The sequence below is a fragment of the Marinobacter nitratireducens genome (assembly GCF_000708045.1).
In the GTDB taxonomy this organism is placed as follows: domain Bacteria; phylum Pseudomonadota; class Gammaproteobacteria; order Pseudomonadales; family Oleiphilaceae; genus Marinobacter; species Marinobacter nitratireducens.
On record NZ_ANIE01000005.1, the window covers coordinates 459,441 to 517,111 of the forward strand.

Sequence of the window (57,671 nt, forward strand, 5' to 3'; positions counted from 1 at the left end):
AGCGCCAACGACTATATCGGCGTTACGCCGATGCACTTGCGCGGGTTCCGGGCGTTGATCTGATGCCTGAGCCTGGCAATACGAAATGGAACTACGCGTATTGTCCGGTTCTCGTTCGTGCTGAATTTCCGATCAGTCGAGACGCGCTCTATAAGCGATTCCGTGAGGCAAATATTCTCGTCCGCCGGTATTTCTACCCGCTGGTGACCGATTTCCCGATTTACCATGAGGCCAGGCGACTGGCGATGCCAAATGCACGCAAAGCTGCAGACCAGATTCTTTGTCTTCCGCTATACCCGGACTTGTCCTGTGACGAGTTCGACCGGATCATCGCGGTCATTCAAGGGGCATTGAGTGCGGAGGAGCGGGAATGAATCTGGCAATTATGCAGCCCTATTTCTTCCCCTACCTCGGTTACTTCCAATTGATGGCAAGCGTCGATCAATGGGTGGTTTTCGATGACATCCAGTTCGTCAATAAAGGTTGGGTCAACCGAAACCGTGTTCTGCATCCCGATGTGAACAAAGAGTGGAGTTACATCACGGTTCCCTTGGTGGGCAAAAACAGATTTGACCGGATCACAGATATATCCGTTTCTGACGATAATTGGCGCGATAAGATGAGGGGGCAGTTATCGTTTCTGAAGAGGCGCGCCCCTTTTTTCGGTGAGGCCATGGACTTTTTCAATGTGTGCGTCGATCAGCATGAACACAACCTGGCCTCGTTCCTGACTGAGTCGTTGCGGCGGGCTGCGGAGATTCTGGGGATAGCACCAGTCTTTCGTGTTCAGTCTGAGGCGGCTTGGGATCTGAGTGCTGTCGAACACTCAGGGCAGTGGGCGCTGGAAATTTCAGCTCTGCTGGGTGCGAGTCGCTACATAAACCCCGTTGGGGGCAAAGAGCTGTTCAATGCGGCAGAGTTCGAGGCGCGGGGTATCGAACTGGCATTTCATCATCCGGCTCTTCAACCATATACACAGGGCGGCAGGGCATTCGTGCCCGGGCTTTCCATCCTGGATGTTTTGATGTGGAATGGGGTTGAGGGTACCCGCAAACACATACAAGAAGGGACTCATGACTTCGGTAACTGATGAGCATTACACGGATCGAGTGACGCGCAGTGATGACCTCCTCTGGCAGGTGGGAAAAACCGTCAATGGCAATGTTGTCGGGGAGGATCAAATTGAGTTGATCATCGAGCGAATTTGTACCGCGCTAAACCTCCGAGCGGACGATAGGGTCCTCGATGTCGGTGCGGGTAATGGTCTGCTGACCAGCATTGTGGCCGGTCGCTGCGCCAGAGTAACCGGTGTTGAAAGAAACCAGGCGTTATATGAAAGGGCCCTGCGTGCAAATACCTGCGGGAATGCTTCCTATGTTTGCCAATCCCTGAGCGCTCTGGATTGCTCTTCTCTGGATTTCAACAAAGCCTTCCTTTACGAAGTGGTCCAGCATCTCGATTTCTCCGAGACTGCAAGCTTCATTGAATCGGTCTTCAAACAGCTGCCGGATTCCGGGGCTGTTTTTCTGGGTGGTATTCCGTCTGAGCTGCAAAAGTGGTCTTTCTACGGCACTGATGAACGGCGCAAACAATACTTTAGGGGACTCGCAAAAGGTACTGATGTGATGGGGACCTGGTACCACCCGGAGTTTTTTGGATGTCTCGCGGAGGATCTGCAGCTGGAGTGCCAGGTTCTCGTTCAGGATAGCAGGCTCTACACCAGCTCTTACCGGTTTGACTGCCTCTTGAAGAAGCGTGCTTTATGAGAACTATTATAATAGTGGGAATGCCTCGGTCGGGCACAAGTTGGCTGGGTCAGATTATCAATAGTCACCCTCAGGTGGCGTTTAGAACTGAGCCCCTTTTCGCCTATCGTTTCAAAAACCGTCTTAATCCGCAGTCAAAGAAATCTGAGATTCAGGCGTTCCTTGATGACCTGTTAGCCGCCGAAGACGATGACTTTTTGATGCAGCGACACCATGTTCAATCCGGCGCATACCCGGATTTCCGGAAAGTCGATGCAGGTTTTCTAGCCTACAAGACTTCCCGGCATCACGAATTGTTGGATACGTTTCTTTCATCTGGCCTCGATATTCATGTCATTGGCATAGTGAGACACCCTTGCGGAGCGATAAACTCCTGGATTCACTCACAGAAAGAGTTTCACAAAAAAGGATGTGTGGTTGCTCAGGATTGGAAAAGCGGAGCCTGCCGGAAAGACGGCGTAGGGGAATACTGGGGCTTTGAGGACTGGGTATCGACAACGCATCATTTTCTGGATCTGGAAAGTCGCTACTCCGAGTTCTCGCTGGTTAAGTACTCCGATTTGGTCCGGCAGCCCACTGAGATTTCAAAGGCTATTTTTGACAAAGCTGGTTTGAGTTGGTGTGAGCAGACGGAGGAGTTTCTTTGCAATTCACAGCGGGAGCACAATGCAGATCCATACGCTGTCTTCAAAGACAGGTCGGTTAATGATCGTTGGATGAGCGAGTTACAGCCTGATCTCATCGACGAAATTCTGAAGAGGGTGCGGAGTGAGGGCCTGGACCGGTTTCTGGAATGATGGGAGGTCCGGTGCGCGAAATGCCCAAAGGGGGAGCAAAGAAATTATGTCAGTGACGGACATCGCAGCGTTGAAGCAGCAGGCGTATTCCTGCTTTGAGCAGGGTGATTTCTCGGGTTCTGCCGCGTTGTTGAGCCAGGTTGAGAGCCTGACAGGAAGTAACCCCTCGCTAGCCAATGATATTGCGGTTTCCCTGTTCAAGGCGGGCGAGCTTCAGAAGGCGCTGGAACGCTTTCGGCATGCGGCCGAGTTACAGGCTCAATCTTCATTTCTGATCGCCGATAATCTCTCCGAGATGATGGGGACGCTTATCGAGCAGAAGCCCCAACCTGGTCTGCTGAACCACTTGTCATCTACATACTGTCCCGTATGCCAGAGTTGCAATGAAGGGTTCAAGCCGCTGCCAGATATGTACAGGCAAAATTCTGAGAAAGTCGGATACAAGCATTTTGGCAAGGGAGAAATGACCCCGAGGGATTCGTACTTTTGCTCGGTATGTGGCGCTTCTGACCGAGAGAGGTTGTATGCGTACTGGATATCTTTGGCGTGTGCCAGGAACAAGCTAGACAAGGAAAGCCGGCTGATTCACTTTGCTCCAGAAAGTGGCCTGGCCAGTTGGATCAAGAAATGTGGTTTCAAGCACCACTACACTTCCGATTACATGATGTCCGGTGTTGATTACGCCTGTGATCTAATGAATCTGGCGTTTGAAGACGGGAGCGTGGATTTTTTCATTTGCAGCCATGTTCTGGAGCACGTCCGGGATGATCGGAAGGCATTGAGTGAGTTGCACCGGGTTACCCGGCCTGGCGCGCTGGGAATCCTGATGGTACCCATCATTGTTGGTCTGGAGGAAATAGATGAGGATCCCGATGAGACGGACCCAAACGAGCGTTGGCGGCGTTTTGGTCAGGATGATCACGTGAGGTTGTACAACCGCAAGGGATTCGTTGATCGGATTCTAGAATCGGGTTTCAAGGTTGATCTTCTGGACAGTCAGTACTTCGGCGCAGCCACCTATGAATCTATGGGGCTCAAGCCCGAGAGCACTCTTTATATCGTTGAACGCTAAATTAACGGATTGTTTATGAGCAGTGAAGTGTCACCAGATGTGTCGGTCAGTTTTGTTATTACTGCGTTCAAGGATCATTACCTCGAGGCGGCTATTGATTCGGTGTTTGCCCAGTGCGGGGTCTCGTCGTTTGAAATCCTCGTTCTCGATGATTCCCCCAGCAAGGCTGTTCACGACGTTGTCGGAAAATACGACGCGAGTATCATCCGTTATATCCGCTCAGACCATCAGCTTGGCGGGCAATTAGGGCTCGATTATGGAGTTCGCCTCGCGCGCGGTCAGTACATCAAATTTCTGAATGATGACGACATACTGGAAGAGGGATGTACCTCTCGCCTGATAGCAGCACTGGAAGTTTCGGGGGCGAAACTCGCGACCTCCAAGAGGCATCTGATCGACGATGAGGGAGCGTTCCTCAAGGAGCATCTTTTCTCATTGTGTCCGTTTGACCGGGATGTTCTGGTGAAAGGGAGAGATCTTCTGGAGTTCCTCCGCGTCTTCCCCCTGAACTTCATTGGCGAACCGAGTACCGTACTGGCCAGACGACGGGATTTGTTGGGTAAGTTTCCACACATTAGCTCACTGAACAACCGGGTTATTACCTCAGTGAACGATCTTGCCATGTATGCCGGTCTCCTGATAGACGGGGATCTGGCCTATCTTTCCGAGCCTCTTTCCCGATTTCGTCTCCATGCCGGTCAATCCCAAAGGCAGGGTAGTGCTGAGGTTTTGGGGACTACGGGCAGAGAAGTTCTGCTTTCTCAGTTTGATGCCATCCTGGGTGGTGAGATGGGAGAGGCTGGCACGGTCAGAGCGCGGCCGCTTTTTCAGTCAGGAGGTGCCTACACACGGGTTCCGTTGAGAAAGGTATTTCAGGATGCGGGTACCATAACGGATCAGGCTCTATCTCAGTTTTCATCGCTTGATCGTCGAAGGGAGGCAATTGCCGGCGGACGTGCGGAGGCTTTGAACAACTGGTTTGGTCAGCGGCAATTGCCGGCACCCCTGGCAAAGGAGTTGGGGGAAAAGGGAAGTGGAGAAAGGCTTTGCCTTGTTATTGTGGACGAACAACCGGATAGGTTTGGCCTGAACCTCTCTATAGCGGCGTTCCGTGTTGCCCGCTATTACTGCCCGTCACTGTCCTGCGTGGTTCTTAGCCCTTCACCCGAGTCCTACAACAGGGCTGTGTTTCAGGACGTTGAGTTTGTGGGCTATGAGTCGGGTGCCCTGGCCGGGGCGCTCAATCAGGTTGTGGAGTGCATGGAGTCGAGGTGGTTCACGGTAAGCCGAACGCCTGCGGAAATTACGCCACAAGGTGCTCTGATTCTCATGGCTGAGCTTGCCGAAGCCAACGAGCAAATCAAGGCTGTTTATGGCGACGAGTTGATCGATCGGGGAGGATCCACACAAAGCGGTCTGTTCAGGCCGGGAATGAATCTGGATTTGTTGCTCAGTTCCCCCGCGGACATGTCTCGCCATTGGGTCTTCCGTCAGGAATATGTGGTTTCCGTTGGTGGTTTTCGTGGAGAGGCCGGCGAAGCTCTTGAGTTTGATTTGATTCTTCGAACGCTGGAGTCTGAGGGGTTTGGATCGTGCGGCAGGATGGATGAACCACTGTTCCTGGTGCGTCCGGACCAGCAAAGTTATTCACTTGATCCGTACATGAGAGCAGCCCATGATCATTTAGAGCGTCGGGGGTATGGTTCTGCGGTTGTACAGCAGGGTGCGGCGGCCGGTACATTACGGGTGCGCTATGGCCACCCTTCCAGTCCGCCAGTATCCATAATCATCCCGACAAAAGATCAGCTTCATCTGCTTCAGACGTGTATTGAATCCATTCTGGAAAAGACGACATACCCCAATTATGAAGTGGTGATCGTTGACAACAACAGTGAAACCCCTGAGGCCAGAGCCTGGCTGGACGGCCTGGCGGGGATGGGAATTCCGAACCTTCGGGTGCTTCGTTACAACAAACCGTTCAATTTCTCTGCGATTAACAACCATGCTGTCCGCGAAGCGCGCGGTGAGTATGTGCTTCTGCTGAACAACGACACAGGCATCATCAGCCCGGAGTGGCTTGATGAACTGATGAATCATGCCCAGCGCCCGGAAGTCGGTATCGTTGGGGCTAAGCTGCTGTTTCCCTACGGCAAGGTGCAACATGCCGGCGTTGTAGTGGGAATGAGGGGGCCTGCTGAGCATGTGTGTATTGATGCTGAAGCCAATGATCCGGGGTATATGAACCGGCTCATGATTGATCAGAACTACTCTGCAGTGACGGCTGCGTGCATGCTGGTTAGAAAATCGGTCTATGAACAGGTTGGAGGCTTGGATGAAGAGGCATTCGCCGTTTCCTACAACGATATCGATTTTTGTCTCAAGGTCGCTCAGGCTGGGTATCTGACGGTTTGGACGCCGTATTCCCAGGTTATGCATGTCGCCAATGCCAGCCAGACGTCGGTCGATAAAACGGCCGACGACAAGAAAGTGAAGCGCTTTCAAAAAGAGCAGGAAACGATGTTCGAGCGCTGGTTGCCCTATATGGGGAATGATCCCGCTTTCAACCGCAACCTATCTTTAAGGGCGAGTGGTTTTGAAGTTGATCACCGGGTGGAGCTGAATTGGCAGCCCCAGAAGCTGGTCGGATTACCAACGATTCTTGCGCACCCCGCAGATCAGTGGGGCTGTGGTCATTATCGCATGATTCAACCGATCAACAGTATGAGAGAGCAGGCTGTGGCGGGCGGAATGGTTTCATTTGACTGGTTGTCCGTGCCTGAAATGGTTCGTCTGGATCCGGATGTTCTGGTCTACCAGCGCCAGATTACGGACCAGGCTGTCGAACATATGCAGTATGCCAAGCGTATTCTCAAGAAGCCGACAGTCTACGAGTTGGATGACTACCTTCCGAACCTGCCAATCAAGAGTGCTTACCGGGAAAATATGCCAAAGGATATCCTTAAATCCCTGAGGCGTTCCTTAAAACATGTGGATCGATTTGTTGTGTCCACCGAGCCATTGGCTGAGGCGTTTTCCGGGATACACCCGGATATTCAGGTGATCGAGAATTGTTTGCCGATATGCTGGTGGTCAGATCTAACGAGTCTTCGTCATCAATCCGAAAAGCCCAGAGTGGGCTGGGCGGGGGGTATGGGGCATACCGGAGACCTGGAGCTGGTCGAGGCGGTCGTAAAAGAGTTGGCCGATGAAGTCGATTGGGTGTTTTTTGGCATGTGCCCGGATGGCTTGCGGCGATTTGTAAAAGAAGTTCATGAGGGAATCGAAATCTCTCAATACCCCCGCAAACTGGCCAGCCTTAACCTGGATCTTGCAATAGCCCCTCTGGAAGACAATCTGTTTAACCGGTGCAAAAGTAACTTGCGATTGCTGGAATACGGTGCCTGTGGTTTTCCGGTTGTGTGCAGTGATGTTGAGCCCTATCAGGCTCATGAATTGCCGGTCACCCGCGTGAAAAACCGATTCAAGGATTGGGTTGATGCAATCAGAATGCATCTGTCTGACCTCGATGAGACGGCACGGAGCGGAGATCGTTTGCAACAAGTGGTGCGAAAGAACTGGATGTTGGAAGGGGAAAACCTGCGCCGCTGGCGGGATGCGTGGACTAAATTTTGAGCTATTACATTCTTTAACAAAAGAATCGAAAAAAATCCTAAAGGACAGGGAGATGGTGCCGTTAAGTGGAGTAACAGGGCGGCGCTCTCAAACTGAACCGGGCGCCAGACCGATTCAAGAGAAAACGACAACAGTCGAAGGAGAAGCGTAATGGCTCTCGGTATTAACACTAACGTTGCATCACTGTCCGCTCAGAACCAACTGAACCGCTCCCAGGAGCAGTCCAACCAAGCGCTTCAGCGTTTGTCTTCTGGCCTGCGCATCAACTCCGCTAAGGACGATGCAGCCGGTCTGGCAATTTCCAACCGTTTCGAAGCTCAGATTCGTGGCCTGAACCAGGCAACTCGTAACGCCAACGACGGTATCTCTCTGGCACAGACTGCTGAGGGTGCATTGGGTGAAGCTGGTAACATTCTGCAGCGTGTACGTGAGCTGTCAGTTCAGTCTGCCAACGCATCCAACTCTTCTTCAGACCGCCAGGCTCTGCAGGACGAAGTGAATCAGCTGGTTTCCGAGCTGGATCGTATTGCGACCACAACCAACTTCAACGGCCAGAAGTTGTTTGATGGCACCTTCGGCTCTGCTCAGTTCCAGGTAGGTGCTAACGCGAACGAGACTATCTCCGCGTCTACTTCAAACCTGCGTACCGATAAATATGGTAACAACCAGGTCATCGCGAGCGGAGCTGCAGCAGGTACTGCTGCCTCTGGTGGCGCCGCGGTCAACGGTGTTACTTCCGGTTCCGTGGCCATCAACGGCTCACTGGGTTCCGAGACCATCAGCATTGCAGCTAACGCTACTGCTAAAGACATCGCCGCCGATGTGAACTCCAAGACAGATGATACCGGCGTTACTGCGACTGCTCGCACAGAGGTTGACCTGTCATTTGCTGCCTCCGGCAGTTACACCCTCAACCTTACCGGTGACAACAGCGAAGCGCAGTCAGTATCCTTCACCATTGATGCTACAAGTGGTCAGGATTCCCTGTCTGCAGCCGTAGCCGCGATTAATGATCAGTCTTCGAAGACTGGTATCACTGCTCAGGTTGCTGAAGATGGTGCGTCGGTGATCCTGACCAACGAAACTGGTGCGGACATCGTTGTGGGTGATACCGGTGTACAGAACGCTGGTAACGTTAGCGTCACCAAACAGTTCCGTGATGACGAAGGCGTCCTGCAGGATGCTGGTGCGGCTGCGACTCTGACCGCTGACACCACGGCAGAGGACGTTGCAACCAGTGGTTACCTCCAGCTGGATTCTAACCGCTCCTTTGCGGTAGACGTGACCACTTCCAACGTCTTCGCGGACGCAGGTTCTGAGCTCAGGAAAGTATCTGATCTGGACGTCACCTCCTTCGAGAGCGCGACTCAGGCACTGAAAACCGTTGATGCTGCTCTGGATAACATCAACTCCCAGCGCGCCAAGTTCGGTGCCCTGCAGAGCCGGTTCGAGAGCACCATCTCCAACCTGGAGTCCACCAGCACTAACCTGAGCGCGGCTCAGAGCCGGATTCTGGATGCTGACTTCGCTGCTGAAACTGCCAAGCTGTCAAAGGCCCAGGTACTGCAGCAGGCTGGTATCTCGGTACTGGCACAGGCGAATGCCCGTCCCCAGCAGGTTCTGTCCCTGCTCCAGTAAGGGCTTGAACGGTAAAGGCCGGAACCTTCGGGTTCCGGCTTTGCGCCGTTAAAGAATAGCGAGGTAAAGCTATGAATGACGTTAACCTGAATACCCCGGATCTGAAGTTGGTGCGCTCCGGCGCCCAAGCACCGGCCAAGGCAATGTCGTCATCTCAGGCCGAAGGCAGGAACGCCTCCGACCCCGCTGCTTCGGGCCGCCCGGTCCAACCTCCGAAAGAAGTAAACGAATCTGCCGTCGCGGAGCAACGACAGGCGGTTTCGGGCGCTGAGAAAGGGGACTTGGAAGGGGCTGTGAGTCAGCTGAACGACTTTGTTCAGGCTGTACACAGGGATCTTCAGTTTGAGGTGGATAACGAGTTGGGGCAGACCGTTGTTAAGGTGGTCGATCAGGAAACCCAGGAAGTGATTCGCCAGATGCCTGACGAAGTAGCATTGAGGTTGGCAGAAAAATTGCAGCAGGATGAGCCGCTGACGTTGTTTAATATTGAAGTGTAGATAAGCTTTAGCGCCTCAATACAAGCAATGGTTGTTCAGCACCGCCGCTCCCCAAAGGGTTCGGCGGTGTTTTGCGTTATTTGAGGTCTAAAATCAGGTTACAGGCTGTTACAAAACAGATCGGCAATCGAGATCAAAAGGGGCAAAGTTTTGCCGCTTGCGGCCGATAAGCGTATAAGTGAATAGTTAGTGATGCCCCCATGAGGAGGCTGGATTATGGCAAGTATTTCATCGTTGGGAATAGGTTCAGGGGTTCTGAACGCTGATCTGGTTGATCAGCTGGTGAACGCTGAGCGCGCGCCGACTGAGAATCGTCTGGACTCCCGCACCCAACAAGCGCAGACACTCATCTCCGCCTATGGCACCTTGAAGAGTGCGGTGACCGAGTTGCGTCTGCCTCTTCGCCAGCTTAGTGCGGCTGATAACCTTAAAGCCTTTTCCGCGTCCTCGTCGAATGAAGATGTTGAGGTAACCGTTGACAGCACCAAAGCGAGCCGCGGAACCTATACGGTTAATGTGCTTGGCCTGGCTCAGTCACAATCTTTGGCGTCCACGACCTTTGCGGACCGCGATGCAACTTCCGTTGGAACTGGCACCCTGACGATCTCAGCCGGTGACGAATCTGCGACGCTCACTATCGACGGTACAAACAACACGCTTCAGGGGCTGGCAAACGAAATAAATGAGGCTGGCATAGGCGTTTCTGCCGGTGTTGTTGATACGGGAAGCGGCTACCGTCTCGTATTGTCCTCGGAAGAGACTGGTGAAGCTAATTCAATCAGTATTTCGGCCACGGACGATGATGGGGTAAATGATGACGCCTCTGGTCTGTCGCAGTTCGTTTTCGATGCTACCACGCAGAACATGCAGGAAACGGTGGCTGCCAAAGACGCGTCGGTTGAAATCAACGGCATTGCCATCACCCGCTCAACCAACACCTTTGATAACGTTATCGATGGTTTGAGCTTTGAAGCCAAGGCGGAAGGCGTGACTTCCACCGTCAAGGTTGAGCAGGATTTTGGCGCAGTCACCGACCGGGTTGCTGCATTCGTGGATAAGTTCAATGCCTTGCAGGCAACCATCAAAGGGTTGGCGGGTTACGATGCCGAGTCGGGTGTCGGTGGTCTGCTTTCAGGTGATTCTGCCATTCGTTCCATCCAGTCCCAGTTGCGCAATGTGCTTACGCGGGTTGTGCCCGGCCTCGAGAATGCAGGCATCCGGACCCTCGCAGATGTCGGCATTACAACGGACTATGAGACAGGTGGTCTCACTCTGGATCGCTCAAAGTTCGAAGAGCAGCTTAAGAGTAATCCCGATGACGTCACGGCTCTTTTTGCTGAGCAGGGCAGGGCAACCAACTCGAATGTGGAGTTTCTGTCTTCGGGGAGCGACACCACCCGCGGTCAGTATTCTGTCAATATCACTCAGGCCGCAACTCAGGGCGGCGTGGCTGGTGATTCAGCGCTGGCGGATGGAGTTGTCATCGATAGCACAAACGATGAGATTGAGTTTACTGTAGACGGTTCGACCAACTTTACAATCCAGTTGACGCAGCAGACCTATGCTACGGCAGAAGACCTGGTTGCAGAGATTCAAAGTCAGTTCGACAACAACACCGCGTTAAACGCAGCAGATCAGTCCGTCAAAGTAGGACTGGACGGCTCTGGTGCCCTGACGTTTACTTCGACCTCCTATGGAAGTAGCTCGAACGTAAGCATCATGTCCGCGGAGAACGGTGCCACGTTCGGTATTTCCGCTAAAACCGGCACGCTCGGAAATGACGTGGCGGGAACGGTTAACGGCCAGGCTGCGACCGGTGATGGACAGGTGCTTACGGTGACCGGCACTGGTGGCGCAAAAGGTATGCAACTGCGCATTGCGGGCAACACCGATGGGGCTCTGGGACAGATTAATTTCGTTGAAGGGATTGGAGAGCAGGCTGTCAATCTCGTCACCGACATCGTGGGTGTAGACGGGCTTCTTGAGTCCAAAACTGACAGTTTGACCCGTGATCTTGAGCGGATCCAGGAGGAGAGGGTGCGCCTGGATGAGCGCATTGCCTCCTATCGCGAGCGGCTTGTGAGTCAGTTTACCGCAGCAGACTCCCTGATATCGCAGCTTAATAGCACGGGTAATTACCTGACGCAGCAGCTTGCCGCATTGGCGCCGCAAAACAACAGAGACAACTAATCGGGCATAGCCCGGATCGAAGAGGTTAGTTATGAACGGTTTACAGGCATATCAGCGGGTAAACACTCAAACAAGCATCACCGACGCAGACCCGCATAAACTGATTCAGTTGCTGTACAATGGCGCCCTTGAGCGGATCAATATGGCCAAGGCTCGCATGCAGGCCAACGACATCGAAGGAAAAGGGCGCCTGATTACCAAGGCCATCGAAATTATTGGTGGTCTTCGCAGTTTTCTCGATTTTGAGAAGGGCGGCGATCTTGCCGAACGTCTCGAGAGCCTCTACGACTATATGGAGCGGACGCTCTTTGAGGCCAACGTAAAGAATGACCCGGAGAAGCTTGACGAGGTGGCGAATCTCTTGAGGTCGGTCAAAGAAGGCTGGGACGGCATCCGCGATGAGGCAACTCAGCAGCCGAACCAATCCGCAGGCTGATCCGGCCTTCAGTTTTTAAGCCCCTCTGCCTTGGTCGCAGTGGGGCTTTATAGCCATTCCCCCCGCCATCCCGTACAATAAGCGCCCTGTTTTTCAACACATCCATTCTGTTCAGTCTGGAGCAAGGGCATGTCAGAGATTAAAAAGGTGGTGCTGGCCTATTCCGGTGGCCTGGATACTTCCGTTATCGTTCGGTGGTTGCAGGATACCTACAACTGCGAGGTGGTGACCTTCACCGCCGATATTGGCCAGGGCGAGGAAGTCGAGCCGGCGCGCGCAAAAGCGGAAGCGCTGGGCGTCAAGGAAATCTACATTGAGGATCTGCGCGAAGAGTTTGTTCGCGATTATGTGTTCCCGATGTTCCGAGCTAACACCATCTATGAGGGTGAGTACCTGCTGGGTACGTCCATTGCCCGTCCTCTTATTTCCCGTCGTCTGATTGAAATCGCCAACGAAACCGGCGCAGACGCAATCTCCCACGGTGCCACCGGCAAGGGGAACGACCAGGTTCGTTTCGAGCTGGGTGCCTATGCGCTTAAGCCGGGCGTCCAGGTCATTGCGCCGTGGCGTGAGTGGGATCTGAACTCCCGTGAGAAGCTGTTGGCTTACTGTGAAGAGCGCAACATTCCGGTGGAAATGAAGAAGGGCAAGAGCCCGTACTCCATGGACGCCAACCTGCTGCACATTTCTTACGAAGGGATGAACCTGGAAGACCCCTGGGCCGAGGCTGAGGAAGACATGTGGCGCTGGAGTGTATCTCCGGAAGCTGCACCGGATACGCCGACCTACGTTGAGCTGACCTACCGCAAGGGCGACATCGTTGCCATTGATGGTGAAGAGATGAAGCCCCACGTTGTTCTGGAAACCCTGAACAAGCTGGCGGGTGAGAACGGTATTGGCCGTCTGGACATTGTTGAGAACCGCTACGTGGGCATGAAGTCTCGCGGCTGTTACGAGACACCGGGCGGAACCATCATGCTGCGTGCGCACCGCGCCATCGAGTCCATCACTCTGGACCGTGAAGTGGCCCACCTGAAAGACAGCATCATGCCGCGTTACGCGGAAGTGATCTACAACGGCTACTGGTGGTCACCGGAGCGTGAAGCGCTGCAGGCATTGATCGACAACACTCAGGAATACGTCAACGGCACCGTGCGTCTGAAGCTGTATAAAGGCAACGTTGATGTTGTTGGTCGTAAGTCTGAGGACTCTCTGTTCGACGAGAAGATCGCCACCTTCGAGGAAGATCAGGGTGCCTACGATCAGAAAGACGCGGAAGGCTTCATCAAGCTGAACGCGCTGCGGCTGCGCATTGCCGCTGGCAAAGGCCGTAACATGCTGTAAATCGCGTTACGGTTTGCCTCCTGACGCCCGGAATTCTCCGGGCGTTTTGCGTTTTACGGACTTGAATTTTCGGTGGAATGAGGTTGTCTCGCTGTACCCCAGTCGGAGGGCGATGTCGGGAATCGGAAGGTCACTGTTGAGCAGATAGTCCTCTGCCATGGTCAGCCGAACTTCATCCAGCAGTTTCTGGTAAGACACCCCCTCCTGGCTGAGTTTCCTTTGCAGTGTCCTGCTGGTAATGCCCAGCTCGTCTGCCACCATATCCTGCCGCGTGATGCCTTGCATCAGCTGTTTCTGAATGCTGTTTTTGACTCGAGACGTCAGGTCGCTGTCGGTTTCCAGCGAGGCAAGCTGGGTCAATGCGTGCGCCTCCAGAGTTTTGCGAAGCATCGGGTCCGGTTGCCGCAGGCGCGTATCCAGAAGCGCCTTTTTCAGGGTAATGCTGTCTTCTTTCGCCTCAAACACAACGGGACAGTGCCAGCGTTCCTGATACGCCGATTCCTTATTCGGGCCAGGAGATCGGCGCTGAAGTTTGACCAGGGTGGGTGAGGCCGTGTCATTGTCAGCGAGCCATCGCGCATAGTTGACCCATGATGCAAAGACATTGTCCACCAGTTGGGGGCGAACCACGGGGTCGTCGTAGTTGCAGTTCCAGGATAGCTTGATTTCGTCACCGACGACTGAGAGTCGGGTTGTGCCCATGTCGCCCACCAGGCGTTCAAACGGTGCGATACGGGCAACGGCCTCGCCGAGGGTGGCGCAGCTCATGGTGATGTAACCAAGAACGCTGTAGGAGCCGGGTTGAACGAAATCACCGGTTTCGAGCCCGAGGATAGGGTTACCGGTTTGCTCAACGAGTAGATGAATGAAGCGCTGGAGCTGGTCGCCTTCAATACGGCCATCGTCGTGATCCAGGGTGGCAGGGTCCAGCCCGGCATTCCTGAGCAGGGCGGTGGTGTCCATTCCCGCCGATTCGGCGGCGCGAACGTATTGGCGGAGAGCTGAGACGGAGGCTGTTCCGAGGGCAGTCATGGTTACTTCGCTGTTTTTAGAGTCATTGTAGCGAGAGTATAAAATAAAAAGGCCAGCTAAAAAGCTGGCCCCTAAAAATTAGGAAAGAACGAAAGTGCCTGAAAAATTCGTTAATCCGGTGGATCGTTTTCCCATATGGCGGCGGAGGTACTACTCGGCTCCTCCGCCATGGGGGATACTGCTTAAATCCACGGTTTCAGAATAAGGCTTTGACGTTCCCTTGTCTGTGTGTGATGTGTGTCGCACTGTTACAGAGTGTTTGCCTGTACACCCGAATGTATCAGGCCTCGGCCTGGAGTTCCGGCGAGACCTCGGTAAACCGTCGCGTCTCATAGGCGTCCACGAGGCCCTGAACGGCGGTCCGCTCCATTTCCTGCACGGATGGTGTGCCGTTTTCAGCATCGGCACGACAAAGCACCATACCAGCCTCCACAGACACATAACCTGCGGTTGTTTTGAGCGCTTTGTGGTTGATGCCGTCGAAAATTCGCCGGAAGGCCGTTGTCGTGCAGTTGTCGCTGTTCGGGAAATAGGCGACGACTGCATACTGGTTGTCGCCAATCCGGAACAGCGCATCAATCGGGCGGATCAGGGTGCTGAGACGGCGGGCAATGCCCACCGCGAGTTCACTCATGACCGTTGGTGGGTGCTTGCGCTTCAGTTCCTGCCAGTTCCGGATACCGCACAGAACGTACGCTGACGAACCGCCACGGGATTCCGCGTGGCGAAGGGTCTTGCTGAGCCTCTCCCGACCGTATTTGTTGTTGCACAGGCCGGTTTCCAGATCAATGATGTTGGTGGCTTCCAGCTCCCGGTTGTTTTCGATCAACAGTGAATTGGCGCGCAACAACGTATTCTGGCGATCGGCCATGCGATCCGCGGCGTAGATTCGCGGGATCAGCTGTTTTGTCATGTCTGACTTGTAAATAAAGTCGTCCACGCCGCGGTCAAAGGCTTCGGACAGCGCTTCGACACTTTCTTTGGCTGTCAGCAGGATGACGTAGGTGTAGTGGTTGTTCTGCTCGTCCTGTTGCCGCACCTGGTCCGAAAGTTCCAACCCGTCCATCTCCGGCATCAGCCAGTCGGCGATCAGAACGCTGACAGGGCGTTGCTCCATGAGTTCGAGAGCGGCAGGGGCGTTGTTGGCTATCCGTACGTCGCGATATCCGGCATTTCGCAAGGTTCGCCCGACCACCATACTGCTGAATTTGGCGTCATCTACTACGAGGATGGGGAGGTCCAGATTTGGCATGTTCTACTTCTCAACAGTCCATGATCGAATGCGGCGCCATCGCCGGGTGCGGTCCGGCTAGGGTCTTGTGCTATCCTTTGGCACCCTGATACATCCGGGTTTGAATAAAGGCCAGAGTATACCCCTAGTGTCCACTGGAGAATAACGACCATGCCATCTTTTGACATAGTTTCTGAAATTGATATGCACGAAGTCACCAATGCGGTGGACCAGGCCAAACGGGAGCTGGGCAATCGCTGGGATTTCAAGAACGTCGAGTCCGACATTGAGCTGGACGACAAGGGCATCACCCTCAGTGCGGAGCAGGAATTTCAGCTCGAGCAGTTGATGGATATGGTGCGCATGGCGTTCGCAAAGCGAAATATCGACTCGCGGGCCATCGCGGAAGATGGTGACAGTAAGGCCGGCAAGCTGGTCAAACAGCACCTCACCCTGAAGCAGGGTATTGAGACCGATATGGCCAAGAAGATCGTGAAAATGATCAAAGATGCCAAGCTAAAGGTTCAGTCCAGTATCCAGGGTGACAAGGTTCGGGTGACTGGCAAGAAGCGGGACGATCTGCAAACGGCTATTGCCATGCTTCGTGAAGCCGAGCTGGATATCCCTCTGCAGTTCAATAACTTCCGCGACTGATTCTGGAGCCAAGCCATTATTAACGGCCGCCTCGCACTGATTCGGGATACCCTGTATACCTACACCCGTTGGCAGGTTATTGCCCTGCTGTTTCTGGGGTTCTCAGCCGGGCTGCCGTTTCTTCTTGTCTTTTCCACCCTGAATGCTCGATTAGCCGATGTCGGGGTGGAAACCGCCACCATCGGATTCTTCAGCTGGCTCGGGATCACCTATTCCATCAAGGTGTTCTGGGCACCGGTCGTTGATCGGTTGAAGCTTCCGTTGCTTGACCGCCTGCTGGGCAAACGCCGTAGCTGGATCATCCTGGCACAGGCGGGCATTGCCACCGGCCTGTACCTGATGGCCCATGTTGATGCCACCGTGGCGCCGGAGATGATGGCATTGTGCGGCTTGTTGGTGGCCTTCTCCTCAGCCACCCAGGACGTGGCGATTGACGCCTACCGGATCGAAATTGCCGAAGAGCGGCTGCAAGCAGCCCTGGCGGCGACCTACATCTTTGGTTACCGGCTGGCCTTGCTGGTAGCTGGGGCGGGGGCGTTGTATCTCGCTGAGTACTGGTCCTGGCAGGTGTCCTATGAGGTGATGGCGGCCCTGGTCGGGGTTGGAGCTCTGACTGTGCTCATCGTGCGCGAACCCCGGGTTAATCACTTCGCTGCCGCCGAAGATATTGCTCACAAGGTTGAGGCCGAAGCCGCCAAACGATCCCACCTCAACCCCCGCCTCGCGCGGCTGGCAGGCTGGTTCTATGCCGCGGTCGCGGGCCCGTTTCTGGACTTTTTCCGGCGCTACCGGGAACTCTCCATTGCCATCCTGCTAATGGTGGCTGTGTACCGGATTTCGGATATCGCCATGGGTGTCATGGCGAATCCCTTCTACCTGGATTTCATGGGCTTCAGCAAAACCCAGGTGGCGGACGTGACCAAAATCTTCGGTTTCTTCATGACCATTCTGGGCTCTCTGGTCGGGGGCGTGATGGTTGTCCGTTACGGCGTTCGTAAGATTCTTCTCCTTGGTGCGGTCATGACGGCTGCGACAAACCTGCTGTTTGTATTGCTGGCCCAATACCCGCCAGACATCGTCACACTGGCCATCGTCGTCAGCGCCGACAACCTCAGTGGCGGCATCGCCAACGTGGCCCTGATCGCCTGGCTCTCGAGCATGACTAGCGCATCGTTTACCGCCACCCAATACGCCCTGTTCAGCTCCCTGATGACCTTGCCGGGGAAATTCATCGGCGGCTTCTCCGGTATCGTCGTCGCCGGCTACGGGTATGCGGAATTCTTTTTGATAGCCGGCGTGATGGGAGTACCCGCCATCCTTCTGGCCTTGTTCATGATCCGCCACGGTAAACGCCTGGACCAGCTCGCCCCGCCCAAGGACACGGGCTCGCCAGATGAAGCGCAAGCCACAAGCGGAGCCTGAATCATGGAAGAGTCCAAAGACCAGAAAATCTGGCAAGTGGTTTTATCGATCCCGAAAGGAAAAGTCGCCAGCTACGGTCAAGTCGCCAAAATGGCAGGCCTGGGCAGGCAGGCCAGATACATCGGCCGCGCCCTGGGAAAACTCCCTGCCGGTCATCAAATTCCCTGGTACCGGGTACTGAGAAGCAATGGCCAAATTGCTTTTCCTGAGGGTTCCGAGCAGTTCGAAAAACAGAAAACCAAGCTGGAACAGGAAGGCGTAAAAGTGGAGCGGGGAAGAGTAAAACTAAACGTCCATCAATGGCGCCCGTAACCCTGAGCATTAACCACGAGCGGCCAAAGGCCAGAGTATGATCGGGAAGGAGGTGGGAGCCCTTTTCTGCCGGAACAAAGATGTCTGAGCACAGCGAGTTCTTTTTCCAGAAGAAAAGGGCTCCCACCTCCTTGCCAGCCCCCAAACCTTGAGGGCCAGGTATTACAGGCGGAAAAATCAGAGCCGCAAAGCCCCATCAACCTCAATCATCCGCCCAGAAACATAGTCATTCTCAAAAATAAACGCCGCTGCCGAAGCAATCTCCTCCGGCTTACCCATCCGCTTCAACGGAATGCCCGCCGTCATCTTCTCCAGCGCCTCTGGCTTCATGGATGCCGTCATCTCAGTCTCAATGAACCCGGGAGCGATGCCCATGCAACGAATGCCATAACGGGCGAGCTCCTTCGCCCACACCGGAACCAGTGCAGACACACCGGCTTTCGCCGCTGAATAGTTACTCTGACCCATGTTGCCGGCGCGGGAGATGGAGGCGATATTGATGATCGCACCCTGATCGCCGTTCTTGATCATCTGGGTAGCAGCTTCGCGGCCACAGAGGAAAACGCCAGTCAGGTTCACGTCAATAACGGACTGCCACTGGGCGAGTTCCATGCGCTTCTCGACCTGGCCATCTTTGACCTTGACCATCAGACCGTCACGCAGAATGCCGGCATTGTTCACCAGGCCATTCAGGTGGCCGAAGTCTTTAACGATGGCTTCAAAGGTTTGTTCAACGTCTTCTTCCTTTGCCACGTTGCATACATAACTCCGGGCTTCGACGCCGGCGGCTTCGCAGGCAGCTACGGCCTCGGCCAGTTTCTCAGGCATCAGATCGATCAGTGCCAGTTTGGCACCTTTGGATGCCAGGTATTCAGCCATGGCGCGGCCAAGGCCCTGGCCACCACCGGTAATCGCAATTACGGAATCTTGAAGTTTCATGTTTTGCCCTAACTTCTGTTATCAAGTGGTTTACGTTTGCTGCGTGCCCAGTGTTCTAGCGTTGGCTTCTGCATGGGAGTCGGCGTTGCCGGTGCATCCCCTCCGTGGAACCGCTGCGAGTACGTCCATGTACGCTTGTTTCCGGCCATCCTTGGCCTCCAACATTCCACGGAGGGGATGCACCGGCAACGCGTCGAGCTCTGTGCGAGCCATCTTTGTCATTTGAAGGCCCGGGAGTATACCAGACCTTCCTACATTCAAATTCAGACCGCGAGGGCCTGATGGGAATTTTTCTTTTTCTGTTTATCGTAATGCCGATTGCCGAGATGGCCGTGTTGATTCAGGTTGGCGGCATGATCGGGGTGTTGAACACTGTGGGGCTGGTGTTTCTGACCGCGGTTATAGGCGCCTGGTTTTTGCGCCAGCAGGGGTTGGCAACGCTGTTAAGAGCCAACGAAAGGCTGAACAGCGGTGAACTGCCGGCCAAAGAAGTTGCGGAAGGCCTGATTCTGGCCGTTGGCGGCGCTCTTTTGCTGACCCCGGGCTTTATTACCGACACCGTCGGTTTCCTGTGCCTGCTGCCGGGCACCCGCCATATCATGGCGGCGCAGGCGCTGAAGCGTATGGTGGTCGCGGGCCAGAGTAGCAGTTTCCACTTCCGTGCCGGCGGAGGGCAAGGGCCTTTTGGTCAGGATCCGTTTGGCGGACGGGAGCATCCCTTTGGTCGCCAGAGTCCTTTTGACCGCGACAGCAACGGCGACATCATTGAAGGCGAGTACCAGGATCAGACCGAGTCCGATCGCGATCGGATCGAAAAAAAGTAAAAAAATTTTCTTCCGGGGTGTTGAAAACACCTACGCCAACCCCATTTAGTTTTCACAAGTTTGCCACGGGCGGATAACGGCTGAAAATCAGCCGCTTATGCGGCCGGGCACTGGTGTCGGTACCGGGCCTCCGGGCCGGCCGTTTTAACATGAACTGTCATTGCCACATTAATCTGGCTATTGGAGAAACCGAGCAATGAAAATTCGTCCGCTTCACGATCGTGTAGTCGTGCGCCGTAAGGAAGAAGAAGAGAAGACTGCGGGTGGCATCGTGCTGCCAGGTGCAGCCAAAGAAAAACCTTCTCAGGGTGAAGTGATCGCCGTCGGCAACGGCCGCGTGCTGGATAACGGAGAAACCCAGGCACTGGCGGTCAAGGTGGGTGACACCGTGGTCTTTGGTCAGTACGCCGGTAACACCGTAAAAATCGACGGTGAAGAGCTGCTCATCATGAGCGAGAACGACATCTTCGGCGTGATCGAGTGATCTCGTAGCGATCGGCACACTTTTTCATTAAACCGATAGACGATATTTCGGCTTAACGAACAGGAATCAAAGACATGGCAGCAAAAGACGTAAAATTCGGTGATAGCGCGCGTAAGCGCATGGTCGCAGGTGTCAACATTCTGGCTGACGCCGTCAAGGTTACCCTGGGCCCCAAAGGCCGCAACGTGGTTCTGGAGAAGTCCTTCGGCGCTCCGAACGTAACCAAAGATGGCGTATCCGTTGCCAAGGAAATCGAGCTGAGCGACAAGTTCGAAAACATGGGCGCTCAGATGGTCAAGGAAGTTGCTTCCCAGGCCAACGAAACCGCCGGTGACGGTACTACCACTGCAACCGTTCTGGCCCAGGCCATCGTGAACGAAGGCATCAAGGCCGTGACTGCGGGCATGAACCCGATGGACCTGAAGCGCGGCATCGACAAGGGCACCGCTGTAGCGGTTCAGGCGATCCGTGAAATGGCCAAGCCTTGCGACGACAACCGCAACATTGCTCAGGTTGGTACCATCTCCGCCAACGGTGACGAGACCATCGGTAAGATCATTGCCGACGCCATGGAGCGCGTAGGTAAAGAAGGTGTTATCACCGTTGAAGAAGGCCGTGGCCTGGAAGACGAGCTGGACGTGGTTGAAGGTATGCAGTTCGACCGTGGTTACCTGAGCCCGTACTTCATCAACAACCAGGACAACATGTCTGCCGAGCTGGACGATCCGTTCATCCTGCTGGTGGACAAGAAGATCTCCAACATCCGTGAGCTGCTGCCGGTTCTGGAAGCCGTTGCCAAGGCTGGCAAACCGCTGCAGATCATCGCTGAGGACATCGAAGGCGAAGCGCTTGCGACCCTGGTGGTTAACAATATGCGTGGCATCGTCAAGGTTAACGCTGTTAAGGCGCCTGGCTTCGGTGATCGTCGCAAGGAAATGCTGCAGGACATCGCTATCCTGACCGGTGGTACTGTGATTTCCGAGGAAGTCGGTCTGTCCCTCGAGAACACCACTCTGGACGATCTGGGTACCGCCAAGCGTGTTAACGTCACCAAAGAAAACACCACCATCATCGGCGGTGTGGGTGCCGAGGCGGACATCCAGGCTCGCGTTGAGCAGATCCGCAAGCAGATCGAAGAAAGCTCCTCCGATTACGACAAGGAGAAGCTGCAGGAGCGTGTCGCCAAGCTGGCAGGCGGTGTTGCCGTCATCAAGGTGGGCGCTGGCTCTGAAGTGGAAATGAAAGAGAAGAAGGCCCGTGTTGAAGACGCGCTGCACTCCACTCGCGCTGCCGTTGAAGAAGGCATCGTTGCTGGTGGTGGCGTGACTCTGATCCGCGCTATTGCTGCTCTGGAAAGCGTTGACGCGATCAACGAAGAGCAGAAGGCCGGTGTAAACATCCTGCGTCGTGCCATGGAAGCGCCTCTGCGTCAGATCGTATTCAACGCGGGCGGTGAGTCTTCTGTAGTGGTTGCCAAGGTACGTGAAGGTGAAGGCTCGTTCGGCTTCAATGCCGCGACCGAGCAGTACGGCGACATGCTGGAAATGGGTATCCTGGACCCTGCCAAGGTAACTCGTTCCTCCCTGCAGGCGGCTGCTTCTGTTGCCTCCCTGATCATCACCACTGAGGCGATGGTTGCGGATGAGCCGCAGGAAGAAGGTGCTGCTGCCGGCGGTATGCCGGACATGGGTGGCATGGGCGGAATGGGAGGCATGGGCGGCATGATGTAATGCCGGCCAGATCCCGATCAGGTCTCAATTATTGAGGCCTGGCCCGATCTACCCTGAAAAACCCCGTGCTGGTTCACACCGGCGCGGGGTTTTTTGTTTTTTTGTCATGAACTTGCAGGATGCCTTTGTTAGACTCGGATTCCGGTCCATTTACTGTGTAAAACCTGAATGAGTGACGCTGCACCAAAATCGTTTCTTCGCCCCGGCAAGGTAGTTCTCCTTGTCCTGCTTGCGGCACTCGTCTATCTGTTTGCACTCATCGTTCTCGTACCAGCGGGATGGCTCTGGCATCAGGCGTCTGCCCAGGTTCCTTTGCCCCGCCAGGTGCAGGTGAACCAGGTATCGGGAACGGTTTGGGATGGAGCCGCGGGGGTTGTAGTTGCGGGCTATCCTGTGCGTTTTGACTGGCAGCTTGGATGGCCGTCCGTAACGGAATTGTCATTGCCCCTGGCGCTCTCCGTGGCAACGTCGCAGTCATCACTCCAGGGAAATGTGACCGTTGCCTGGCCCATGAGTGGAGAGCTCAATGCCAGGGGCACGGTTGCCGTTGCAGAATTTGAAGATCTCATCCGTCAAAGTGGCGGCGCGATGATCAAGGGCGATGTCTCCATTGACCGGCTCAATATCGCCTGGGCGGATCAAAAACTGTCCCGTGCAGAGGGCATTGGCAAGTGGGCCGGTGGAGCTGTCTCCTGGCCCATGGGAAATCAGACTGGCCAGGCGGTGTTCCCACCGATGCAGGCCATTATGGATACCACGGCCGGTGGTGTCGAGGTTACAGTGTCGGAGCAGGGTGGCGAGGGGCCGGCCGCTGATGCAAACCTGCTATGGAACGGCATGATGGAAGTGCGCGTCTACAAGCGTATGGTCGACCTGGCCGGGCAACCGTGGCCGGATTCGGCTCAACCCTCGGATATTGTGTTCCGGGTTCGACAGCCATTACTGCCGGGAGGGCTGTAGGGTGTCGCGGGTGAGCACAGGAGCGCAAACACGATTGGCCCGTACACTGGCCAACGTCCTTTTGCTGGGGCTAGTCGTTTACCTGGCTGTTGTTTCCGCCCGGGTGACCTGGATGATTGCCTGGCAGGAGCGTTCCGTACCGGTGGCGCCGGTAAGTTCGGGCGGGCAATCTGGTACATCGGCCGGCGGAGCCGCTTACCCCATGGCCAGTTACGACTTTTTCGGACGGCCCGAGCGCACCGGAACGGTGGCGGAGGTGGTCAAGCGGTCTGCGCCGGAAACAGGCTTGCGACTGAAGCTTGAAGGTGTGCTGGTGGGACAGCGCCCGGAAGACTCCGGTGCTATAGTTGCTGGAAGTAATGGCGAAACAGCTTATTACCGTGTGGGCGACAAACTGCCCGGCAATGCAGAACTGGCTGAGGTAGAAGCGACTCGTATACTGATTCGTCGCGGGGGGCGCTACGAGTCTCTAACCTTCGAGGAAAAGGAATCGGAAGGTCTGGTTGCAGAAGTGGAGCAGCAACCTGTGGGCGCATCACCAGACGCATTCCTCGAGAATGCGAAAGCTCGCCTGGACAGTGAAGGGGTGGCCGCACTGAATACCTTTGGGTTGAGCCCGGCCGAAGGCAGTGGCTATGTTTACGACGGTTCCAACGCCATGTTGAATGCGGTTAACCTGCAGGCCGGAGATGTCATTACCGCCATCAACGGCCAGAGGCTGGGTGATATTGAACAGGACAAGTCCCTGCTGGAGAGCTGGCGTGACCAGACCCGGCTGGACATAGAGATCGAGCGTGACGGAAGCATCCTCACAGTAAGTTATGCCATACCCGAGCAGTGGCGCTGACCGGGTTCATCGATACAGGACGAAATCGCCAGATGTATAACCACAAGACGAACGTTTTTCGGGCCATCGCGTTGCTTATTCTGCTGCCAATGATGTCGCTGGCATACGGGCAGGAGGAAACCTGGAGGCTCAATCTCAAGGATGCGGACATTCGGGCCTTTGTGACGCAGGTGGCAGACATCACCGGATACAGTTTTGTGGTCGACCCCCGGGTCAAGGGCAAGGTGACGGTTCTGTCCAGCGCGCCCATGAACAAGAACGAGATTTACGATTTGTTCCTGGCTGTGCTTAACGTTCATGGTTTTACCGCCATTCCCGGCGAAGAGGTCATCAAGATCGTTCAGCAGGTCGATGCGAAGCAATCGGCAGAGTCGTTGTCACGGTTTGACTCCACCCCCTCTGAGCAATTGATTACGCGGGTTATTCAGATCGACAACGCGAATGCGCTTGAGCTCGTCCCCATCCTTCGGCCCCTCGTGGCCAAATACGGTCACCTTGCCGGTGTCGCGGCGGCTAATGCCCTGATCGTCAGCGATCATTCTGCCAATATTCAGCGCATTGAACAGATCGTGCGTGAGCTCGATAGCCCCTCTAAGTATGAGGTTGAAGTGATCCAGCTTGATGAAGCCTGGGTGGGCGACATGGTAACGCTGTTGCAGGAGCTGGCACCGGATGAGCTGGGTCGGGCAGGCGGCGAGAATGCCGCGCGTAAGTATAGTGTGACGGCCGATGAGCGGAGCAATCGCCTGATTCTTCGCGGTGACCAGACCTTCCGCGACAAGATGCGTGGGCTGATCCGTCAGCTTGACCAGCCGTCCGCAACCGGCGGCACCACCAAAGTGATTCGTCTGAAGCATGCCGATGCCAAGAATCTCACGGAAATTCTGAAAGGCGTGATGGGCGAGCTTGTCAAAGAAAGCGCCGCTGGCGGTTCCGGTGGCGGGGCGGCGGGTTCCAAGCCCAACAGCAACTTCGCCGTGTTTGCGGATGAAGGATTGAATGCCCTTGTGGTTCGCGGTGAGCCGTCCCTGATGCAAGAGGCGGAATTGATTGTGGGGCAGCTGGATGTTCGCCGTGCACAGGTGCTGATTGAAGCCGCGATTGTTGAGATCAGTGACGAGCTTGGTGAAGATCTTGGGGTCCAGGTTGCGGTTGGTGACGAATCCGGAAGCTCCACTCCGGTTCTGGGCACCAATTTCGGAAATGTTGGCAGAAGTCTTGGGGATGTGCTGGGAGCTATCGTATCGGACTCCGTGATCGCTCCAGCGACCGGTGGTATCACGATTGGCGCGGGCCAGCGGAATGAAGACGGCATTACCTGGGGCGTTTTGCTGCAGGCTTTGTCCTCCTCTGCGGCGGCCAATCTGCTTTCAACCCCGAGCATCATTACGCTTGATAATCAGGAATCGGAAATCATCGTGGGGCAGAACGTCCCGTTCCGGACGGGGCAGTCGACGGTTACCGGCGACGGCACCACCAATCCGTTTACCACCATCGAGCGGCGCGATATTGGTCTGACCCTCAAGGTGACCCCCACCATCAGTGCGGACGGACTGGTGCGTCTGGTGGTTGAGCAGACAACGGAAAACGTCACCGACAGCATTGATGACGCCTCGGACATTGTGACGAACAAGCGTGAGATCAAGACAACGGTACTGGCGGATGATGGCGAAACCATCGTACTAGGCGGACTGATCCGCGATGACTACACCGTCAACAAAAGCAAAGTGCCTCTGCTCGGCGACATTCCCTTTATCGGGCGCCTGTTCTCATCTGAATCGGAAACCCGTGTGAAGCGAAACCTTCTGGTGTTCCTCAAGCCGACGATCATGCTCGGTAAGACGGAAGCCATTGGGACCACCTCCGACAAGTTCAACGAACTTTGGGAAGTGAACTTGAACATCCGCGAGAAGCTGGGGCTACCGGAACCCGAAAAGGCTCCGGACGTGGATGTGCTGTTTGATTCACGGAGTCGCAACGAACTGCGTTGATTCAGCAGGCCAGTGGCGGCATCGGGCAATCCAGCTGGTCCGCCACCAGCCGCATCAGTTCATATTCACGAACCTCCACTTTGCCGTCGTGCAGAATGCAGTGGCCGCAGGCATCGATAACGGCTGGCTTAAGCAGTGGCGAGAGTCCGTTCAGTACCTGCAAGGCCTCCCTCAGCTGGCGCATGGTGACTTTTTCAAGCACCGCCTGATCTTTCCCTCTGGTATCTTTAAAACCCGCCATAGCCTGCCGGTATAGCTCTTCAGCTTCGGCCGAATTGGTTGTGCCAGCTCGCGCCATCAGGGTCAGTAGCCGCTTCAACGCCGGCAGGACACGTCGGTAGCTACGATACTTCACTGCAACGGAATGGCCTGCTGTCTCGGAGAGGTGCCTTGTGAGAAAGGTGGTGAGCGCCAGTTCGAACAGTGTTACCCGATTGTCGGCCGCAACCAGTTTCTGGACATTATTCATCAGTCCCGCCCGCTCTTCCGGGTCGAGCTTTCTCAGAGCGGGCATGGCCAACTCCAGGGCAGGGAAACGCACGCCCTCGCCAATACTCCGAAGACCCGGGATCAGTTTCCCGAGAAGCTCTGTTTCCGGGCTGAGCAATGGGTGTGGCGGGATTATGCTCAGGCGCTCCTGCTGCTCCTCAGATGGGAGTTCACTGATCAGCATGGCGTAACACAGCTGAATCGCACCTGCGCGCGTGTACAAGAGGTTTCGGAACGTGGATGGCAACTGCTGAAGAAAGCGAACCGCAAAGTCCTCACCCTGGGAACTGACAGTACCCACCTTTTCGGACAAGGGGGCCGGTTCCGGTGGTGAGGCCAGGGGGGATGTCCGGTGTTTCGTCGCTGGTTGGTAGATGTCTTTGGCGATATCGGCGAAACCTGCCGCGATGCCGGCCTCAGGCGCATTCACGGAATGGCGGAGGTTGCCGTCAGGTTCCGTGTCTCGTAACCGACTTCGCAAGCGCGCCAGCATCCCGGGTTGAATACTGTTGATTCGGTCTTCGATCGGGGGGTGGGACGCGAGGAGTGAGGTGAACTTCATGCGGGTGCTTTCGCCAAAGCACATATGGTTCATGTCACTGGCATGGCTGGTTGTGTCCAGGTATCCGCCTTTGAATCCGATCTTGAAAAGCGCGCCGGCAATGCCTTCTGGATTCCGCGTGAACTGCACAGAGGAAGCATCTGCAAGCATCTCGCGCTGGCGTGAAACGGCCGCCTGAATAAGGCGACCAAAGAAAACACCGACGTAGCCGATCAGAAACAGCGCCAATCCGATGGCTCCGAATGCGGCCTGTGAACGGCCATCGCGGGATGACCGTGAAGAACGGTGACGACTGAAGAAGCTTGCCCTAAGCAGAAAGGCGCCGACCTGGCCAATCATCAGGATGCCCGCAAGAAGAGCGATCAGTCGGACATTGATTTTCATATCGCCATTGAATATGTGGCTGAATTCGTGGCCGACCACGCCCTGAAGCTCGTCCCGGGTCAACTGGGTGATGGCGCCATGGGTGACGACCATGACAGCCTCGCCCGGAGTATAACCGGCCACGAAGGCGTTGATTCCGGTTTCGTTGTCCATGATGAACAGGTCAGGAACGGGGACGCCACTGGCGATGGCCATTTCTTCGACTATGTTGCGCAGCTTTCGTTCATCTGAATCCCGGGTATCCGGATCGATGGGGCGTGCGCCAACCATTTTGGCAACCCGCTCTCCACCGCCTGCAAGATCAATCCAGCGCACCAGGGAGCCAATGGCTATCAGAGCGACAACAGCGCCAGAGGTCATCAGGCCGTGATCCGACAACAGCCAGTAGTGAAAGGCCAGGTTTGTCGATTCGCTGCGGGTAAACAGGTAGCCGACAACGCAGACGGCGAGGGTAATGAGGACCACTGCCGAGAGAAAGAGAAAAACCAGCAGGCTGGTTTTGCGCCGGGCGTTTGCCTGGCGCTGGAAAAAACCGGTATGTGCCATGCTTCAGGGCCTCAGAAGGCCACTTTGGGTGCCTGGCGGGCTTCTGGAGATTCGAGCTCCAGCTGGGCGGTCTCCTTGAATGCAAACATGCCCGCAAGAATATTGTTGGGGAACTGCTCGCGGAAGGTGTTGTAGCCCATGACCGAGTCGTTGTAGGCCTGGCGGGCAAACGCAACTCGGTTTTCGGTGCTGGAAAGCTCTTCCATCAGTTGCTGGATGGTTTCATTGGCTTTCAGTTCCGGGTAGTTTTCGGCAACTGCGTAGAAATTCGCGAGGGCTTTGGTCAGCAGATTCTCGGCACTGCCCAGGCGCTGGATCTTGGTGCCATCTCCGGGGTCTTTCGCAGCGTCCTTCTGGGCGCTGACGGCGTTATTTCGCGCTTCCATTACCTGGGTAAGGGTGGACTTTTCATGGTCCAGATACGCTTTTGCGGATTCCACCAGATTCGGGATCAGGTCGTGGCGGCGTTGTAACTGGACGTCGATCTGGGCAAAGCCATTCTTGAACTGGTTTCTCAGTGAAACCAGGCGGTTGTAGATCGATACCAGGTAAAACACGACAACGGCAATAACAATCAAACCGATAACGGTAGTGCCCATGGTCACTCCTCTGAAGGGGGGTTAGATCAGACGTTATTTTCTACGAATTTCTGGTGGAAACCCTTAACAAAAGTCTCAAATTCTTTCGATGGCAGCGGTCGGCTGAAATAATAGCCTTGGGCCAGCTTGCAGCCTCTCTGGCTCAGGTAATACTCCTGCTCGGCAGTTTCGACACCCTCTGCGACAACCGACAGGTTGAGGCTCCTGCCGAGATCAATAATGGTGTTGGCTATCCGGGTATCTTCCTCGTTAACCAGCAAGTCGCGAATAAACTGTTTGTCGATCTTCAGGTGTTGCACCGGCATCTGCTTCAGGTAAGTCAGCGATGAATAGCCGGTGCCAAAATCGTCCACGGCAATGCTGATGCCGGCGCGATTGAGACGATGGAGTTTCTCGACCGCATCACTCAGGTTGGTCATAAAACTGGTTTCGGTGACTTCCAGCTCCAAACGCCCGGCCGGGATGTTATGGCGCGCCAGCGTTTCCAGTATGTCGTTCACGATCGATGGCTGGCGGAGTTGAACCGCTGAAAGGTTGACGGCAATTCTGAGTGGCGTGCCCTCATCGGACCAGCGTGCGGCTTGCCAGCATGCCTGGTCAAGAACCCATTGGCCGATTTCAACAATGGAGCCGTTCGATTCCGCCACCGGAATGAAATAATCCGGTGGTACCAGGCCCCGTTCGGGATGCTCCCAGCGTAACAGGGCTTCGGCGCCGATGACCCGCTTTGTTTCAAGATTGATCTGTGGTTGATAAACCAGATGGAACTGATGATTGGTGAGAGCCTGGGACAGATCCTTCTCAAGTTGTTTTCGGTCCCGAATCTCCTGATCGATGCTGGCGACATAAAACTGGAAGTAGGCCCGGCCGTTCTGTTTGGCGAGCATCATCGTCTGCTCGGCGCTCTGAAGCAGCCGGTCTGGCAGCTGAGCATCTGACGGATACAGTGCGACCCCAATGGTTGCGGTGACAGCAATCGTCTGGTTTTCCACCATCATCGGCTTGCCAATGTATTCCAGCATACGTTCGGTGGTGTCTGCGGCCTGAAATCCATCGCGCAGGCCCCGCTCGACGACAACAAATTGATCGCTTCCAAGCCTGGCAAAGGTGAAGCGCGTGCTGCCAAGCTTGGAGGTCAGGCGATCGGCAACGGTCTGGAGAATCAGGTCACCAACGCGAAAACCGCACTGTTCGTTTACGGACTTGAAGTCGTCGATTCCAATGACGCTGAGTGACAAGGCATGGTTACGCTCTTTCGCGTCAGCAATATCCCGCTCGAGCAGTTCCATGAACGTATCGCGGCTGGGCAAGCCTGTGAGTTGGTCATACCGGGACAGCCGGCTTACCCGATCTTCGGCTTCCTGGTGTCGTTTCTGGCTGTCGCCAATGGCGACCAGGAGGTTGTTGGTCGCATTCACCCATAGGCCAAGCTCATCGCGGTCATGTCCCGGAGGTATGGGAACCAGCCGATCATCGGGATGGGCCGGGTCGACCTGTTTAACAGAATGCACGATGCGAAGTAGCGGGCGGGTGAGGAGCAGGTGGAACACATAGAACAGCACCATTCCGAGGATAAGCGCTGTGGCAATGACCGACATAAACGTAACGGTGGCACGATTGAGCCACACGCGAGCAAGGGGGGCTGTGTCGTACCCGACGTTTAAGTAGCCGTAGATTGCGCTTGAGTTGGCGTCTCGGGTCAGTGGTGTACGAAAAGTGCGCTCGCTGCCAAAAATAGGGTCAGTCAGTGGTCGGAAGAAGTCGTCTTGAAGGGCTCGGGTCCGGCTGCCGAGCGGTTCACCGTCAGGGTGAGTGATGCGGGCACTGTGCAGTGCTTCCCGGGCGAACAGCCCATCAACAACCTGCTGGGCCAGTTCATCATCGATGCTGAATACAGCCTGCGTGGCTGCATCTTTCACCATGGCTATGGTTTGCGCAGCCTGGCTGTCCAGATCGCTGGATACCCTGCGGGCGTCCAGCACGACCTGAACGGCGCTGACAATCACGCCGCTGATGAGGGCTACAGTCAAAATCCATGCGAGGATTCGGTAGCCAAGTCGATGTTCAACATTGAAAGAGTTATGCATTCAGGCCCGAGAGTCTTCCGATCCTTGAGAAAGCTATGTTCGCACAATTGGAACCGTTGTTGGGATTATGCAGTACACAATGGCTCTAAGTATGGTCCACAGATGGCGCAACTTCACTGTGTATCGGCGATTTTTTCACAGAATGAAGATCTGGGGTGTATCAAATTGTAAGGAGTTGAATTTCTGACAGAAATAAAAACGCCCGCTAAGTAGCGGGCGTTTTGATGGCAGCCGTGAGTGACTGCCGAAAAAGCTTGAACGGCAATCGATCAGGCCAGGTTTTCGTTAACGAAATCCCAGTTGACCAGATTCCAGAAAGCTTCCAGGTAGTTCGGGCGGGAGTTGCGGTAGTCGATGTAGTAGGCGTGCTCCCATACATCAACGGTCAGTACCGGCTTGTCTGCACCCGTCAGCGGGGTCTCCGCGTTGCTGGTGTTGGCGATGGCAACGCTGCCGTCGGCCTTTTTAACCAGCCAGGTCCAGCCAGAACCAAAGTTGTTGGCTGCCTTGTCATTGAACTCTTTCTTGAACGCTTCGAAAGAACCGAAGGCCTTCTCGATAGCGTCCTTGGCTGCGCCGGTAGGCTCACCGCCACCGTTCGGGCTCAGGCAGTGCCAGTAGAAGGTGTGGTTCCAGATCTGTGCAGCGTTATTGAACAGCGGACCACTGGCGCTCTTGATGATGTCTTCCAGGGACTTGTTGGCATTGTCGGTACCTTCAACCAGGCCGTTCAGCTTGGTCACGTAGGTGTTGTGGTGTTTGCCGTAATGGTACTCGAGTGTTTCCTGAGAGATATGCGGTTCAAGTGCGTTCTTTTCGTAAGGCAGTGCGGGAAGTTCAAATGCCATGAGGTCGTTCTCCCTGTCTCTCTGTTTATGTGGATGTACGTTCCAGCAATATAAGGTCAGTTTGAGTTAAATCAACCCTTTGCTGTCAAAGAACTTTTAAACTCGGGACTGCCGGGCAGGAACTGGGCGCAGTTCCGTACCCGCCAGACGAGCTCTTCATAACTGTCCGCCAGAATGTTCACATGCCCGAGTTTGCGTCCGGGGCGTTCTCCCTTGTTGTACAAGTGTACGTGTGCATAGGGGAGCTCCAGGATGCGATCGATGTCGCCATGCTCACCAATGATATTGATCATACAGCTTAGACCACGAGCGTCGACATTACCCAGGGGGTGGCCGCTCACGGCGCGAATGTGATTTTCGAACTGGCTGGTCATGGCGCCTTCGATAGACCAGTGACCGGAGTTGTGCACCCGGGGAGCCATTTCGTTAGCGACGAGGCCTTCGCTGGTTTCGAACAGTTCGAGCGTCAGCACGCCGACGTAATTCAGCTCGTTCAGGAGTGCCTTGATATAGCGCTCGGCATCTTCCTGGACATGCTTTGCCAGGCCGGGAGCCGGAGCAATGGAGTAGCGCAGGATGCCTTCGTGGTGGGTGTTTTCGGCCATGGGATAAAACGCAACATCGCCATCTTCCGCGCGAACAGCAATGATGGAAACTTCCCGGTGGAAGTTAACAAACTTCTCAACGATGACGCGTGGGTGACCAATGCTCTCCCAGCCGGCCTCGGCTTCGTCCGGACTTTTCAGCACGGCCTGTCCCTTGCCGTCGTAACCCTCGGTGATTGACTTGGCGACCACCGGGCAGCCCAGCTCCTCGGCTGCGGCTTTCAGGGACTCGGCGCTGTCTGCGATTTTCCAGTCTGGCGTGGGGATGCCAAGCTCGCCAAACAGGGTCTTCTCAGCTTCACGATTCTGACAGACTTGCAGTGCACGGGGGCAGGGATGAACCGGCTTTTCCTTTGCCAGTTTTTCCGCCACTTCAACGGGAAGATGCTCGAATTCGTAGGTGACCCGGTCAACACGGGACAGGAAGTCGTCGAGGTATTTTCCTTCCCGGTCGATGATAACCTCGCCCAGCCCGGCACTCGGGCTTCCGGACATGTCATAGAAAACAAAGGTCTTGGCCAGAGGGTATCCGGCGAGGGCCAGCATGCGTCCCAGTTGGCCGGCGCCTAGTACACCAATTCTCATTTGTGTTCTCCTGCCTTTTACGGGCAATTAACTTAGTGGGTGAGCGAATTGGGGAACGCTTTCCAAAACACGCTCCTTGCAGCACATCCATTTGGCGCTTGGGCTGCGCCATCCATGGCTCCGCACAGTTTTGGAAAGCGTTCCCCAATTCGCTCGGCTAGCTGGGGTGCAAGCCTCGTTTGAGCCGCGTGATACACATCACGCTCACCGGAGCTATGATTTTGCCATCGGAAGGCCTGGTTCAAAAGTCTGTGAAGTGTGTGGGGCCTGGCCGTCAAAACTGTTGAGGGCCATGGATGGCCCGAATCAAGCGACACATGGATGTGCTCGAGCGGGTTTTGGCGGCCAGGCCCCACACACTTCTGCCCCCGAAGCCGGAGGGATTGTCGCTTACTGATCGCTAGGATCAGGGTTGTCCAAAACGGTCTGGGTCTGGGTTGCCCGGAACTCTTCAACGGCTTTTTGAACGTTTTCGTCAGACGTGCCGATAATCTGTGCAGCAAGCAGGCCGGCGTTGGTCGCTCCGGCTTTCCCGATGGCCAGGGTACCCACGGCAATGCCACCTGGCATCTGGACAATGGAGAGCAGCGAATCAAGGCCATTCAGGGCCTTGGACTGGACTGGAACACCCAGAACGGGCAGGGCAGTCTGGGACGCAACCATACCCGGCAGATGGGCAGCGCCGCCGGCACCGGCGATGATGACTTTCAGGCCGCGATCAGAGGCGGTTTTTGCGTAGTCAAAAAGCAGGTCCGGGGTCCGGTGGGCGGAGACCACCTTGGTTTCGTAGGGCACGCCGAGTTTTTCAAGCATAATGGCGGCGTGTTCCATTGTGGGCCAGTCCGATTTGGAGCCCATGATGAGTCCTACAAGCGGCTGCATAAGCAACAGTCCTGTGATAATTGGAAAGCCGGCCATTGTATGTTTTGCCTACTTACCATGCAAACTTCTCTCATCGGAGTTTGCGCAGGCCCTAAGCATGCTGATCGTGTATTACCATGTTGAAAAGCCGTCATTTCAACCCTTGAACAAGTGCATGTATTATCGGCTTTATTTTCAGGATTAAATCCAATTCCAGGAGCAGTAATGGAACCCATCCGTCCAGATGATGACGAACTGAGGGCTGACGCGCCGATTGGCAGTTCGGATAGAAAAAAAACGGCTGAGAAAAAGTCTGCTGATGTGCCAAAACGTCAGGGTGGGGGCGATAAGCCGCCGGCAAAGCGTGAAGTGTCCAGATTTGGTGGAAATGGTGGCGGCAGCGGTAAGGGCGGCCTGGTATTGGTTTGGCTGTTGATGGTGGCGCTGGGTGTTGCCGCTGTGGCGGGCTGGTATTCCCAGAATCAGCGGATTCAGGCATTAGAGGGCCAGTTGGAAGAAGCGGATTATTGGGCCCGGCAGAGTAAGTTGGCGCTTGCCCGTTTTGAGGGAGAGTTGTCAGAAACCGGAGAGAGTCTGCAGGAGAGCGGTGAATCTCTCGGGGCGCAGATTGCGTCGAATAAAAAAGCGGTTGAGACGGCCAACAGCGAAATCCGCAAGCTTTGGGTGGTGGCGAACGAACGTAACAAGGCGCGCCTTAATGAGCAGCAGGATCGGATTGCGGCGTTGGAGACGTCTTCTGCGGAGCAGGGTAAGGCACTTTCTGGCTTGGAAACCGATTTGGAAAAGGCCCGTTCCTCGCTTGTGGCGGATCTGGCGGCTCTGAAGGAGCAGGTGCGTACGTCTGTCGTCGCCCTGGAAGAGTCTGATCGTGCTGCGGCTGATCAACTGACAACGCTGAACCAGCAGATGGCGGATGTAGATCAGGTGGTTGAGCGTCGAATTCGTCGTTTTGAGCAGGAGCAGAAGCTGGGACTTAGCGGAATGGAGGGGCGTATCTCGTCTCTTGAGAAAAACGCCAGCGGCATGGCGGATGAAAGTCGTGTACGGGCTCTGCAAAGTGAGCTCGCGAATCTTCAGCAAACCGTGAAGGTTCTGGATTCGTCTCGCGCCCAGCTTACCTCCCGGTTGGTTCGCCTGTCTGAAGAGGTGAACGCGTTGCGGGCGCAAACTAGACAGTAAACGCCTGCCATTCGAGCTTTATCGGGCTGGCAGGGATGTCCTGTCGGCTCGCTGAGCTTCTGGTTTGTAACGGTTTGTTATTCATCCCTTGCGTTAGCTCTCATTTCTATTCCTGGGCAGTTGTTATGATTCCATAACTCGCCAAAGGATGAAGAGTGAATAACAATGAAAACCCGTGTACCCCTTGCCCTCTCACTGCTGTTGCTGGGTTCCGGTTGTACTGTGTACCAGTCAATCGGTAAGAGCACCGGGTCGTTTCTGCACCCGGTTTCCGGACCTGATTTTGTTCATATTCCAGATGATGAGTGGAATCAGAAAAACGCGCTGCTCTACTTTTACCGCACCGAGTCCCAGTGGGCCGCGGATGAGATCGAGGCGCCCAGTGTCTACATTGATGGTAAACATTATTTCAATATCCGAAACGACAGCTATACGTGGCTGGAGGTTAGTCCCGGCGAACGGCACATTGCGATGCGGCGTCCGTTACTGGGTCTGGAGGGCATGAACTCATTCAGCCTGAGTCTGATCGCCGACGGCTCCATTAATGTCGAACCCGGGCAGATCTACTACCTGCGTTACAACGAGCTCAGCGAGCCTGAGAAAGCGCATCCGGATCTTGATCCCGAACACCCCCTGGGGCAGGGGGATTTGCAGTTGGTGACGCGCGACTATGCGATGCAGGCCGGCGAGATTGTGAGTACCCGGTTTCTGAACAGTGACTTGCTGGCCCCCAATCATGCGGCGACGTCGATTGTTGAGGTCAATGAGGATGCTGATTTCGAGAAGCGGATGGAAGCCCTTGAGGAGGAGCGTGTTCTGGAGCTTGAACGGCTGCAGGAAGAAGGCAAATACGAATCCGCAGCCTGGTACTGGCCGTTCGGGGGTGGTCCCACGGTGCCGCTGGAGGCGGACCGTAAAATTGAGCAGCTCGAGAAGGACTACGCGCAGCTGGAGTTGGACAGAGAGCGGCGCGAGGAGCTGGAATCTGGCGGAGGGTGGTGGATCTTTTAGGTCGTTGGCCGAAAAGACAGGGAGTGTGATGCATTTCACAATTGTCGGTGTCGGTTGCTCTTACTACACTGACAACACGTGAAACTCAGGGAATCGGCAATCATGAAACTGAAAGATGTCATCCAGGGGCGGTTCGAGAAGGTATCGGAAGAGTTACTGCCTCAATTGCTGGATACGTGGGGAGATCTTCAAAAGCGGCTGGACGAGCTGAATTGTTCGCTGGCAAATCGGGCTGTTCCGGAGACCCGCAGATCTCGTGTCAGTGAGCTTTCTCTTCAGCAGAAGGCGAGTCGCGCTGGCCAGGGCGGGGCAGACGTTACCGTGCTTAAGAGGTCGCGAAAGCAGGCGGAATCCAAGTGATCGCCTGGTCATAAAGTGACCATTTTTTAAGGGGTTAAAGGTTTTTTCAGAAAATTTCCGGAAAACATTTGACACCGTCAGCGAAATGCTTAAAATGCGCGTCTCACTTGGTTGAGACAGCAACGCTGAATCGACAAGCGCTGGAAAGCGCCTAGAGTGAAAGCTTTGAAACGGCTTAGGTAATAGGCCCGGTGCGGGTGGTTAGCTCAGCTGGGAGAGCATCGCCCTTACAAGGCGAGGGTCACTGGTTCGATCCCAGTACCACCCACCATTTTCAAAGCGAAAGCCGGATGTTTCCGGTCGCAGGTTCATCATTTGATGTATGAACTGATGCGGAGCGGTAGTTCAGTTGGTTAGAATACCGGCCTGTCACGCCGGGGGTCGCGGGTTCGAGTCCCGTCCGCTCCGCCACTTTTCCCGGGTGGTTAGCTCAGCTGGGAGAGCATCGCCCTTACAAGGCGAGGGTCACTGGTTCGATCCCAGTACCACCCACCAGATTCTTGAAAAAGGCAGGCCTTCGGGCCTGCCTTTTTTGTTTCTCACTTCCCGATCAGTGATTGCCCGCACACGCGAACAACGTTTCCGTTCACGCCGCTGGACGCCGGGTTGCAGTACCAGGCAATGGCTTCTGCCACGTCGACGGGCTGGCCTCCCTGGGACAGGCTGTTCATCCGGCGGCCTGCTTCTCTGATCGTCATTGGCATGGCGGCTGTCATCTGGGTTTCGATGAACCCGGGAGCAATGGCGTTAATGGTGATGCCATTCTTCAGATGTTTGGCCATGGATTCCACGTAACCGATAACGCCGCTCTTGGCGGTTGAATAGTTGGTCTGACCAAAGTTGCCGGCAATACCGCTAATTGACGAAATGCAGACAATGCGGCCGTTATCCTTGAGCAAGCCACGTTCGGTCAATTCCTCGTCGATCAGCTCTTCGGCGCTCAGGTTAACGGCGATCGTCATGTCCCAAAAATGTTCCGGCATGTTGCCAAGGGTTTTGTCCCGGGTGATGCCTGCGTTATGGATCACCAGATCAATGCCGCCGAAGTGCTCTTCTGCAAAATCCGCAATCAGTTTCGGGGCTGCTTCATCGGTGATGTCGCAGGCAAGGGCCTTGCCATTAATCGCATCGGTGACTTTCTGAAGCTCTTCCATCGCCGGTGGAATGTCCAGGCCAATCACCGTCGCGCCGTCGCGGGCGAGTGTTTCGGCGATAGCGGCGCCGATACCGCGGGATGCGCCTGTGACCAATGCAACCTTGCCGGTTAGCGGGGCAACCGGGTTGGTGGCCGGTGCTGTCGTACCTTTACCGATGCGCACACACTGCCCCGAGACATAGGCTGAGCGCGGTGACAGGAAGAAGCGGATGCTTGAGTCCAGTTGCTCCTCGGCAGCGGGAGCCATCCAGATCAGGTTCGCAGTGGCGCCCTTTTTCCCGATTTCCTTGCCAACCGCCCGAACAAACCCTTCGAGTGCCTGCTGTGCAGCCGCGTGTGGCGCTTTGCGGCAGCTTGAGGGTGTCTGGCCGATGACAAGCACTCTTCCATTGCCGGCTATCTTTTTAATGGTCGGGTGGAAGAAGTCGTACAGCGCGCGAAGCTCGTCCGGAGATTTGATGCCGGTCGCATCGAAAATCAGGGCGGAGAACTTCTGGGTGATCTCCTGATCAAGTCCGAGAGCGTTTGCCTTGTTGCCAGCCATGGATGAGTCGGCAAGAGAGTTGATGCCGGCGGCATGATGCAGCTTTGCTGCGCTGGAACTCAAAATGCTGCCAATGGTGGCCACGGCCTTGCCGCCGGCGGCGCTGCCAATGAGAACGTCGCCTTCAATAAATGGTTGATCAACCCGCTTGAGGCGCTTGAGCGGAACCGGCGAAGGCAGGCCGAGAGACTGCGCGGCGGTTTTGCCGACCGGGGTATTGACTAATTTGAGGTAGAGGTCAGACATAGTGGGTCTTCCGTGTTATGGCTGCTAGCAGCTCTTATGTTGAATGTATGATGAAATCGACCTACAGGTTAAAGAATCGCCCAGTTTTTGGATTGACTCAATGCCGGGGCAGGGTTGTCAGGGATGCCAATGAGAGCAGAGTCCAGCGAGCTACACTTTGTGCAATTTCACGGAAAGGGTAAAAACATGGCACAGGCTAAAACCAGCACACAAAAGAAATCCCCCAAGAACAGTGGCGGAATCCGGCGCGTCGCGATCATCGGCGGTAACCGTATTCCGTTTGCCAAGTCGAATACCGTATACAGCAAGATCAGCAATCAGGAGCTCCTTACCTCGGCGATCCGGGGGTTGGTTGATCGCTACGGTCTGGAAGGAATGCGTATGGGCGAAGTGGTTGCCGGCGCCGTTATCAAGCACTCCAGGGATTTCAATCTGACCCGGGAATCGGTGCTGAGTAGCGGTCTTGCGCCCGAAACCTCGGCCTACGACATCCAGCAGGCATGCGGTACCGGCCTGGAGGCTGCGATTCTCGTGGCCAACAAGATTGCGCTGGGGCAAATCGAGTGCGGTATCGCAGGTGGCACCGACACAACCTCCGATGCGCCAATTGGGGTGGGTGAAGGTCTGCGGGAAATCCTGTTAGACCTGAATCGGGCGAAAACCGCGAAGGAGCGTCTGAAGATTCTGGGCCGCTTCCGCCCTGGGCATCTGGTGCCGGAAATTCCCGAGAATGGAGAGCCCAGAACCGGGATGTCCATGGGGGATCATGCTCAAGTCACGGCCCATGAATGGTCCATTGGTCGGGAAGAGCAGGATCTGTTGGCGTGGGAAAGCCATCAGAAGCTTGCAAAGGCCTACGATGAGGGGTTCTTCAGTGATCTGGTGACGCCGCTGGCGGGGCTGGACAAGGACAACATTTTGCGTCCGGGCACCACCCTCGAGAAGCTGGCGTCCCTCAAGCCGTGCTTTGATCGTGAAAATGGAACCATGACCGCCGCAAACAGCACGGCGCTCACGGATGGTGCATCCTGTGTGCTTCTTGCCAGTGAGGAGTGGGCGAAAGCCAACAACTTTGAAGTGAAGGCGTGGTTGACCTTCAGCGAGGTCGCTGCTGTTGATTTTGTCGACAAAAAAGAAGGGCTGTTGATGGCGCCAGCCTATGCGGTTCCGCGGATGCTGGAGAAGGCGGGATTAACCTTGCAGGATTTTGACTTCTACGAAATTCACGAGGCCTTCGCGGCTCAGGTCCTTTCTACCCTGAAGGCGTGGGAGGATCCCGTGTTCTGCAAGGAAAAATTGGGGCTGGACAAGCCGCTGGGCAGTATCGACAGGGAAAAACTCAATGTGAAAGGCAGCAGTCTTGCCACGGGGCATCCTTTTGCGGCAACAGGTGGTCGAATTATTGCCACGCTTGCGAAGCTGCTTGAGGAGAAGGGCAGTGGCCGTGGTCTCGTATCGATCTGCGCGGCGGGTGGGCAAGGGGTTGTGGCCATCCTGGAGCGCTAGGTTCCGGAAAAGCTGAATTATCCTTTGACAGGGCTGGCGTCACCCCTTATCATGCGCGCCACGTTGATCGGGTCACGGCCTGAAAAAACGGACAGTTTGATGCGGGGTGGAGCAGTCTGGTAGCTCGTCGGGCTCATAACCCGAAGGTCGTTGGTTCGAATCCAGCCCCCGCTACCAATTAAAAAAAGCCGGTCTTGGACCGGCTTTTTTTGTGTTCATATGTTGCCCCTCCCAATGCCAGCGCCCGCTGGACTCTTCATTTCAGGCCTTTTTCAGCAATTCGGATCAGTCGCTTTTGTATCCGGTTCTACTTTTGGGCAAAAAATTGCCCAGTTTTCAATGGCTTCCGGCATAGTATTACTTGATCCTGACGAAAAATTGACAATTTTTTAATTGGAGGAATGACGACAGTCACATCCATAATCGGCGTCGTTTTATAGAATTCAACGAAATCGTCAGAATATTGGTGTAAAATGACTGTTGAACGCGTCATAAAAGTGTCAAAGGCATGGATTGCCGCGTTTGTAGTTGGAGCTGTCCTCTCAGGATGCGGAGGCGGGTCTGGAAGTGGTTCCGACAGTGGTACCCCGATTACCGATAACAATACCAGCGGCTCTTCCAGTGAGGTCGTGAAGTCCGCTGTATTGAGCTGGAGTGCACCGCTCACGAGGGTGAATGGTGAGAGTATTCCGATGGCCGAGCTGGATCAGTATGTAATTCGTTATGGTCAGGATGCTGACAACCTGAGCGAACAGGTTGTGGTCACCAATGCCCAGGCCGACGCTGAAATGTCCTACGAGGTGAGCGGTCTGGCTGATGGCACCTGGTTCTTTACCATCCAGGTTCAGGATACCAACGGCTTGATCAGCGAGCCCTCTGATATCGTTAGCAAGACAATCTGATCACGGCCGGATCCCCGGGTGCCTGAAGTGCTGACGTCTCAGGCCAGCGGATCTGCGATCGGAAGTCTCATGGAGAAGGTCGAGCCTCTGCCCGGGGTGGAGGTGACCGAGATGTCCCCCCGATGTTTCTCCACCACAGTTTTCACAAACGACAAACCCAGCCCGGTACCGTGCACGCCCGCCAGTTCGCTTTGTTTCTGACGCCGGAAACGGTCGAATAGAAATGGCAGTTCCTGCGGATCGATACCGCTCCCCTCATCGGCTATCGTCAGGCAAGCCTCATGTCCGGCCCGGTAGACCTGAATGTTAACGGTGGACTGCTCCGGACTGTATTGGACGGCATTCGTTAGCAGATTAATAATGGCCCGCTCCAGTAATTCGGCATTACCCCGAAGCCACAGATCTTCCGTGCCCTGGAGTTGCAGCTGGATTTGCTTCTCGGAAGCCTGTTCACTGACGCTATCCCGGGCGTTTTCAGCAATGGCTAGGAATTCGCACTCGTAAAACCGTGTTTCCGTGAGCTGTTCCGCTCTGGCGAGTTGTACAAACTCCTCGGCCAGGTGATAGCTCCGGCGGGCCAGCTTACCCAGTTGTTCCAGCTGCATGGCATCGATATGGCTGGGGTCGCGCTTGAGTTGTTCGATGAGTGCCAGCTGAGAAACCAGTGGTGACCGGACGTCATGGGATATGAAGTCGATGGCTTCCCGGTGCTGGCGCTGCTGCTCCCTGAGTTCGGTGATGTCGGAAACGTTGGCGATAATGCCATGCTGTTCGCTGTCGGGCAGCGCAAAGGGGGCAAAGTGAATCAGGAAATCCTTGCCCCGTATGCGCAGATCGACCGTTCGGCTTTGTTTTAGCGTCAGGGTTTCGGAAACGGTTTCATGCCAGGGCGGTGTCTCACGAGGATCATGTCCTTCCAGAAGGCTGGCAAGTGGCAGGCCGCTCAGCGAGGGCATCGGTTCGCGGAACCATTCTTCAATATGGCCGTTCGCGAACCGTATAACGCCAAGTTCATCTGTGACGATCACGCCGTCTGGCATGCGTTCAAAACTGCGGCGCATAAACTGCTGCATTCGGTTAAGGCGTTCAGTCGCGACACGAACGCGCTCAATGCGGGCAGAAATATTCTCTCTGGGTTTCAGAGCAGGTTGTATCTCATCCTGTTGTGCGAGCTTCAGGCGTCGCAAGTAACGCTGAATGCCTTCGCGGGTAAAATCGTCAGGAAGAATCAATCCGAGGATGTAATTCAGATCTCCCCGCCGCAAGCGAATCCAGCTGGCATCGTCCTGGTGCAGCCATTGGCCTTGGGGCAGGTCATCAGGGATGTCGTTAGGTGTCAGAGAGTTCTGGGCAATGGTTTCAGCTCCCTGTTGCAGTAGCCAGCCTTGCGGCTGAAGGAGCGCTCTGAAGTGCGCCAGGAGTTGCGTCGGGTGGCGTCCGGTTGTTCCGGGTAGCGGCAGTTGGGGACTCCGGGCGAGGGCATCCAGTTGCCGATTGAGAAAGTGATTGGTCATGGCCAGCCTGAAACCGCTCGATACGGGAAATGCCAATATGGGAATCAGGAGAGCCTTGGCGACCGGTACCCACAGATTCATGCTGACAAAGGCAATTCCATAGATAAGGAAAAGCGTCAGAGCTGTGGTCAGGCATGCAGCTAGTGTGCGAGTGGGGCGCATCCTTGGCAGGATCACCACCAGCAGGGCCAGTGTGAACACGATCAGCCCCAAAGAGAGCCACGCCGGGGCTGGGCGAATCAGTTGGTTTTGTTTTATCGCTGAAAAAGCATTGGCGTGGAACTCGACGCCAGACATAGGCTGACTGAGTCCCGAAAATGGCGTAGGTAAGATGTCGCCGAAGCCGGCCGCGGTGGCTCCGACGAACACGGTTTTGCCAGAGAATGCCTGACTTGCTGCGGGATGATTCAACACCTGGGTGTAGGAAAAAGTTGGGATGGAACCCGATCCGCCTGCCAGGGGAACGATTCGAAAATCCTGCCTGATATTGACGAAAGCCGGGGTTGAATCGTTGGAGAGTTTTGGTGAGCCCCCTGCGGCTGTCATAGAGAGGCTTGGCCAAAGCTTGGAGCCGAGGCCATTGTACAGGTAGAGTCCCCGCGCAACGCCGTCCGAATCCAGTTCCACGTGGGCATGGCCTATTCCAGCTGCGGCAGCAGCCAGAGCCGGAACCGGAAGCTGTTCTCCCAGCAATTGATCTACAGTGGGGGGCGAGAGGTAGACCGGAAGGATGACCTGGCCGTGCTCGTCCATGGCAGCGGCCAGCTCACTATCATCGGGAGCTGGCTCTGGGAACAGGATATCGAATACGATGGTTTTGGCGCCCGCTTCGGTCAGCTTGCGGATAAGCTCGGCATGAACGTTTCGGCGCCACGGCCAGCGCCCCAGTCGATCGAGGCTGATTTCATCAATCGCCACCACCACAACGTCATCTGACGGCTCGGGCGGGGCCAGGGTGGTCGTTTTGTCCAGGATCCAGAAGTCGATCTGCCGTGGCAGACCGGATGCCTGAATCAGAAGCAGCAGCAGGGTAATAATAAAGCCGAGCATCCAGGGAGTCGTTGTAAATGGTAGCCAATCCCTCTTCATGTTCCCTGCTGTCTGTATCGATCGATCAATGGATTATTCCAGGTACAGTTCCCTCCCCGGGCCCCAGCGACTGGTTAGCGGGCCATCTGAAAGAGCTTTCAGCCGCACAAAATACCGTCTTCCGGGAATAAGACGCAAGGCTGCGGTCGTATCTGGTAATGTTGCTTCCTTGATAATGTTGTTGAAACCGGGCTCCTCTGAGAGCTGGAGGCGGTATTCGCTGGCGGTGTCGACTTTTTCCCAGAACACCCGGACCTGGCTGTCAACATAGTTCACGCTGATGATCCGGACGGGGGGCAGGCTGCCGTTGACAATCAGTTGCCTGGCTTCGGTTGTGGCCACGGAGTTCCCGCCTGCCTCGGTGACAACGCGCCAGTAGTACTGTCCGGGGCCAAGAGGTTTCGAGGGTAATGCTCGGGTTTCGGGAGCCCACTCGCTGGTGGTGATGATGTCGCTGAACTCAATGTCTTCAGCGATTTCCACTCGAGCCACCTCGTTGCTGCCATTCAGATTCCATTGGAACTCGGGCATGTCATCGTTTGCCGTCGCGCCGTTTTCAGGTGATACCAGAGTGGCGGAACGTGCCTGCAACGCAACTTCCAGCGGCATGATGGCCGGCATACCGGCAATGCCTCGGGGATCGAGCGCGGCGAGGTGGATTTCATAATCCCCGTTATCCAGAAGGCCGATGTCAAAGCGGTTGTTTCTGAGCTTTCGGCTTTCTACCCAGCGGCCGCTGTCTGTTTCAAAGATGTCGAGGCGATATTCTGGAGCAGGACTCTCTGCCCAGCTGAGTTCGGCCGGTAGCCGGGTCAACGGCGAAGCCAATGGGTTCAGGTTCGGCGCCGGCGGGAGCCTGCGAATAATGAGGCCGTTGGTATTGTTTGTCGAAACACTTGCGCTGTACCCGGCGGGTATCCTCCGGGTTTTACCCGGCGCGCCAAAATCCACGACCCCGTCGGTGACCTGAAGATCCGTGCCCAGGGGAGAAGTCTGCAAGGAAAATGCCGTGCCCCGTACCGCGGCGACGGCAGAAGGGGTTTCGATCTCAAACCGGGCGCCACCTTCTATGACGGGTTTTACCCTCGTGTGAACTTCCCCGTGATTCAGGCGCAGGCGCGTATCCACCATGCCGGATTTTCCATACTGGGTCAGGCGGTTGAAAATCAGGCGGGAGTTGGGAGATATCCGGATTTCGGAACCGTCTGCGAGTTCAATGGTGGCGCTGCCGGTTCCGGACAGTACCTCATCGCCAACCCGGATCAGGGTGTCCGGCTGCAAGGGGCGTTTCTGGCCACTGATGCCGGAGATGTATTGCACGGTCCCGGTCACGGATGAGGCCCGGGCTGGCTCGGGCTGTCGCTTTAACCACTTGAGGGGAATGCGAAGGGTATCGCCTTCCGAAACCAGGGCGTGACTGCTCAGGTCGTTATACCGTCGCAAGTCACCTGAACTCACGCCTGCAGCCAGAAGATCTCGTGCCACGGCCAGAAAGGTGTCTCCCGGGCGTAGGGTGTATTGCCATTCCTGAGCGGTGGTCCCCCGCATATCGGCTTTGGCGACAGCGGACCCTTGTGTCACCGATAATTCTGCTCTTGAGACGGTTGCCGCTGTCATCAGGGCAGCGGCGAACAGAACCAGAGTGCACTTTGCCATTGGCTTATTACTCATTGGCAGCCTGATCCGTGTGTATTGAATCCGGCACGGCATCCGGGCCTTTCATCGCTTCCAGGCGGTATCCGCGCTGGTAGATGGTTTTAATCCGGAATCCGTTCTCCGGGTTGAGGCCAAGCCGTCGGCGCAGTCGGCTCATGTGGGTATCGACAGTACGAGTGTTGATGTCCCGGGCCAGTCCCCATACACGCTCAAGGAGCATCTCGCGGGTCAAGAGGCGGCCCTGATTCTGGAACAGGAATAGCGTCAGATCGAAGTCTTTATCGGTCAGCGTCAGTTCCTCGCCGTGCAGGCTGATAGTGCGTTGCTGGGTATTGATCTCGAAGGGGCCGTAATTAAGGATCTCTTTTTCCGCATCCGGATTGCTGCGACGGGCCAGGGCATTGATCCGCGCGCCCAGTTCGGCGGCCCTTGGAGGTTTGGCCAGATAATCGTCGGCGCCGGCATCCAGTGCGGCAACGATGTCGGATTCGCTGTCACGCTGGGTCAGGAATACCACAGGGATTGGCCAGTTGAGTTGTGCCCGAACGGTTCTCAGAACATCCAGACCGGTCATGTCGGGGATCTGCCAGTCCAGGATCAGTAACTCGTAGCTCCGGTGCAAAACGGCGCTCAGGAAGGCCTGCCCGGTTGGGAAGCTGTCACAGTGATGGCCGCGCTCGGACAATATGGACTGAACGTTTTGTGCCTGTTCGTGCTCGTCTTCGAGCAGAGCGATGCGCATGAAGCGTCTCCCGGAAAAAATCTCTCAACGTCACCTGTGCCCACGTAAGCCGTGAAATCGCAGGTTTATCCGCAAATTATCACAGAATGTCGGGTTGCCTGCAGTATCGTTATGTAGACTTGCGTAAATGGATGGCGGGTTTGCCGTTGTCGTCATTCAACGTTTGTCGGCAGGCCGGAAAATTACTGCAGCCCCAGAACCAGCCTTTTTTGCTCTTTCGGCGCACCAGCGGTGAAAAGCAGTGTGGGCAGGGGATGGGTTTCTGCCCGGTACCGTCGGCCGGGGCGGTTTCCTCAATGGGGCGGGTTCCCTTGCATTGAGGGTAGCGGGTGCAGGCGAAGAACCGTCCGAATTTGCCATCCCGTTCGGTCATCGGGGCGCGGCATTTCGGGCAGTGCACCTGGCCCTCTGGGTTACTGGCATCCTGCTCCGGCGCTCGGGCTGTTTTCTCGATGAAGCTCGAGATTTCCTGTTTGAGATTGTCCAGGAAGTGCCTGGGGTCACCCTCTCCCTGCCGGATCTGCTCCAGGGTGGCCTCCCACACGGCTGTTCGGTCTGGTTTGCTGACCGATTCTGGCAGCGCGGCGATCAGGGCTCTGCCTTTTTCGGTTGCTCGAATATGTTTGCTCTCGCGGAAGAGATACTCGCGCTTAAAGAGGGTATCGATGATGGCGGCACGCGTTGCTTCGGTGCCGAGGCCATCGGTTTCCCGCAGAGTCTTGCGCAGCTCGCGGTCAGCGACAAACCGGGCGATGTTGGTCATCGCGGACAGCAGCGTCGAGTCGGTGAAATGCTGTGGCGGCTGGGTTTTCCGTTCAGTCACGTTTGTGTGCTGACAGGTGACCGGCTCACGCTTGTCCAGCCGGGGTAGAGGCGGCTTGTCTTTTTCGGTCGACCCCTCTCTGAGCTTGAGTTCCAGGGATTTCCAGCCCGGGGTCAGTATGGCTGTTTCGGTTGCTCTGAATCGATGATCTGCAACCTCTACCGTCAGGCGACCTTCACGGTGAACGGCATCGTGATGGAACTGCATCAGATAGTAGCGACTGATCAGGCCGTAAATGTCACTTTCAGCCTTTGACAGTTTCCCATTGGCGGTGCCCCTGGTGGTCGGGATGATGGCATGGTGGGCATCAACTTTGCTGTCATTCCAGGCTTTGCTTCTCAGGCCGGTATCGCAGCTATCACAGGCTCCGGAAAGCGCCGGTGCCACGCGGCCGACCGCCCGGATGACCTGCTCGCGTTGCTCATAATGGCCCTCTGGCAGGTAGCGGCAATCCGACCTCGGATAGGTGATCAGTTGGTGGCGCTCGTAGAGGTTCTGAGCCGTATCCAGCACTTCCTTGGCCCCCATCCTGAACAGGCGACCGGCCTCGATTTGCAGGGCTGACAGGGATAACGGCAGTGGCGGTGGTTCCGGTCTGTCCCTGAATCGTGATTCCACGATGCGCCCGGGTCGCTCGCACACACTGGCGGCTATTTGCTCGGCGGTCGCCCTGTCCAGGAGCCGGTTTTCATCATCCAGGTAATCCTGGAATTGCTCGTCTGGCACCCATCGGGCGGTAAATGGACGTTGGTCAGCCTCGTCATCCTGTGCCTGGAAACTGGCTTCAATGCGGAAGTAGGGCTGGGGCTGGAAATTGGCGATGGTGTTGTCACGTTCAACCACCAATCCGAGAACCGGTGTCTGCACCCGGCCAACAGAGTAGACCCCTTGCTCTCCCTGTTGCTGATAGCTCAGGGTGTAGAAGCGGGTGAGGTTGATACCGTAGAGCCAGTCCGCTCTCTGGCGCGCGAGGGCAGAGTGGGAGAGTCGTCGAAATTCCCGGTTGTCCCGCGGGGCTTCAATAGCCCGTACCACGGCTGCCGGAGTGAGATCGTTGATGAGAATTCTCTGCACCGGTAGTGTCACGCCGAAATAGCGCAGTACCTCATCAACCAGCAGTTGTCCTTCTCGGTCCGGGTCGCCTGCGTGTACCACAGTGTCAGCCTGGCGGACTAACGATTCGAGAACCTTGAGCTGCTGGCGAACGCTGTCTTTTGGAATGGCCTGCCACTTTTCCGGAAACATGGGCAGGTCTTCGAGCCGCCACTTTTTCCAGATCGGGTTATAACGGCCCGGTTCTGCCGGTTCCAGCAAATGGCCGATGCACCAACTTACTGTTGCCGCGCCGTCTCCTTTTCCGCAACGGATCCAGCCCTGGCCTTTCTGGTAGGGGCCGGGCAGGGCCGCAGCGATGGCGCGTCCAAGGCTTGGTTTTTCGGCAATATAAAGGCGCATGGTTTTGACAGTGTTTGAATGGGCCAAGGAATGTGGCTGTTTGCTGGTTTGCTGTCAAGACTCGGGTGGCAGGCGTTTAGTGTAGTAGACTGGAGCTTATACAGACTTCGGAGATGCACGTTACCATGAAGATACAGAATGCCATCGAAGCAAAACTGACGAAGGCGTTTGAAGCGCTCGTCCTGCAGGTGGAGAATGAAAGCCACAAGCACAGCGTGCCGCCGAATTCGGAGACCCATTTCAAGGTCACGCTGGTTTCCCCGGATTTTGAAGGTCAGATGAAGGTTCGCCGTCATCAGGCTATTTATAAGGTGCTGGCGGAGGAGCTGGCGGGAGACGTGCACGCTTTGGCGCTTCACCTCTATACTCCCCAGGAGTGGGAAGCGACCGGTCAATCGGTGCCCGACTCTCCTAATTGCATGGGAGGATCGAAAAAGGATCCGGTCATGGCTGCCCGGACTGGGCAGGGAGAAGGCTCATGAGCCAGTTTTTCCAGATTCATCCGGAAACACCCCAGAAGCGGCTGATCAACCAGGCGGTCGAGATTCTTCGTAAGGGCGGGGTTATTGTGTATCCCACCGATTCAGCGTATGCCGTTGGCTGTCATCTCGGAGACAAGCAAGCAGCGGAGCGTATCAAACGTCTTCGCAAGCTGGATGACAAGCACAATTTCACTCTGGTTTGCCGGGACCTCTCGGACATCGGTGTCTATGCCAAGGTGGACAATACCCAGTACCGCCTGCTCAAGAATTTTACGCCGGGGCCCTATACCTTCATTCTGGACGCGACCAGTGAGGTGCCTCGTCGGTTGCTTCATCCAAAGCGTCGCTCCGTGGGGGTTCGTGTTCCGGACAACGCCATTGTTCAGGCACTTCTGGGTGAGCTCGGAGAGCCCATCATGAGCAGCACGCTGATTCTCCCGGGTGACACAGACCCGATGACCGATCCTTACGACATCCGTGACACCCTTGAGCATGAACTGGATCTGATCATTGACGGCGGCTTTTGCGGTATGGAAGCCACAACCGTGGTCGATTTCACCGGTGATGCCCCGGTGGTGACCAGAGTTGGCAAAGGCGATCCAGAGCCATTTGAGAGCTGATAGGTTCCGCTCAGGGGCAGTCAGGCGCGGGTGTTCAGGCTGAAGGCGTACTGGTGTTGCTGGCCAGCCGCTTCCAGCTGCTCTGCGCCTGCGGTTCGCCGCAGGGTGTCATAACGATGAACAAGATCCTGAAGCCCGTTGAACTGCTGGTTTTCGCTGACCAGGCTGTCCAGTAATGAGTTATTGACTCCATAGGCCTGATTCAGTTTCAGGGCGTTGTCCATGAACTGCAGGGTGGGTTCGGAAGCGCTCAAGCGACTGAAGGCTTCCCGGAAGCCACTGTTCATATTCAGGTCTTTTTCGATCTGGCTTCGGGCGTCCTCCGGAAGCCTGCCTGCCACCTCGATGGTTCCGTTGTTGCTCTTGGCGACACTGAGAGCCGTTGCCGCAGGCAAATTGAATTCGGCAAGTTTATGCCGCAGGGTATCTCGTACGAAGGCAAGGTCCTGCCCGACTGTCTGCTTGTATTCGGTCATCGTCAGCTTGCGGGCCTTCTGCGCCGCATGGGTGTTGTCATCGCCTCCCGACCGTGTGAAGCGGTCATCGCCATCGGCAGATGTTTCCGGGCCTGACTGCACGGCCGGGGCCGCGGCCCTATTTTCTGCGGCATTCGCAGGCTGCTGGCGTTTCTCCATCGCCTGCTGAAACTGTGTGCTGGCACGAACCAGCGAAGCCAGTAGCGACATGATTGGGAATCCTCCAATGGCCGCTGTGCTCCAGCGGCAATAACGATCTTTTGGATATGAGCTAGATACTTCCAAGCAGGATTTGGGCCAGCATTATTGAATGCATGTGAGCCCACTGTTTGTGGGGAATTCATCCGAACCTGATCTGAGTCAGTTAAAAACTTGACGCATATCTATAGAGTTCTGTGTCGATATGCCGTCTCCTGCGTCACAGAAGACGGTCAAACGACTTCATACCCAGTCAATGTTTCGGCCTGAATCCCATGAACGCTAAACAATCCATACGTTTTCTCCTCCTCGCTGCACTCGCAGCCGCCTTCTCTCTGGTGCTTGTCTTCACGGTGCTATATAGCGCCAATGCTCAGCGTGACCACATGGAGCAGTTCAGCCACAAATATGTGGAAGGTCTTGCCAAGTCCTATTTCGATGGCCTGAACACCATGATGGTGACCGGCACCATCGGTAACCGGGATATGCTTCGCGACAAGGTCATGGCGCCGGACGATGTATTGGATGTTCGAGTCATTCGTAGTGAGAAGCTCAACAAGCTGTTTGGCAAGGGAACGGCGGTGGAGCAGGTCCGCAAACCAGAGGATGAGGATGCGCTGTCCGGAGATCGGGTTGAGCTGTACTCCGAAAATGAGCAGGGGCGTGTCTACACCCTGATCGAGCCGGTTGTGGCGCGGGAAAACTATCAGGGCGTCAACTGTCTCGGCTGTCATCAGGCCGAGGAAGGGGAGGTATTGGGTGCCATACGGGTCGATTATTCTCTCGCCGAAAGTGACGCCCGGTTGCATAAACAGTTACTGACAAGCGGTGGTATCCAGGTAGCAATCTTTGCTCTGGTGTTTGTGCTGACGGCGTTCGCTCTGGGCCGGCTGGTATTTTCCAGGTTGCGTCTGTTGCATGATCGCATGGACGAAATCTCCCGGAACTCAGACCTGACGTTGGAACTCGACGACTCCCGGAATGATGAAATTGGTTCTGTTGCCAGGGCATTTAACCGGATGATGGCCAAAATCCGGGAGAGTATGAACACGGTGATGGACAATGCGGAGCAGGTTGAGCTGTCGGCGCGGGGCATCGCCGGCAAGGCTGAAACCACCGAGAAAGAGGTGCTCGCTCAGCGTGACAACACCGATCAGGTGGCCAGCGCGACTACTGAAATGGCAGCCTCTGCGGTTCAGGTTCGGGAAAACGCCAATCACACCACCCGGAAATCGGCGGAAACGGCAGAATCTGCCAGCCTGGGTGAGCAGTTGGCAAGGAATGCGGTCGAGGGTATCGAATCGTTGAATTCCGAGGTTCAGAGCGGTGCCCGGCGTATAGAGCAGTTGGACCAGCGGACCAGCCAGATGTCAGATATGTTGGAGGTGATTTCCAACATCGCTGATCAGACCAATCTGCTCGCACTGAATGCTGCGATTGAAGCTGCAAGAGCGGGCGAGCAGGGGCGGGGCTTTTCGGTCGTAGCCGATGAGGTTCGTGCTCTCGCGTCGCGGACCCAGGATTCCACCGAGGAAATCCGGTCCACCATCGACGGGCTCAAAACCGAGGTTGTCGACTGTGTGGCAGCCATGCAGCATGCTTCTGAGATGGCCGAAAGCCAGGTGTCTGCCATCCTCAAGGTTGAGTCCGAGCTGCAGGCGATTGCCGCCGCTGTACGGGAGATCACCGATTTGAATGAGGAAATGGAGAGCGCCGCCAATGAACAGAGTGATGTCTCTGAATCCATCAACCAGAACGTGATCGAGATCAGTCGCTCTGCGGAGCAGACTTCCGGGGATGCTCAGGAAACCGCCAGGATTGCCGGAGATTTGCTGGTAATGGCAGAGGGCCTCAGGAAAACCATCGAGCAGTTCAAGCTGGCCCGGGGCTGATTGTCAGCCCCGATGGTCGGACACGAATGGGTTGGTGGCGCGTTCCTGGCCGAATGTCGACATAGGGCCGTGGCCAGGGATGAAGGCGATTTCGTCCCCCAGCGGGAAGAGCTTGCCCCGGATGGATTGAATCAGGGTCGCGTGATCGCCCTTTGGGAAATCCGTGCGTCCGATTGAGCCGTGGAAGATCACATCCCCAACAAGCGCCAGCCCGGATGGTTTGTGGAACAACACCACATGGCCGGGGGTATGTCCCGGGCAGTGCAGAACGTCCAGACTCTGGTTACCGACCGTAACCTGCTCGCCATCATTGAGCCACCGGTCTGGTGTGAACACCTCGGGCACCGGAAATCCGAACATTTGGGCCTGCTGCGGTAACCCCTGAATCCAGAAGTTGTCATCCTTGTGTGGGCCTTCAACGGGCAGAGATAGCGCCCGGGCCAACTCTGCAGTGCCGCCGGCATGATCAATATGGGCGTGGGTAAGCACAATCTTCTCCACCTCGACGTGTTCTTCGCTGATTGCAGAACGAATCTTGTCGAGGTCGCCTCCGGGATCTACCACCGCACCCTTGCGGGTTTCTTCGCACCAGATCAGAGAGCAGTTTTGCTGGAAAGGGGTGACCGGAATAATTCTGTACTTCAGCGACATAGTCAGACTCGGATAGCTTTGACGATGGATGACGCGCTTATAGTACTGGTATCCGGCCGGATTTAAACCCGGCGAGTGTCACGGCTGGTAAGTGACAACAAATGCGCCCCTGAGATCTCCTTCCGAAAACCCCGTCGCCTTGTCCTCCGGATAGAGCTCTGCCAGCTTGACCTTCACCCCGTCGTCAATCGATTTACCGTGGCAGCCCAGGCACAGCTTCTGCGTGGGAATGGCGCTCATATAGCGGAATTGGCTTTGCCCGGAGGCGTCCGATACCTGCCAGAATTCAACCGGCTTTCCATCCTTGACCGGCTGTTTCTCCATGGCCAGTAACTGCATTTCCTGCCAGTCCGTTGGCGCGTTATCGGGGTTACGGGGTTTCAGGCTGGTACGGCTGATGGTCCAGTTATCGTTGCTGTTCGCCTCCGCAATGTGAGGAGCCACGGTGTTGCACACACCGATACCGTTGGTCAGGCCTCCGTTCTGAATCGCGGCTTTGAGTTCTTTTTTGAGAGAGCCAGCGAAGGTTTTAACCAGTGAGCGGGCATCGGACACGAGTTGTTCGGTGTTTGGCTCGAGCGGTTGGGCCGCAGCAGGGAAGGCAATTGCGGACGCAAGCACGGATGCGACGATGAGATTTTGGTTCATGGCTTTTCCCTCAGAATAGTTTTGTGGGAATAAGTATAGAACCAAACGTTTCTTTGGGCGTGAGAAAACGGAAAAATGCGACAATACGCCGCGGGAGTGGTGGAGTAACTGATAGATGGTACCCCCGGCAGGACTCGAACCTGCTACCTTCCCCTTAGGAGGGGGACGCTCTATCCAGATGAGCTACGGAGGCATTTCGTCAGGAAGGCCGGTATGATAGCGGGCTGGCGCTTATGTCTCAAGGTGCTAACGCGTTTCTCCCGTATTCCCAGGAGCCTGCTTTGCCCGAGTCACTTTCGTTGTCTGTCATTGTGCCCGTTTGGATGGAGGCTTCTGGAATAGAAGCATGCCTTCGTGCCCTGACGCCACTTCGTGAGGCCGGGCATGAAGTGATTGTGGTGGATGCCGGAAGTCCGGATGGGACTGCCGATCTGGCCAGGCCGTTATGTGATCGGTTGGTGGAATCTTCGAAGGGCCGGGCGGCGCAGATGAATGCCGGTGCCGAGGTGGCCACTGGCAATGTGTTGCTCTTTCTCCATGCGGATACCCGTCTCCCTGATAATGCACTTGATGAGCTGTCATGGTTCCTGAGAAACGAGCCCACGTGGGGGCGCTTCGATGTTCGTCTGAGCGGACATCGCGCCCTGTTTCGCGTGATCGCCTGGTTTATGAACCGCCGGTCCAGGTTGACGGGAATCTGCACCGGGGACCAGGCCATTTTTGTCCGGCGGGATCTTTTTGAGGCGTTGGATGGCTTCCGGGATCAGCCTCTGATGGAAGACGTGGAGCTGACCGCGAGGTTAAGCAAGGTATCCCGCCCCTGGTGCATCAAGTCTGCGGTTGTCACCGACAGCCGACGCTGGGAAAAACTGGGCCCGTGGCGTACTATTTTCCTCATGTGGCGCCTTCGTTGGCGCTACTGGCGTGGTGAATCACCGGAATCCCTTGCCCAGGCCTATCGCTCGGATGTCAGGAATGGCTGAACACAAAACCGCTGATGCAGTTCTCATGCAGTTCGCAAAATGGCCCGAAGAAGGTCGGGTCAAAACCAGGTTGATACCCGCATTGGGTTCGGTCGGGGCGATGGATGCTCACATCGAGCTCACCCTGGCAGTACTGGATAACCTCTGCGCTTCGGGGTATCCCGTTCAGTTCTGGTGGGATCGTGAGTTAGACACCTCTCCTCGAGAGGCTGACCACATTGTTCGAAACCTTGAAAGCGCAGGGTTGGAGCAACGGTTCCAGCATGGAGATACCCTGGGGGAGCGTATGCTGGCGGCCTTGGAAGGCTCGCTTGAATCCTGCTCCCGTGCGGTGGTTATTGGCAGTGATTGCCCTTCGGTGGATCCCCAGTATGTGCGCGATGCCATCACCCGGCTCGGCGAATCCGACATTGTTCTCGGTCCATCCAATGATGGCGGTTATGTGTTGATTGGCGCCCGTCGAGTGGTTGGTGGGATGCTCGACGGCATCGACTGGGGCACGGAGCAGGTGATGGAGCAGACGATTGCAAGGCTCGAGGAATCGGGGCTCAGCGTTTGTTTGCTTGAGCCCCGATGGGATGTGGATGAGCCGGAGGACTGGGCACGTTATCAGAGCCTCCGGTAACGGCGTTTCAGCTTGCCGGTACCGGCGGTTGCTGTGTCAGCCGGGTCAGTGCTGTGATGGCATCGGCCTGATCGGTGCCTGTGACGACACGTAACGCGTGCCGGCGTTCCAGTACAGCTTTGCGGAAAGTCGCCAGTAATTCATCCCGGCTCACATGCCTGACGGCGTTAGCGAGCTTCTGGCGCGAGTCGAAATCGTAGGCCTCCCGGTCGATTTCTCGCCAGTATCGCCCGGAAATGTCTCCCAGTTGGCGATCTTTCTCCAACACACTGCTGATAACGGCCTGTTTTTCCCGCTCCAGGGCCGGTCCATCCAATGCGTTCAGTCGTTCTTCAAATTTCAGTGAAAAATCCTGCACGGCCTGGTCGATTTGCGCTTGATCTGCAACCGGCGATTGCACAACGAAGCCGAGGGCGGGGGTCTCAAGCATCTCAAAAGGGGTGGCGTAGACAATGTAGCCCAACTGGCGTGTGGTGCGGATGTTCTCGTAGAACGGACTGCTAATGATCTGGGCAAGCAGCCTGAACCGGGCACGCTCGGCAAACCCGGTGTTGTCTCCCTGCATGTAGAGAGTATAGCCGGTGTCCGGGTGATTAACGGCCAGATCAACCTGCGTTTCCTGGTCCGGAAGCTGACGGACATGGCTGCGGCTGACCTTTGTCACGTCATTGCCTGCAAGGACAAAAGCATTTACCTGCCTGGACAGATTCAGGGCGTAGGCTTCGGATACGTTGCCGTGGGCCATCATGACAGGGTCGACTTCTGCGAGCAGCGCTTTCGAGAATGATTGGAGTTCGTCCAGGGTCACCTGCTGTGCGGCCTCCAGTTTGGCCTTGGTACTCCAGGCCCCCTCAATGAGAGCCGTCTGAATGAACTCAGACGTTTGCTCGACAGGACGATCCTTGGCTTTATTTTGCAGGCTGTCCACGAGCTTCTGGCGGGCAATATCGAACCTCTGCTGGGTGAGATTCGGGTTCGATATCTGCGCCAGGATTTGCTTGAGCAGCTGATGAAGCTTGTCGTTGTAGCCGCCAACCCTGATGGTTATGCCGCGAAGGTGCGGGTAAACACGGTAATTGAGGCCGGCAAGTCGGGCGGAATAGGCCCAGGCATTGAGGTTGGTGTTGACGGCATCCACCAGCAACCGGGTCAGAACGCTGCTTCGTGCGGATGCTCGGGCTGCCGGTGTGCGCAAGCTGATATATACGTTGGCTTTGGGTGTATTGAAGCGCGTGTCTCGGGCATACCAGATATCAAAGCCGTCCGGGCTACCCAGCAGTGTTGGCTTGTCCATGGTTGGGCCGCCAACCAGCGCAAGGTCTTGGGGTATAAAAGGATTGGCCGCTGGGAGCTGGAGTTGCGATGCGAGAGGCGTGGGCGCCCCGGAACTCAGAGCCTCGGGTGCGAGGGACTCTCTTTGCCATTCGGCGTCATACCACTGCGTTTTCTCGGGCTGCTCCAGTTCCGGTTCTGGCGCCAGCACGAAGATCATCACGTTGTCTGGCGTAAGCCGGTCCAGAAGGTCGCGATACTGCTCGGGTGCGTAGTCTTCCATCAACCAGCGTGCTCGCAGCAGATCTTCGGCCGGATAGTGCCGAAGCTGACTGGAGAGCGCCATGACCTCGTGGATTGGATCGCTTTTCTCGGCGAAGCGAAAATCGATGTTGGCAAGCTGCTGCATCTCGCGAAAGCGCTGCTCGCTGATTCCGCTGGTGCGGATTTTGTCAATGTAATTAAACACCAGGGCAACAATATTGTCTTGCTGGCGCAGGCCCTCGGGGGTGAGGGACATGCTGATATCCAGCGTTGCCTCTTCCCCGGTGTCCATCCCCGCTCCGGCAGACAGACTCTCGGCGAGACCCGCCTTTTTCAGTACATCCAAAAGACTTCCTGGCCCCTCGTGACCAAGCAGGTTGGCGACATAAGACGCGGGCTTGGTCCGGTAGTTCTCAATTTGCGAGGGAATCGGGAAGGAGAGGGTAAGGCTGCGAACGTCCTTGAGTGCATCCGCCGTTACCCGAGCCGGCAGGGTTTCGGGTGCATAGATAGAGGCAGTGTGCGTTCCGGCGCTCAATGCTCGATTTTCAATGGCGTCGAACCGTGTACTGACCATGCGCTCGAGCTCATCCAGTGACTGGGGGCCCAAGACTGACAGCGTCATCAGGTTGGATGAGTAATGGGTTTTCCAGAACTCGATGAGATCGGGGCGCAGCGGGTTGCTGTCCGTATTTTCCAGGGTCGTCAGATTACCAACGGCGAAATGACTGAACGCGTGTTCCGGATTGCTGGCGGCCTTTTTAACGGAGTAAAAGCGACGTCCATCTTCTTTCTGCTTGGCGCTGAATTCCGAATGAACCGCGTTACGTTCTCTGTCCACCAGTTCCGGCGTGAACAGGGGAGCCGCAAATTGCTGGGCAAAGCGATCCAGCGCCGGCTCAAGGAACGGGGCCTGGATATCAAAAAAATAATTGGTGTCCTGGAAGGCCGTAAAGGCGTTGTGGCTGCCGCCATGGCTCTTGATGAACTGCTGGTACTCGCCCGGGGCCGGGTATTTCTCGGTACCCAGAAACAGCATGTGTTCCAGAAAATGGGCCAGTCCTTCACGGTCTTCAGGATCGTCTCCGCTCCCCACGGCAACGTTCATGGACACGGCGGCTTTGTCAGAGCCCGGCGAGGAGACAAGAACAGCCCTGAGGCCATTATCGAGGGCAATGACCCGGTAGTTGTTGTCATCGTTTGGGCTTTGAACCGGAGTCTGGGTAGCCCACGTAAAGCTGCTGGTTATCACCAGCAGAACAAGTAGCGTCAGCCGTGAAAAAAAGCGCTCGTGCAACGCCGCAGTCAGTGTTTTACCAGATGTCATGTCGCCTCGCAGTGTTGAGTGATGGCAGGAGTGACTCAGTGCATCGGAGAGGAGCCAGAGCTTGCAGGCTGCTGATCCAGAGTTTTCCGGGCCAATTCCGCTGCTTTCTCCGCATCCAGCTGTCCGGAAGCGATGCGTTCGAGAACCGTCGCCATGATGGCGACAGACTGGCGGTAATCAGCGAACTCGGATTGAAAGGCACTGTCGATGGCCTCGTAAACGGCTTGGATCTTCTCTTCCCGGCTGCCAGCGTTCTCGGCGGTGTCGTTTATTGCTTTGAGACAGGCGCGGGCTATGGTGATGTAGCGTTCGGTATTGGGGTTGTCTTTCTGCATGCTTGGTATTCCAAAAGCTGGATTTGCTATGAATTTTGGTGACACCAAAGGGTGCGATAAGTTCCTGATTATCGCACTGCTTGGCGGTGGTTTCATGGGTTTCCGTTAATCTTCCCGGGTGCGGCACGAGCCTGCATTCCTGTGCTAATCTCAATGGGATTGTGTCGGGTAAATGGACGCGTTTTATTGAAAAATATAGAGTAATTACTCAATTAAAAACAATGGGTTACAGAGTAAAGGCTCTAAAAAAATCCGATACATGAAGGTTGCAATAAAGTACAATCCAATCGAATTCGGTCTAAGACTTTAGTCTAAGTTTTGGCCGGCAT

Annotated in this window: 50 protein-coding genes and 5 tRNA genes (1 of these 55 only partly in view); 34 read left to right on the top strand and 21 right to left on the bottom strand. The window is 55.7% G+C overall.

The window, feature by feature from the left end; all coding sequences use genetic code 11:
* The 11 genes from D777_RS09180 to D777_RS09230 form a co-directional block, all read left to right on the top strand.
* A protein-coding gene (locus D777_RS09180) for a DegT/DnrJ/EryC1/StrS family aminotransferase (protein ID WP_036130933.1) crosses the window boundary here: on the top strand, positions 1-374 show its final stretch. The gene continues 748 nt to the left of window position 1, outside the view; only the last 374 of its 1,122 coding nucleotides appear in the window; its start codon lies off the left edge, out of view; its stop codon occupies positions 372-374.
* A complete protein-coding gene (locus tag D777_RS09185) occupies positions 371-1,090 on the top strand; it encodes a WbqC family protein (RefSeq protein WP_036130935.1) in 720 nt (239 codons plus the stop codon). Before D777_RS09180 ends, D777_RS09185 begins: the two co-directional genes overlap by 4 nt.
* Entirely contained in the window at positions 1,074-1,766 is a 693-nt protein-coding gene (locus tag D777_RS09190; protein ID WP_036130938.1) for a class I SAM-dependent methyltransferase, read from the top strand. Before D777_RS09185 ends, D777_RS09190 begins: the two co-directional genes overlap by 17 nt.
* The gene (locus D777_RS09195) at positions 1,763-2,563 is read left to right on the top strand and encodes a sulfotransferase family protein (protein ID WP_051669032.1); all 801 of its coding nucleotides are present in this window, start codon (positions 1,763-1,765) and stop codon (positions 2,561-2,563) included. The genes D777_RS09190 and D777_RS09195 overlap by 4 nt, the downstream gene beginning before the upstream one ends.
* Positions 2,564-2,609: 46 nt before the next feature.
* Positions 2,610-3,635 carry a methyltransferase domain-containing protein gene (locus tag D777_RS17650; protein WP_051669033.1) on the top strand — a complete coding sequence of 342 codons (1,026 nt, stop codon included), beginning with the start codon at positions 2,610-2,612 and terminating at the stop codon, positions 3,633-3,635.
* A 15-nt stretch (positions 3,636-3,650) separates the two neighbouring features.
* Positions 3,651-7,268: a glycosyltransferase gene (locus tag D777_RS09205; RefSeq protein ID WP_036130940.1), complete on the top strand. Its 3,618-nt coding sequence runs from the start codon at positions 3,651-3,653 to the stop codon at positions 7,266-7,268.
* A gap of 150 nt (positions 7,269-7,418) precedes the next feature.
* Entirely contained in the window at positions 7,419-8,906 is a 1,488-nt protein-coding gene (locus tag D777_RS18240; protein WP_036130943.1) for a flagellin N-terminal helical domain-containing protein, read from the top strand.
* A gap of 71 nt (positions 8,907-8,977) precedes the next feature.
* Positions 8,978-9,403 (top strand): flagellar protein FlaG, encoded by a 426-nt coding sequence (locus D777_RS09215; protein WP_036130946.1) that lies wholly within the window; start codon positions 8,978-8,980, stop codon positions 9,401-9,403.
* A gap of 216 nt (positions 9,404-9,619) precedes the next feature.
* Entirely contained in the window at positions 9,620-11,593 is a 1,974-nt protein-coding gene (gene fliD, locus D777_RS09220; RefSeq protein ID WP_036130949.1) for a flagellar filament capping protein FliD, read from the top strand.
* A gap of 31 nt (positions 11,594-11,624) precedes the next feature.
* Positions 11,625-12,029 carry a flagellar export chaperone FliS gene (gene fliS, locus D777_RS09225; protein WP_036130952.1) on the top strand — a complete coding sequence of 135 codons (405 nt, stop codon included), beginning with the start codon at positions 11,625-11,627 and terminating at the stop codon, positions 12,027-12,029.
* Positions 12,030-12,158: 129 nt separating this feature from the next.
* The gene (locus D777_RS09230; protein ID WP_036130957.1) at positions 12,159-13,373 is read left to right on the top strand and encodes an argininosuccinate synthase; all 1,215 of its coding nucleotides are present in this window, start codon (positions 12,159-12,161) and stop codon (positions 13,371-13,373) included.
* A 6-nt stretch (positions 13,374-13,379) separates the two neighbouring features.
* On the opposite strand, the gene D777_RS09235 is transcribed toward D777_RS09230, so the two are convergent.
* Both D777_RS09235 and D777_RS09240 read right to left on the bottom strand, forming a co-directional pair.
* The gene (locus D777_RS09235) at positions 13,380-14,405 is read right to left on the bottom strand and encodes an AraC family transcriptional regulator (protein ID WP_036130959.1); all 1,026 of its coding nucleotides are present in this window, start codon (positions 14,403-14,405) and stop codon (positions 13,380-13,382) included.
* A 280-nt stretch (positions 14,406-14,685) separates the two neighbouring features.
* Positions 14,686-15,657, bottom strand: a complete 972-nt coding sequence (locus D777_RS09240; RefSeq protein ID WP_036130961.1) for a response regulator — start codon at positions 15,655-15,657, stop codon at positions 14,686-14,688.
* A 150-nt stretch (positions 15,658-15,807) separates the two neighbouring features.
* Here D777_RS09240 and D777_RS09245 point away from each other — a divergent pair, with 150 nt between their 5' ends.
* The 3 genes from D777_RS09245 to D777_RS09255 are packed head-to-tail and all read left to right on the top strand — an operon-like array spanning position 15,808 to position 18,024.
* Complete coding sequence (locus tag D777_RS09245; RefSeq protein WP_036130964.1) at positions 15,808-16,290, top strand: YajQ family cyclic di-GMP-binding protein; 483 nt, start codon at positions 15,808-15,810, stop codon at positions 16,288-16,290.
* 51 nt (positions 16,291-16,341) lie between these two features.
* Complete coding sequence (locus D777_RS09250) at positions 16,342-17,712, top strand: AmpG family muropeptide MFS transporter (protein ID WP_406564773.1); 1,371 nt, start codon at positions 16,342-16,344, stop codon at positions 17,710-17,712.
* A gap of 3 nt (positions 17,713-17,715) precedes the next feature.
* A complete protein-coding gene (locus D777_RS09255) occupies positions 17,716-18,024 on the top strand; it encodes an MGMT family protein (RefSeq protein WP_036130972.1) in 309 nt (102 codons plus the stop codon).
* Positions 18,025-18,201: 177 nt separating this feature from the next.
* Here the strand turns inward: D777_RS09255 and D777_RS09260 are convergent, their stop codons facing one another.
* Positions 18,202-18,963 (bottom strand): SDR family oxidoreductase, encoded by a 762-nt coding sequence (locus tag D777_RS09260; protein WP_036130975.1) that lies wholly within the window; start codon positions 18,961-18,963, stop codon positions 18,202-18,204.
* 30 nt (positions 18,964-18,993) lie between these two features.
* Positions 18,994-19,185: a hypothetical protein gene (locus D777_RS09265; RefSeq protein ID WP_036130978.1), complete on the bottom strand. Its 192-nt coding sequence runs from the start codon at positions 19,183-19,185 to the stop codon at positions 18,994-18,996.
* A 59-nt stretch (positions 19,186-19,244) separates the two neighbouring features.
* On the opposite strand from D777_RS09265, the gene D777_RS09270 reads away from it, so the two are divergent.
* From D777_RS09270 to gspD, 6 genes are all read left to right on the top strand, one after another.
* Positions 19,245-19,787: an FxsA family protein gene (locus D777_RS09270; protein ID WP_036130981.1), complete on the top strand. Its 543-nt coding sequence runs from the start codon at positions 19,245-19,247 to the stop codon at positions 19,785-19,787.
* A gap of 196 nt (positions 19,788-19,983) precedes the next feature.
* Positions 19,984-20,271 carry a co-chaperone GroES gene (gene groES / locus D777_RS09275; protein WP_036130983.1) on the top strand — a complete coding sequence of 96 codons (288 nt, stop codon included), beginning with the start codon at positions 19,984-19,986 and terminating at the stop codon, positions 20,269-20,271.
* 74 nt (positions 20,272-20,345) lie between these two features.
* On the top strand, positions 20,346-22,001 hold the full coding sequence (gene groL, locus D777_RS09280; protein ID WP_036130985.1) for a chaperonin GroEL: 1,656 nt from the start codon (positions 20,346-20,348) through the stop codon (positions 21,999-22,001).
* A gap of 168 nt (positions 22,002-22,169) precedes the next feature.
* Positions 22,170-22,961 (top strand): type II secretion system protein N, encoded by a 792-nt coding sequence (gene gspN / locus D777_RS09285; RefSeq protein WP_036130988.1) that lies wholly within the window; start codon positions 22,170-22,172, stop codon positions 22,959-22,961.
* Position 22,962: 1 nt separating this feature from the next.
* Positions 22,963-23,808, top strand: a complete 846-nt coding sequence (locus tag D777_RS09290; RefSeq protein WP_036130991.1) for a type II secretion system protein N — start codon at positions 22,963-22,965, stop codon at positions 23,806-23,808.
* A gap of 32 nt (positions 23,809-23,840) precedes the next feature.
* The gene (gene gspD, locus D777_RS09295; protein ID WP_036131317.1) at positions 23,841-25,799 is read left to right on the top strand and encodes a type II secretion system secretin GspD; all 1,959 of its coding nucleotides are present in this window, start codon (positions 23,841-23,843) and stop codon (positions 25,797-25,799) included.
* Position 25,800: 1 nt separating this feature from the next.
* Here gspD and D777_RS09300 read toward each other — a convergent pair whose 3' ends face one another.
* The 6 genes from D777_RS09300 to purE all read right to left on the bottom strand — a co-directional run bounded on the left by D777_RS09300 (position 25,801) and on the right by purE (position 33,386).
* On the bottom strand, positions 25,801-27,780 hold the full coding sequence (locus D777_RS09300) for a M48 family metallopeptidase (protein ID WP_036130993.1): 1,980 nt from the start codon (positions 27,778-27,780) through the stop codon (positions 25,801-25,803).
* Positions 27,781-27,791: 11 nt separating this feature from the next.
* Positions 27,792-28,379 (bottom strand): LemA family protein, encoded by a 588-nt coding sequence (locus D777_RS09305; RefSeq protein ID WP_036130996.1) that lies wholly within the window; start codon positions 28,377-28,379, stop codon positions 27,792-27,794.
* A gap of 26 nt (positions 28,380-28,405) precedes the next feature.
* Positions 28,406-30,409: a putative bifunctional diguanylate cyclase/phosphodiesterase gene (locus tag D777_RS09310; protein ID WP_227501722.1), complete on the bottom strand. Its 2,004-nt coding sequence runs from the start codon at positions 30,407-30,409 to the stop codon at positions 28,406-28,408.
* Between the two features lie 326 nt (positions 30,410-30,735).
* A complete protein-coding gene (locus tag D777_RS09315) occupies positions 30,736-31,314 on the bottom strand; it encodes a superoxide dismutase (protein ID WP_036131002.1) in 579 nt (192 codons plus the stop codon).
* Positions 31,315-31,385: 71 nt separating this feature from the next.
* Positions 31,386-32,504 carry a 5-(carboxyamino)imidazole ribonucleotide synthase gene (locus D777_RS09320; RefSeq protein ID WP_036131005.1) on the bottom strand — a complete coding sequence of 373 codons (1,119 nt, stop codon included), beginning with the start codon at positions 32,502-32,504 and terminating at the stop codon, positions 31,386-31,388.
* Between the two features lie 390 nt (positions 32,505-32,894).
* A complete protein-coding gene (purE, locus tag D777_RS09325; RefSeq protein ID WP_036131007.1) occupies positions 32,895-33,386 on the bottom strand; it encodes a 5-(carboxyamino)imidazole ribonucleotide mutase in 492 nt (163 codons plus the stop codon).
* Positions 33,387-33,590: 204 nt separating this feature from the next.
* On the opposite strand from purE, the gene D777_RS09330 reads away from it, so the two are divergent.
* The 6 genes from D777_RS09330 to D777_RS09355 all read left to right on the top strand — a co-directional run bounded on the left by D777_RS09330 (position 33,591) and on the right by D777_RS09355 (position 36,431).
* Positions 33,591-34,565 (top strand): hypothetical protein, encoded by a 975-nt coding sequence (locus tag D777_RS09330; protein WP_036131010.1) that lies wholly within the window; start codon positions 33,591-33,593, stop codon positions 34,563-34,565.
* A 165-nt stretch (positions 34,566-34,730) separates the two neighbouring features.
* Complete coding sequence (locus tag D777_RS09335) at positions 34,731-35,576, top strand: DUF2846 domain-containing protein (RefSeq protein WP_036131013.1); 846 nt, start codon at positions 34,731-34,733, stop codon at positions 35,574-35,576.
* Positions 35,577-35,678: 102 nt separating this feature from the next.
* On the top strand, positions 35,679-35,936 hold the full coding sequence (locus tag D777_RS09340) for a hypothetical protein (protein WP_036131016.1): 258 nt from the start codon (positions 35,679-35,681) through the stop codon (positions 35,934-35,936).
* A 195-nt stretch (positions 35,937-36,131) separates the two neighbouring features.
* Positions 36,132-36,207: transfer RNA gene (locus D777_RS09345), tRNA-Val, on the top strand.
* Between the two features lie 63 nt (positions 36,208-36,270).
* A tRNA-Asp gene (locus tag D777_RS09350) sits at positions 36,271-36,347 on the top strand.
* Between the two features lie 8 nt (positions 36,348-36,355).
* Positions 36,356-36,431 (top strand) — tRNA-Val (locus D777_RS09355).
* A gap of 44 nt (positions 36,432-36,475) precedes the next feature.
* Here the strand turns inward: D777_RS09355 and D777_RS09360 are convergent.
* The gene (locus tag D777_RS09360; protein WP_036131019.1) at positions 36,476-37,882 is read right to left on the bottom strand and encodes a 3-oxoacyl-ACP reductase; all 1,407 of its coding nucleotides are present in this window, start codon (positions 37,880-37,882) and stop codon (positions 36,476-36,478) included.
* 186 nt (positions 37,883-38,068) lie between these two features.
* Between D777_RS09360 and D777_RS09365 the strand changes: the two genes are divergently transcribed.
* The 3 genes from D777_RS09365 (at position 38,069) to D777_RS18155 (ending at position 40,290) form a co-directional block, all read left to right on the top strand.
* A complete protein-coding gene (locus D777_RS09365) occupies positions 38,069-39,388 on the top strand; it encodes an acetyl-CoA C-acetyltransferase (RefSeq protein WP_051669034.1) in 1,320 nt (439 codons plus the stop codon).
* 100 nt (positions 39,389-39,488) lie between these two features.
* Positions 39,489-39,565, top strand: a tRNA-Met gene (locus D777_RS09370).
* Positions 39,566-39,861: 296 nt separating this feature from the next.
* Entirely contained in the window at positions 39,862-40,290 is a 429-nt protein-coding gene (locus D777_RS18155) for a hypothetical protein (protein WP_227501723.1), read from the top strand.
* Positions 40,291-40,328: 38 nt separating this feature from the next.
* On the opposite strand, the gene D777_RS09380 is transcribed toward D777_RS18155, so the two are convergent.
* The 4 genes from D777_RS09380 to D777_RS09395 all read right to left on the bottom strand — a co-directional run bounded on the left by D777_RS09380 (position 40,329) and on the right by D777_RS09395 (position 47,569).
* Positions 40,329-42,893, bottom strand: a complete 2,565-nt coding sequence (locus tag D777_RS09380; protein ID WP_036131022.1) for a CHASE2 domain-containing protein — start codon at positions 42,891-42,893, stop codon at positions 40,329-40,331.
* A 33-nt stretch (positions 42,894-42,926) separates the two neighbouring features.
* On the bottom strand, positions 42,927-44,564 hold the full coding sequence (locus D777_RS09385) for a FecR domain-containing protein (RefSeq protein WP_036131023.1): 1,638 nt from the start codon (positions 44,562-44,564) through the stop codon (positions 42,927-42,929).
* Entirely contained in the window at positions 44,557-45,291 is a 735-nt protein-coding gene (locus D777_RS09390; protein WP_036131026.1) for a response regulator transcription factor, read from the bottom strand. Before D777_RS09390 ends, D777_RS09385 begins: the two co-directional genes overlap by 8 nt.
* 109 nt (positions 45,292-45,400) lie before the next feature.
* Positions 45,401-47,569, bottom strand: a complete 2,169-nt coding sequence (locus tag D777_RS09395; protein ID WP_036131029.1) for a DNA topoisomerase III — start codon at positions 47,567-47,569, stop codon at positions 45,401-45,403.
* A gap of 125 nt (positions 47,570-47,694) precedes the next feature.
* Between D777_RS09395 and D777_RS09400 the strand changes: the two genes are divergently transcribed.
* Positions 47,695-48,051 carry a BolA family protein gene (locus tag D777_RS09400; protein WP_036131325.1) on the top strand — a complete coding sequence of 119 codons (357 nt, stop codon included), beginning with the start codon at positions 47,695-47,697 and terminating at the stop codon, positions 48,049-48,051.
* On the top strand, positions 48,048-48,671 hold the full coding sequence (locus D777_RS09405; RefSeq protein WP_036131031.1) for an L-threonylcarbamoyladenylate synthase: 624 nt from the start codon (positions 48,048-48,050) through the stop codon (positions 48,669-48,671). Before D777_RS09400 ends, D777_RS09405 begins: the two co-directional genes overlap by 4 nt.
* A 20-nt stretch (positions 48,672-48,691) precedes the next feature.
* Here the strand turns inward: D777_RS09405 and D777_RS09410 are convergent, their stop codons facing one another.
* The gene (locus D777_RS09410) at positions 48,692-49,357 is read right to left on the bottom strand and encodes a hypothetical protein (RefSeq protein WP_036131035.1); all 666 of its coding nucleotides are present in this window, start codon (positions 49,355-49,357) and stop codon (positions 48,692-48,694) included.
* 263 nt (positions 49,358-49,620) lie between these two features.
* Here D777_RS09410 and D777_RS09415 point away from each other — a divergent pair, with 263 nt between their 5' ends.
* Positions 49,621-51,237 carry a methyl-accepting chemotaxis protein gene (locus D777_RS09415; protein ID WP_036131038.1) on the top strand — a complete coding sequence of 539 codons (1,617 nt, stop codon included), beginning with the start codon at positions 49,621-49,623 and terminating at the stop codon, positions 51,235-51,237.
* A 3-nt stretch (positions 51,238-51,240) separates the two neighbouring features.
* On the opposite strand, the gene D777_RS09420 is transcribed toward D777_RS09415, so the two are convergent.
* From D777_RS09420 to D777_RS09430, 3 genes are all read right to left on the bottom strand, one after another.
* A complete protein-coding gene (locus D777_RS09420) occupies positions 51,241-51,888 on the bottom strand; it encodes an MBL fold metallo-hydrolase (RefSeq protein WP_036131040.1) in 648 nt (215 codons plus the stop codon).
* 78 nt (positions 51,889-51,966) lie between these two features.
* Positions 51,967-52,536: a Tll0287-like domain-containing protein gene (locus D777_RS09425; RefSeq protein ID WP_051669035.1), complete on the bottom strand. Its 570-nt coding sequence runs from the start codon at positions 52,534-52,536 to the stop codon at positions 51,967-51,969.
* A gap of 116 nt (positions 52,537-52,652) precedes the next feature.
* Positions 52,653-52,729 (bottom strand) — tRNA-Arg (locus D777_RS09430).
* A gap of 88 nt (positions 52,730-52,817) precedes the next feature.
* Here D777_RS09430 and D777_RS09435 point away from each other — a divergent pair.
* Positions 52,818-53,519, top strand: coding sequence for a TIGR04283 family arsenosugar biosynthesis glycosyltransferase (locus D777_RS09435; RefSeq protein ID WP_036131330.1), 702 nt, complete (start codon positions 52,818-52,820; stop codon positions 53,517-53,519).
* Positions 53,512-54,144 (top strand): TIGR04282 family arsenosugar biosynthesis glycosyltransferase, encoded by a 633-nt coding sequence (locus D777_RS09440; RefSeq protein WP_036131043.1) that lies wholly within the window; start codon positions 53,512-53,514, stop codon positions 54,142-54,144. The genes D777_RS09435 and D777_RS09440 overlap by 8 nt, the downstream gene beginning before the upstream one ends.
* 7 nt (positions 54,145-54,151) lie before the next feature.
* On the opposite strand, the gene D777_RS09445 is transcribed toward D777_RS09440, so the two are convergent.
* Complete coding sequence (locus D777_RS09445; protein ID WP_051669036.1) at positions 54,152-57,007, bottom strand: insulinase family protein; 2,856 nt, start codon at positions 57,005-57,007, stop codon at positions 54,152-54,154.
* A 35-nt stretch (positions 57,008-57,042) separates the two neighbouring features.
* Positions 57,043-57,342 carry a hypothetical protein gene (locus D777_RS09450; RefSeq protein WP_036131046.1) on the bottom strand — a complete coding sequence of 100 codons (300 nt, stop codon included), beginning with the start codon at positions 57,340-57,342 and terminating at the stop codon, positions 57,043-57,045.
* Positions 57,343-57,671: the final 329 nt, after the last annotated feature.

Coding starts and splice junctions, on each gene's coding strand:
- D777_RS09185 (WP_036130935.1), top strand. CDS start 371: ATGAATCTGGCAATTATGCAGCCCTATTTCTTCCCCTACCTCGGTTAC.
- D777_RS09190 (WP_036130938.1), top strand. CDS start 1,074: ATGACTTCGGTAACTGATGAGCATTACACGGATCGAGTGACGCGCAGT.
- D777_RS09195 (WP_051669032.1), top strand. CDS start 1,763: ATGAGAACTATTATAATAGTGGGAATGCCTCGGTCGGGCACAAGTTGG.
- D777_RS17650 (WP_051669033.1), top strand. CDS start 2,610: ATGTCAGTGACGGACATCGCAGCGTTGAAGCAGCAGGCGTATTCCTGC.
- D777_RS09205 (WP_036130940.1), top strand. CDS start 3,651: ATGAGCAGTGAAGTGTCACCAGATGTGTCGGTCAGTTTTGTTATTACT.
- D777_RS18240 (WP_036130943.1), top strand. CDS start 7,419: ATGGCTCTCGGTATTAACACTAACGTTGCATCACTGTCCGCTCAGAAC.
- D777_RS09215 (WP_036130946.1), top strand. CDS start 8,978: ATGAATGACGTTAACCTGAATACCCCGGATCTGAAGTTGGTGCGCTCC.
- fliD (WP_036130949.1), top strand. CDS start 9,620: ATGGCAAGTATTTCATCGTTGGGAATAGGTTCAGGGGTTCTGAACGCT.
- fliS (WP_036130952.1), top strand. CDS start 11,625: ATGAACGGTTTACAGGCATATCAGCGGGTAAACACTCAAACAAGCATC.
- D777_RS09230 (WP_036130957.1), top strand. CDS start 12,159: ATGTCAGAGATTAAAAAGGTGGTGCTGGCCTATTCCGGTGGCCTGGAT.
- D777_RS09235 (WP_036130959.1), bottom strand. CDS start 14,405: ATGACTGCCCTCGGAACAGCCTCCGTCTCAGCTCTCCGCCAATACGTT.
- D777_RS09240 (WP_036130961.1), bottom strand. CDS start 15,657: ATGCCAAATCTGGACCTCCCCATCCTCGTAGTAGATGACGCCAAATTC.
- D777_RS09245 (WP_036130964.1), top strand. CDS start 15,808: ATGCCATCTTTTGACATAGTTTCTGAAATTGATATGCACGAAGTCACC.
- D777_RS09255 (WP_036130972.1), top strand. CDS start 17,716: ATGGAAGAGTCCAAAGACCAGAAAATCTGGCAAGTGGTTTTATCGATC.
- D777_RS09260 (WP_036130975.1), bottom strand. CDS start 18,963: ATGAAACTTCAAGATTCCGTAATTGCGATTACCGGTGGTGGCCAGGGC.
- D777_RS09265 (WP_036130978.1), bottom strand. CDS start 19,185: ATGACAAAGATGGCTCGCACAGAGCTCGACGCGTTGCCGGTGCATCCC.
- D777_RS09270 (WP_036130981.1), top strand. CDS start 19,245: ATGGGAATTTTTCTTTTTCTGTTTATCGTAATGCCGATTGCCGAGATG.
- groES (WP_036130983.1), top strand. CDS start 19,984: ATGAAAATTCGTCCGCTTCACGATCGTGTAGTCGTGCGCCGTAAGGAA.
- groL (WP_036130985.1), top strand. CDS start 20,346: ATGGCAGCAAAAGACGTAAAATTCGGTGATAGCGCGCGTAAGCGCATG.
- gspN (WP_036130988.1), top strand. CDS start 22,170: ATGAGTGACGCTGCACCAAAATCGTTTCTTCGCCCCGGCAAGGTAGTT.
- gspD (WP_036131317.1), top strand. CDS start 23,841: ATGTATAACCACAAGACGAACGTTTTTCGGGCCATCGCGTTGCTTATT.
- D777_RS09300 (WP_036130993.1), bottom strand. CDS start 27,780: ATGGCACATACCGGTTTTTTCCAGCGCCAGGCAAACGCCCGGCGCAAA.
- D777_RS09305 (WP_036130996.1), bottom strand. CDS start 28,379: ATGGGCACTACCGTTATCGGTTTGATTGTTATTGCCGTTGTCGTGTTT.
- D777_RS09315 (WP_036131002.1), bottom strand. CDS start 31,314: ATGGCATTTGAACTTCCCGCACTGCCTTACGAAAAGAACGCACTTGAA.
- D777_RS09320 (WP_036131005.1), bottom strand. CDS start 32,504: ATGAGAATTGGTGTACTAGGCGCCGGCCAACTGGGACGCATGCTGGCC.
- purE (WP_036131007.1), bottom strand. CDS start 33,386: ATGCAGCCGCTTGTAGGACTCATCATGGGCTCCAAATCGGACTGGCCC.
- D777_RS09330 (WP_036131010.1), top strand. CDS start 33,591: ATGGAACCCATCCGTCCAGATGATGACGAACTGAGGGCTGACGCGCCG.
- D777_RS09335 (WP_036131013.1), top strand. CDS start 34,731: ATGAAAACCCGTGTACCCCTTGCCCTCTCACTGCTGTTGCTGGGTTCC.
- D777_RS09340 (WP_036131016.1), top strand. CDS start 35,679: ATGAAACTGAAAGATGTCATCCAGGGGCGGTTCGAGAAGGTATCGGAA.
- D777_RS09360 (WP_036131019.1), bottom strand. CDS start 37,882: ATGTCTGACCTCTACCTCAAATTAGTCAATACCCCGGTCGGCAAAACC.
- D777_RS09365 (WP_051669034.1), top strand. CDS start 38,069: ATGGCACAGGCTAAAACCAGCACACAAAAGAAATCCCCCAAGAACAGT.
- D777_RS18155 (WP_227501723.1), top strand. CDS start 39,862: ATGACTGTTGAACGCGTCATAAAAGTGTCAAAGGCATGGATTGCCGCG.
- D777_RS09380 (WP_036131022.1), bottom strand. CDS start 42,893: ATGAAGAGGGATTGGCTACCATTTACAACGACTCCCTGGATGCTCGGC.
- D777_RS09385 (WP_036131023.1), bottom strand. CDS start 44,564: ATGAGTAATAAGCCAATGGCAAAGTGCACTCTGGTTCTGTTCGCCGCT.
- D777_RS09390 (WP_036131026.1), bottom strand. CDS start 45,291: ATGCGCATCGCTCTGCTCGAAGACGAGCACGAACAGGCACAAAACGTT.
- D777_RS09395 (WP_036131029.1), bottom strand. CDS start 47,569: ATGCGCCTTTATATTGCCGAAAAACCAAGCCTTGGACGCGCCATCGCT.
- D777_RS09400 (WP_036131325.1), top strand. CDS start 47,695: ATGAAGATACAGAATGCCATCGAAGCAAAACTGACGAAGGCGTTTGAA.
- D777_RS09405 (WP_036131031.1), top strand. CDS start 48,048: ATGAGCCAGTTTTTCCAGATTCATCCGGAAACACCCCAGAAGCGGCTG.
- D777_RS09410 (WP_036131035.1), bottom strand. CDS start 49,357: ATGTCGCTACTGGCTTCGCTGGTTCGTGCCAGCACACAGTTTCAGCAG.
- D777_RS09415 (WP_036131038.1), top strand. CDS start 49,621: ATGAACGCTAAACAATCCATACGTTTTCTCCTCCTCGCTGCACTCGCA.
- D777_RS09420 (WP_036131040.1), bottom strand. CDS start 51,888: ATGTCGCTGAAGTACAGAATTATTCCGGTCACCCCTTTCCAGCAAAAC.
- D777_RS09425 (WP_051669035.1), bottom strand. CDS start 52,536: ATGAACCAAAATCTCATCGTCGCATCCGTGCTTGCGTCCGCAATTGCC.
- D777_RS09440 (WP_036131043.1), top strand. CDS start 53,512: ATGGCTGAACACAAAACCGCTGATGCAGTTCTCATGCAGTTCGCAAAA.
- D777_RS09445 (WP_051669036.1), bottom strand. CDS start 57,007: ATGACATCTGGTAAAACACTGACTGCGGCGTTGCACGAGCGCTTTTTT.
- D777_RS09450 (WP_036131046.1), bottom strand. CDS start 57,342: ATGCAGAAAGACAACCCCAATACCGAACGCTACATCACCATAGCCCGC.